At 59.6% G+C, this 57,671-nt stretch carries 48 protein-coding genes and 5 pseudogenes (2 of these 53 running past the window's edge); 25 read left to right on the top strand and 28 right to left on the bottom strand.

The window, feature by feature from the left end:
- Positions 1-362 carry the end of an ATP-dependent DNA helicase gene (locus BFQ01_RS26595; protein WP_065927582.1) on the top strand. It extends 1,891 nt beyond the left edge of the window, so the window shows 362 of its 2,253 coding nt (coding positions 1,892-2,253); its start codon lies beyond the left edge, outside the window; its stop codon occupies positions 360-362.
- Positions 363-450: 88 nt separating this feature from the next.
- Positions 451-642, top strand: a pseudogene (locus BFQ01_RS33080) (alpha/beta fold hydrolase); the annotation flags it as partial.
- A 15-nt stretch (positions 643-657) separates the two neighbouring features.
- Here the strand turns inward: BFQ01_RS33080 and BFQ01_RS26585 are convergent.
- Positions 658-2,232, bottom strand: a complete 1,575-nt coding sequence (locus BFQ01_RS26585; protein WP_065927580.1) for a hypothetical protein — start codon at positions 2,230-2,232, stop codon at positions 658-660.
- A 142-nt stretch (positions 2,233-2,374) separates the two neighbouring features.
- On the opposite strand from BFQ01_RS26585, the gene BFQ01_RS26580 reads away from it, so the two are divergent.
- Entirely contained in the window at positions 2,375-6,835 is a 4,461-nt protein-coding gene (locus tag BFQ01_RS26580; RefSeq protein WP_065927579.1) for a hypothetical protein, read from the top strand.
- 106 nt (positions 6,836-6,941) lie between these two features.
- Here BFQ01_RS26580 and BFQ01_RS26575 read toward each other — a convergent pair whose 3' ends face one another.
- Both BFQ01_RS26575 and BFQ01_RS26570 read right to left on the bottom strand, forming a co-directional pair.
- Positions 6,942-7,892: an alpha-E domain-containing protein gene (locus BFQ01_RS26575; protein WP_065927578.1), complete on the bottom strand. Its 951-nt coding sequence runs from the start codon at positions 7,890-7,892 to the stop codon at positions 6,942-6,944.
- Between the two features lie 3 nt (positions 7,893-7,895).
- The gene (locus BFQ01_RS26570; protein WP_065927577.1) at positions 7,896-9,305 is read right to left on the bottom strand and encodes a circularly permuted type 2 ATP-grasp protein; all 1,410 of its coding nucleotides are present in this window, start codon (positions 9,303-9,305) and stop codon (positions 7,896-7,898) included.
- Between the two features lie 611 nt (positions 9,306-9,916).
- Here BFQ01_RS26570 and BFQ01_RS26565 point away from each other — a divergent pair.
- The 3 genes from BFQ01_RS26565 (at position 9,917) to BFQ01_RS33075 (ending at position 10,894) form a co-directional block, all read left to right on the top strand.
- Positions 9,917-10,462, top strand: coding sequence for a hypothetical protein (locus tag BFQ01_RS26565; RefSeq protein ID WP_027605795.1), 546 nt, complete (start codon positions 9,917-9,919; stop codon positions 10,460-10,462).
- A gap of 73 nt (positions 10,463-10,535) precedes the next feature.
- Positions 10,536-10,748 (top strand): hypothetical protein, encoded by a 213-nt coding sequence (locus tag BFQ01_RS26560; protein ID WP_065927576.1) that lies wholly within the window; start codon positions 10,536-10,538, stop codon positions 10,746-10,748.
- An 11-nt stretch (positions 10,749-10,759) separates the two neighbouring features.
- On the top strand, positions 10,760-10,894 hold the full coding sequence (locus BFQ01_RS33075) for a hypothetical protein (RefSeq protein WP_256097785.1): 135 nt from the start codon (positions 10,760-10,762) through the stop codon (positions 10,892-10,894).
- On the opposite strand, the gene BFQ01_RS26555 is transcribed toward BFQ01_RS33075, so the two are convergent.
- From BFQ01_RS26555 to BFQ01_RS26535, 5 genes are all read right to left on the bottom strand, one after another.
- Positions 10,885-12,237, bottom strand: coding sequence for a cation:proton antiporter (locus BFQ01_RS26555; RefSeq protein WP_065927575.1), 1,353 nt, complete (start codon positions 12,235-12,237; stop codon positions 10,885-10,887). The two genes, BFQ01_RS33075 and BFQ01_RS26555, sit on opposite strands and share 10 nt — an antisense overlap.
- An 84-nt stretch (positions 12,238-12,321) precedes the next feature.
- A complete protein-coding gene (locus BFQ01_RS26550) occupies positions 12,322-13,566 on the bottom strand; it encodes an EAL domain-containing response regulator (protein WP_065927574.1) in 1,245 nt (414 codons plus the stop codon).
- Between the two features lie 9 nt (positions 13,567-13,575).
- Positions 13,576-13,962, bottom strand: a complete 387-nt coding sequence (locus tag BFQ01_RS26545) for a response regulator (protein ID WP_065927573.1) — start codon at positions 13,960-13,962, stop codon at positions 13,576-13,578.
- Positions 13,947-15,296 (bottom strand): sensor histidine kinase, encoded by a 1,350-nt coding sequence (locus BFQ01_RS26540; RefSeq protein WP_065927792.1) that lies wholly within the window; start codon positions 15,294-15,296, stop codon positions 13,947-13,949. Before BFQ01_RS26540 ends, BFQ01_RS26545 begins: the two co-directional genes overlap by 16 nt.
- Before the next feature lie 463 nt (positions 15,297-15,759).
- The gene (locus tag BFQ01_RS26535) at positions 15,760-16,317 is read right to left on the bottom strand and encodes a GNAT family N-acetyltransferase (protein WP_065927572.1); all 558 of its coding nucleotides are present in this window, start codon (positions 16,315-16,317) and stop codon (positions 15,760-15,762) included.
- Positions 16,318-16,551: 234 nt separating this feature from the next.
- Between BFQ01_RS26535 and BFQ01_RS26530 the strand changes: the two are divergent.
- From BFQ01_RS26530 to xylB, 6 genes and pseudogenes are all read left to right on the top strand, one after another.
- A pseudogene (locus BFQ01_RS26530) lies at positions 16,552-17,004 on the top strand (zinc-binding dehydrogenase); the annotation flags it as partial.
- 211 nt (positions 17,005-17,215) lie between these two features.
- A complete protein-coding gene (locus BFQ01_RS26525; RefSeq protein ID WP_065927571.1) occupies positions 17,216-18,748 on the top strand; it encodes a sugar ABC transporter ATP-binding protein in 1,533 nt (510 codons plus the stop codon).
- A complete protein-coding gene (locus BFQ01_RS26520) occupies positions 18,741-19,718 on the top strand; it encodes an ABC transporter permease subunit (protein ID WP_065927570.1) in 978 nt (325 codons plus the stop codon). Before BFQ01_RS26525 ends, BFQ01_RS26520 begins: the two co-directional genes overlap by 8 nt.
- 34 nt (positions 19,719-19,752) lie before the next feature.
- Positions 19,753-20,685: an ABC transporter substrate-binding protein gene (locus BFQ01_RS26515; protein ID WP_065927569.1), complete on the top strand. Its 933-nt coding sequence runs from the start codon at positions 19,753-19,755 to the stop codon at positions 20,683-20,685.
- Between the two features lie 21 nt (positions 20,686-20,706).
- On the top strand, positions 20,707-21,699 hold the full coding sequence (locus tag BFQ01_RS26510) for a LacI family DNA-binding transcriptional regulator (protein WP_065927568.1): 993 nt from the start codon (positions 20,707-20,709) through the stop codon (positions 21,697-21,699).
- A gap of 16 nt (positions 21,700-21,715) precedes the next feature.
- Positions 21,716-23,176: a xylulokinase gene (xylB, locus tag BFQ01_RS26505; protein ID WP_065927567.1), complete on the top strand. Its 1,461-nt coding sequence runs from the start codon at positions 21,716-21,718 to the stop codon at positions 23,174-23,176.
- Between the two features lie 392 nt (positions 23,177-23,568).
- Here xylB and BFQ01_RS26500 read toward each other — a convergent pair whose 3' ends face one another.
- Positions 23,569-24,012, bottom strand: coding sequence for an Lrp/AsnC family transcriptional regulator (locus BFQ01_RS26500; RefSeq protein WP_027605815.1), 444 nt, complete (start codon positions 24,010-24,012; stop codon positions 23,569-23,571).
- Positions 24,013-24,121: 109 nt separating this feature from the next.
- Between BFQ01_RS26500 and BFQ01_RS26495 the strand changes: the two genes are divergently transcribed.
- Positions 24,122-25,024 carry a DMT family transporter gene (locus BFQ01_RS26495; protein ID WP_065927566.1) on the top strand — a complete coding sequence of 301 codons (903 nt, stop codon included), beginning with the start codon at positions 24,122-24,124 and terminating at the stop codon, positions 25,022-25,024.
- Here BFQ01_RS26495 and BFQ01_RS26490 read toward each other — a convergent pair.
- From BFQ01_RS26490 to fabF, 3 genes are all read right to left on the bottom strand, one after another.
- Positions 25,002-26,981 (bottom strand): peptidase U32 family protein, encoded by a 1,980-nt coding sequence (locus BFQ01_RS26490; RefSeq protein WP_065927565.1) that lies wholly within the window; start codon positions 26,979-26,981, stop codon positions 25,002-25,004. The genes BFQ01_RS26495 and BFQ01_RS26490 overlap by 23 nt on opposite strands.
- 70 nt (positions 26,982-27,051) lie before the next feature.
- On the bottom strand, positions 27,052-27,432 hold the full coding sequence (locus tag BFQ01_RS26485) for a RidA family protein (protein ID WP_027605818.1): 381 nt from the start codon (positions 27,430-27,432) through the stop codon (positions 27,052-27,054).
- A 72-nt stretch (positions 27,433-27,504) separates the two neighbouring features.
- On the bottom strand, positions 27,505-28,773 hold the full coding sequence (fabF, locus tag BFQ01_RS26480) for a beta-ketoacyl-ACP synthase II (protein ID WP_065927564.1): 1,269 nt from the start codon (positions 28,771-28,773) through the stop codon (positions 27,505-27,507).
- Between the two features lie 107 nt (positions 28,774-28,880).
- Between fabF and BFQ01_RS26475 the strand changes: the two genes are divergently transcribed.
- From BFQ01_RS26475 to BFQ01_RS33510, 3 genes and pseudogenes are all read left to right on the top strand, one after another.
- A complete protein-coding gene (locus BFQ01_RS26475; protein WP_065927563.1) occupies positions 28,881-29,369 on the top strand; it encodes a winged helix-turn-helix transcriptional regulator in 489 nt (162 codons plus the stop codon).
- Positions 29,370-29,493: 124 nt separating this feature from the next.
- A pseudogene (locus BFQ01_RS33515) lies at positions 29,494-30,261 on the top strand (PAS domain-containing protein); the annotation flags it as partial.
- 3 nt (positions 30,262-30,264) lie between these two features.
- Positions 30,265-30,849: a methyl-accepting chemotaxis protein gene (locus BFQ01_RS33510; RefSeq protein WP_249226984.1), complete on the top strand. Its 585-nt coding sequence runs from the start codon at positions 30,265-30,267 to the stop codon at positions 30,847-30,849.
- 52 nt (positions 30,850-30,901) lie between these two features.
- Here BFQ01_RS33510 and BFQ01_RS26465 read toward each other — a convergent pair whose 3' ends face one another.
- Positions 30,902-32,224: an OprD family porin gene (locus BFQ01_RS26465; RefSeq protein WP_065927561.1), complete on the bottom strand. Its 1,323-nt coding sequence runs from the start codon at positions 32,222-32,224 to the stop codon at positions 30,902-30,904.
- A gap of 376 nt (positions 32,225-32,600) precedes the next feature.
- Positions 32,601-33,470: an isocitrate lyase/PEP mutase family protein gene (locus BFQ01_RS26460; RefSeq protein ID WP_065927560.1), complete on the bottom strand. Its 870-nt coding sequence runs from the start codon at positions 33,468-33,470 to the stop codon at positions 32,601-32,603.
- 301 nt (positions 33,471-33,771) lie between these two features.
- Between BFQ01_RS26460 and BFQ01_RS26455 the strand changes: the two genes are divergently transcribed.
- On the top strand, positions 33,772-34,728 hold the full coding sequence (locus tag BFQ01_RS26455) for an ABC transporter substrate-binding protein (protein WP_065927559.1): 957 nt from the start codon (positions 33,772-33,774) through the stop codon (positions 34,726-34,728).
- A 22-nt stretch (positions 34,729-34,750) separates the two neighbouring features.
- On the top strand, positions 34,751-36,076 hold the full coding sequence (locus BFQ01_RS26450) for an LLM class flavin-dependent oxidoreductase (protein ID WP_065927558.1): 1,326 nt from the start codon (positions 34,751-34,753) through the stop codon (positions 36,074-36,076).
- Positions 36,077-36,110: 34 nt separating this feature from the next.
- Here the strand turns inward: BFQ01_RS26450 and BFQ01_RS33505 are convergent, their stop codons facing one another.
- The 6 genes and pseudogenes from BFQ01_RS33505 to BFQ01_RS26425 form a co-directional block, all read right to left on the bottom strand.
- Positions 36,111-36,866 (bottom strand): methyl-accepting chemotaxis protein, encoded by a 756-nt coding sequence (locus BFQ01_RS33505; protein ID WP_370671279.1) that lies wholly within the window; start codon positions 36,864-36,866, stop codon positions 36,111-36,113.
- Positions 36,867-36,968: 102 nt separating this feature from the next.
- Positions 36,969-37,757 (bottom strand): annotated as a pseudogene (locus BFQ01_RS33500) (cache domain-containing protein); the annotation flags it as partial.
- 83 nt (positions 37,758-37,840) lie between these two features.
- On the bottom strand, positions 37,841-39,085 hold the full coding sequence (locus tag BFQ01_RS26440; protein WP_370671278.1) for an OprD family porin: 1,245 nt from the start codon (positions 39,083-39,085) through the stop codon (positions 37,841-37,843).
- Positions 39,086-39,185: 100 nt separating this feature from the next.
- On the bottom strand, positions 39,186-40,490 hold the full coding sequence (locus BFQ01_RS26435; RefSeq protein WP_065927555.1) for a CitMHS family transporter: 1,305 nt from the start codon (positions 40,488-40,490) through the stop codon (positions 39,186-39,188).
- 135 nt (positions 40,491-40,625) lie between these two features.
- On the bottom strand, positions 40,626-41,939 hold the full coding sequence (locus BFQ01_RS26430) for a dicarboxylate/amino acid:cation symporter (protein ID WP_065927554.1): 1,314 nt from the start codon (positions 41,937-41,939) through the stop codon (positions 40,626-40,628).
- A gap of 44 nt (positions 41,940-41,983) precedes the next feature.
- Positions 41,984-43,066: a 4-oxalomesaconate tautomerase gene (locus BFQ01_RS26425; RefSeq protein ID WP_065927553.1), complete on the bottom strand. Its 1,083-nt coding sequence runs from the start codon at positions 43,064-43,066 to the stop codon at positions 41,984-41,986.
- A 165-nt stretch (positions 43,067-43,231) separates the two neighbouring features.
- Between BFQ01_RS26425 and BFQ01_RS26420 the strand changes: the two genes are divergently transcribed.
- Complete coding sequence (locus tag BFQ01_RS26420) at positions 43,232-44,122, top strand: LysR family transcriptional regulator (RefSeq protein WP_027605835.1); 891 nt, start codon at positions 43,232-43,234, stop codon at positions 44,120-44,122.
- Positions 44,123-44,143: 21 nt separating this feature from the next.
- Here the strand turns inward: BFQ01_RS26420 and BFQ01_RS26415 are convergent, their stop codons facing one another.
- Positions 44,144-45,049, bottom strand: a complete 906-nt coding sequence (locus BFQ01_RS26415) for a LysR family transcriptional regulator (RefSeq protein WP_027605836.1) — start codon at positions 45,047-45,049, stop codon at positions 44,144-44,146.
- 97 nt (positions 45,050-45,146) lie between these two features.
- Here BFQ01_RS26415 and BFQ01_RS26410 point away from each other — a divergent pair, with 97 nt between their 5' ends.
- The 4 genes from BFQ01_RS26410 (at position 45,147) to BFQ01_RS31945 (ending at position 49,827) form a co-directional block, all read left to right on the top strand.
- Complete coding sequence (locus BFQ01_RS26410; protein WP_065927552.1) at positions 45,147-45,935, top strand: SDR family NAD(P)-dependent oxidoreductase; 789 nt, start codon at positions 45,147-45,149, stop codon at positions 45,933-45,935.
- A 211-nt stretch (positions 45,936-46,146) separates the two neighbouring features.
- Complete coding sequence (locus BFQ01_RS26405; RefSeq protein WP_065927551.1) at positions 46,147-47,547, top strand: aspartate aminotransferase family protein; 1,401 nt, start codon at positions 46,147-46,149, stop codon at positions 47,545-47,547.
- Positions 47,548-47,603: 56 nt separating this feature from the next.
- A complete protein-coding gene (locus tag BFQ01_RS26400; protein WP_065927550.1) occupies positions 47,604-48,971 on the top strand; it encodes a glutamine synthetase family protein in 1,368 nt (455 codons plus the stop codon).
- Between the two features lie 178 nt (positions 48,972-49,149).
- Positions 49,150-49,827: a dTMP kinase gene (locus BFQ01_RS31945; protein ID WP_074846793.1), complete on the top strand. Its 678-nt coding sequence runs from the start codon at positions 49,150-49,152 to the stop codon at positions 49,825-49,827.
- Here the strand turns inward: BFQ01_RS31945 and BFQ01_RS26395 are convergent.
- Positions 49,780-51,561 (bottom strand): sensor domain-containing phosphodiesterase, encoded by a 1,782-nt coding sequence (locus BFQ01_RS26395; protein WP_065927549.1) that lies wholly within the window; start codon positions 51,559-51,561, stop codon positions 49,780-49,782. The two genes, BFQ01_RS31945 and BFQ01_RS26395, sit on opposite strands and share 48 nt — an antisense overlap.
- A 276-nt stretch (positions 51,562-51,837) precedes the next feature.
- Here BFQ01_RS26395 and solA point away from each other — a divergent pair, with 276 nt between their 5' ends.
- A complete protein-coding gene (solA, locus tag BFQ01_RS26390; RefSeq protein ID WP_065927548.1) occupies positions 51,838-53,022 on the top strand; it encodes an N-methyl-L-tryptophan oxidase in 1,185 nt (394 codons plus the stop codon).
- A gap of 259 nt (positions 53,023-53,281) precedes the next feature.
- Here solA and BFQ01_RS26385 read toward each other — a convergent pair whose 3' ends face one another.
- Positions 53,282-54,031, bottom strand: coding sequence for an SDR family NAD(P)-dependent oxidoreductase (locus BFQ01_RS26385; protein WP_065927547.1), 750 nt, complete (start codon positions 54,029-54,031; stop codon positions 53,282-53,284).
- Between the two features lie 99 nt (positions 54,032-54,130).
- Here BFQ01_RS26385 and BFQ01_RS26380 point away from each other — a divergent pair, with 99 nt between their 5' ends.
- On the top strand, positions 54,131-54,490 hold the full coding sequence (locus BFQ01_RS26380) for a winged helix-turn-helix transcriptional regulator (RefSeq protein WP_027605843.1): 360 nt from the start codon (positions 54,131-54,133) through the stop codon (positions 54,488-54,490).
- 97 nt (positions 54,491-54,587) lie between these two features.
- Here the strand turns inward: BFQ01_RS26380 and BFQ01_RS26375 are convergent.
- The 5 genes and pseudogenes from BFQ01_RS26375 to deoC form a co-directional block, all read right to left on the bottom strand.
- Positions 54,588-54,971, bottom strand: a pseudogene (locus BFQ01_RS26375) (response regulator); the annotation flags it as partial.
- Positions 54,972-54,973: 2 nt separating this feature from the next.
- Entirely contained in the window at positions 54,974-56,302 is a 1,329-nt protein-coding gene (locus BFQ01_RS26370) for an ATP-binding protein (RefSeq protein WP_065927545.1), read from the bottom strand.
- 12 nt (positions 56,303-56,314) lie between these two features.
- The gene (locus tag BFQ01_RS26365) at positions 56,315-56,926 is read right to left on the bottom strand and encodes a chemotaxis protein CheC (protein ID WP_027605845.1); all 612 of its coding nucleotides are present in this window, start codon (positions 56,924-56,926) and stop codon (positions 56,315-56,317) included.
- Positions 56,926-57,285: a response regulator gene (locus BFQ01_RS26360; protein WP_065927544.1), complete on the bottom strand. Its 360-nt coding sequence runs from the start codon at positions 57,283-57,285 to the stop codon at positions 56,926-56,928. The genes BFQ01_RS26365 and BFQ01_RS26360 overlap by 1 nt, the downstream gene beginning before the upstream one ends.
- A 189-nt stretch (positions 57,286-57,474) precedes the next feature.
- Positions 57,475-57,671: the final stretch of a deoxyribose-phosphate aldolase gene (gene deoC, locus BFQ01_RS26355; protein WP_065927543.1), read on the bottom strand. 487 nt of this gene lie beyond the right edge of the window; 197 of the gene's 684 nt are visible here — the last part of the coding sequence; its start codon lies off the right edge, out of view — the gene reads right to left on this strand; its stop codon occupies positions 57,475-57,477.

Raw genomic sequence — 57,671 nt, 5'->3', positions numbered from 1 at the left:
AACGCCAAGGGTTTCTCGACCAATTCACCGAACATAGCCAAGGCATCGGCTTTGCCGTGCTGGGCGGCGCGTTTGGCGAGGGCATCGACTTGCCGGGCACACGCCTGATCGGCGCATTTATCGCCACCCTGGGGTTGCCGCAACTCAACCCGGTCAACGAGCAGATAAAACTGCGCATGGCGGCGATTTTTGGCGCAGGGTACGACTACACCTACCTGTACCCCGGCATCCAAAAGGTTGTGCAGGCGGCGGGGAGGGTGATCCGCAGCCAGCACGACCGGGGTGTGGTGATGTTGATGGATGATCGGTTTGGGGAGGGCAGGGTGCGGCAGTTGTTGCCGAGGTGGTGGGCAGTTGATTGAGTGATTCCTGCCATCAATGATGCTGGTCCTTAGCCAACGGATCCCGCAGGCTGGAAAAAAACCTCAGACAGGCCTCGCCAATGAGCCGAAGCCAGCGCTATTCCTGATTGGCAGTCGCGATCCTGTAGGTGTGTTTGAAGCTCACCCACTCAAGCGAATGCCCGAGTGGGTGCCTGACCTTGAACAGCATGTCCTGGACAACTGTGGCCATTGGATCCAGAGCGAGCAAACGCGGCAGGTCAATACGTTGCTACTCGACTTTTTAGACCGCACCGGTTGAGGGCCTGCGGCGTGCTCAACTGATGGTCAGTGCCCGACGCCAGGATTCGTTCAAGTCCACTGCACGTGCCTGGGTGAAACCGGTGGAGATCACGTAATACAGTTCAGGACGGTAGCCTTTGAACTGCTGCAATTGCACACGCTCGAGCAAGCGCTGCACCGGTGAGCGTTCCGGCCAGGATGGGCCGACCTCTTTTTCTTCGATGTGCAGAATGATGTCGTTCAACGATTTTACGTAGCGCAGGATCAACGAAATGCGGTCGGTCGGTTGGCGCCACGCGTAGTAAGGAATGTTGACGATCACGTGCTCTGGATTGTCGTGGATATGATCGTCTGGGTAGCCTTCAACCGTAGGTGCTTCCAGGCGGAAAATGGAGCCTTTGACCTCGGCCGTTGTTTTCTTGGAATAGATCTCAAAGGGCGGGGCAGCCTTTCTCAGCACGAAGCTGATCTCCAGGCGGCCTTCAGCGGCAGCCCGTACGTCGAGGAAGTCGAAGAACGCCGATACCGGTCTCCCGGCAATCCTAATAGGCACAAATTGGTGAACCACCTTCACACCGCCCTTCGGCGGGTATGAGCGGAACATCACATCGTACAAGTCGTCTTTCAGCCCAACCGTTGGCGGGGTGTACATCTGCACCTCAAGCGGTTGTTCGTTGAGTACTTCCAAGTCGACATAACCAAGCGGTCCCGCATTTACAATCACGGGGCCGTCGTACTTGGTGACGTCCAGATTGACCGACACCGGCATGCTTGCCGACCCTGGTGTCGAAATATTCCCCACCAGGTCGATGACTTCCAGCCACACCAACAGGCGGTCACTGTCGCCCGCTTCGACGATGTCCTGGTAGGTCACCGTGATAACCGTCGGTTTCACGGCTCCCCCGACCTGTTGAGTGATGATGACTGATCCCCAGTGGAGGATGATTCGGTCGGTGGGATTCAGGTTGGGGTATAGCTGGAGGGTTACGGTAACGCCCCTGCTGGCGTTGCCGGGGACAATCACCGTTTCGGACAGGCTGAATTTCAGCGCGGAATGCCCCGGTTCTATTTGATCCTGATCATCACCGGCAGGGATGTCGGTTTTTACCAGAACCTCCAATGGATATGACTGGTCGTACTGCGCACCACCGGCATAGTGAACAACATACACCAGGGCATTCTTTCCATCGGGAAGGTCTTGTGACGAGGCTGAAAAGAAGTAGTTGTTGAGCTTGATGTCGTCGGCTGTAAGTTCTTTGGTCGCGAAAACCACCACCGTTCCCGCACTATCCAGCTTACCCACCGAAATGATATCGCCAGGCGCTGCGACCCAGTTTTTATCCACCTGTATCGTCACCCCTGACTCAAACAGCCACTTCGGGATGCCTGCATCAAAGCCTGGTACGTTTTCGCTCATGCCTGGAATGTAGAGGCGGTCGAGGTTTTTGGGGGTGCGTTTTTTATCAGCCTTCAAACTACCTTTTGCTGAGGTCACGGCCTTGGGTTTTGCGGGTGCCTTGGGCGTTACGGCGCTCGTCTGCTTGGCGGCAGCCTTAGTGGCCGTAGGCTGTTTGACCGGCACTGCTGGCTGGTTCTTTTTGGCTGACATGAGCTCTCTCCTGACAGAGGACGTCGCACGTGGCCCCAGGGCAAGCGTGCCGTTTACGCCATCAAACACCTGAACGCGCGCCTCGGATACTGTCAGAATTAACAGGTACCGACCGACGGCCCTTGTGACATGGATTCGCCTGATGGCCATTCGTCGTCACCTGTTAGTTCTGACAGTAGGCAAGCACGGCTCTCAGGCGTTTGATACGGGTAAGCCAGACGAAACCCGTCGCAGGACTCTCGCCATGACCAAGAAAAAGACGCCGAGCTCACTTCTTCCTCCCATCGTCGTACCGCTGCTTGAGCCGCCGGTCGAGGGTGATATTGACGGTGCCGATGGCGGTGTAGGCCTTCGGCATTCAGAGAATCCGTTGGTCGTGTACCTGGTCAATCCAAAAGTCGCTGTGACTGCGGGAAGCATTGCCTTACTCTACTGGGGCAACCGCAATGTTCCGGTTGCCTCTACCCCGATTCGCGAGGGCGATGAAAACCTGGACTTTATTCCGCTGACGGTGCCTGCAAGCCGTATTGTCGAATATTGGGCCAACCCGGTGTTCGGCAAGCTAAGACGCGCCAGCGGCAATGAAAGTTTTACTGAAGAGCTTAAGTTACGGGTAAGCCTGAGCCGCCCTGGGGGACGTGACCCGAATGACCAACTGCCCGGCCATCAGGGTTTGGTCTGTGTGATCCCGGCGCTGATTCTGTTGAATGGCGTCAGCGAAGCGGACGCGTTGATAGGTATCAAGATTGTTATCCGCCACTGGCTGCACATGCGCCCTTATGACCTGATCATTCTGGCCTGGGGCTCACAGCAGGTGCTGCATCGGGTGCAACCCGGCGAGGAGGGGCGCGACATTACGCTGACCGTTGACTACGCCACGATCAGTGCCGCCGGCAATAACCCACTCACCCGAGTGGCCTTCCAAGTCAGGGATGCCGGGGGCAACCTGCCGGATGAGTGGGCGCGTTGGTCGGCGGTGTCGCTGATTGATGTGCACCTTAATCAAATACGCCCGGAGGCACCTTGGCTGGCCTTCCCAGAGAGCGAAACCGGAACCGAGATTGATCTGGGTGAGTTGGGCAGTTGGGATGTGGAAATTGAGGCCTGGATTACCAGCGCAGAAATCAGTGCGTATTCGCATGTGACGCTGATCTGGGCCGGTACGGACAGCGAAGGCAATTCGATCCCCCATACACCCACACAGGTATTGAGTGCGCAAGGCCTCTATAGGTTCGACATCCCCAACGCGTCAGTGGTCGCCATTGCAGAGGGTACGGCCAGTGTGCATCTGCTGTTTCAGAAGGGGACGGTGGAACAGCCGTCCAAAAAACTCTACCTGAACATCACCGGGGAAGTGTTCAGGTGGCCGGCGCCGACGATTGACGAGGACTTTGGTGGCCACATTAATCCCGATATCGCGGCGACGGTACGTTTTCCACTGCAAGCAAGCTGGCCGGGTAACGGTTATCTCGAAGTGATCTTTCGGGTGAGCAGCCCTGACAACACCATCGAACATCGGGTGGGCCGTGAAGTCGACGATATTGAACCTACGCCCAGCGGAGACATGCTGTTTACCGTGCACCCCAATGAGCTCCTGCGTTTCGTTGGCCAGCTTGTGGAGGTGTTCTATGCCCACACACGTCCTGGCGGTCGGCCTCAGGAATCCCTGCGGATGCAAGTTATCGTCGGGCAGCTTCAGCGCACGATGCCCCCACCAATTGTTGATAAGGTGATCAGCGGCCAGTTGAACCCCGATGATATCGGCGCTTACGTGAAGGTGTTTGCACCGTTCACTGAAACAAAACGTGGGGACTGGATCAGGATGTACTGGATCGGCCCGCATGCCCGTGTCGAAGTTCCGGTGCAGGTGGCCGTCGACGGTGACACCACGGAGCACGACATCGAAAGCTTCTATGTCACAAACAACCTGAACAGTACGGTGACTGCGTTCTATACCTTGAAACGTGGCGACGAGATGCCGCGGTATTCAAAAATTACTGAGGTGCTGGTAAGTCGTGAAGTGGGTGAATTACCTCCACCGACATTGCTGGAGGCGCAGGTGACCGGCCCGGGTACTGCGGATCTGGAACCGCTACGGGTACAGCAGGGCACGAAACTGGTGGTGAGTTACGTGGGCATGCGCAACATCGACTCCATCCAGATGACCATGGACGGTGCTGGCGACGGCGGGTCGCCGGCTATCCCGGCCAAGCCTGGTAATCAAGCCTTGGAGCAAGTGGAGTTCGATATCACCAAGGCGGCGATTCACGCGAACATTCGCAACCAAGACACCACCGTCAAATTCAACTATGTGGTGACACGTAATGGTGTACCCAAGACATCGGGCACGCTGACAGTCACGGTGAAACCGATTCCTTTGGCTGAGCTGGCCAAGACAGCGCTGAAAATCAATGAAGCCAATGCGATCACCAAGGTGTTGGACCTGAGCACGTTTACCGAGGACGCCACGGCCCACGTCGGTGTCTGGCCGTTCATCACGTTGGGTTACCCCATTTGGTTGCGGATTCTGGGAAAAACAGCCGCCAATGTCACCCATGATCGTACGGTGTTTAACGGGGCAGGGTCGTCAGCGGTCAATGCCTCTTGGCTTGCTGCTGGGAGCATCGAAAGGCTGCTGCCACGCGACTATCTGGATGGGTTGGGCCATGGCACTGAATTGAAAATGGAGTTCAAGGCTGCGGTCAGTCGCAGCAAAGTTGAGACTCAGGCGGTTACTTTTCCGGTGGTTGCATACATCGTCAACACGTTACCTGCCGAGTTCCCAGTGCCCAGGCTGACCCAGGCAACCGGCTCCGGCACTGCGGTGACCCTGGCCCCTCTGAACGCACGAAACGGCGCAACTGTATCGGTGGAATACACACCGATGTACACCACCGACAGCATCGAGGTCACGATGGTAGGGAGTAGGGGGGCCGGTACGCCAGTCATTGCCGCCAAACCAGGTTTGACCAGTGGCGTGGTCACGTTTGATATTCCCAACGCGGCGATTGCGGCGAACGTTGGAGCTGTCAACAAGACCTTCACGCTCCAGTACCAGGTAATCCGTGCAGGCGTGGTTAGCTCGTCGAAAATTGTGACGGTGACGGTGACACCAATCCCCCAGGCTGATTTACCGAGGCCATTGATCAATGGCGTTGCGCATAACGGTACGTTGGATATCGGTGCGATGTCAGCAAATCCTCCGCTCACTATTGCACCGTGGCCCTTGCAGGTGGCAGGCAAGAGGGTCTGGCTGATCTTTCATTGCGAAGGTGCACAGACAAATCCTTATAAGCCATGGAACGGATACGCAAACCCTTCGGCCTCAGGTATTAATCATTACGTGGTGTTGAATTGGTTGAGAAGCTGCCCGGATGGCAATGAGATCCGGGTTGAGTTCAAAGTGGGGTTTGACCCGAATGCCTATGAGGCGGGTGCTGTGAGTTTTCCGGTGACGAGCTATACCGCCAACACCTTGCCGGCTGAGTTCCCAGTACCCAAGCTGACCCAGGCAACCGGCACCGGCACTGCGGTGACCCTGGACCCGTTGAACGCACAAAACGGCGCCACGGTATCGGTGGAATACACACCGATGTACACCACCGACAGTATCAAGATCACGATGGTGGGGAGCCCCGATGCAGGCTCGCCGGACATCGCACCCAAGCCAGGGGTGACCAGTGGCGTGGTCACGTTTGATATTCCCAAGACGGCGATTGCGGCGAACGTTGGAACTGTCAACAAGACCTTCACGCTCCAATACGAGGTGACCCGTGCAGGCGTGGTTCACTCGTCGAAAATTGTGACGGTAACGGTGACGCCGATACCCCAGGCTAATTTGCCGAGGCCATTGATCAATGGCGTTGCGCATAACCGTACGTTGGATATCCGTGCGATGTCAGCAAATCCTCCGCTCAATATTGCACCGTGGCCCTTGCAGGTGGCAGGCAATAAGGTCTGGCTGATCTTTCATTGCGAAGGTGCACAGACAAATCCTTATAAGGTATGGGACGGATACGCAAACCCTTCGGCCTCAGGTATTGATCATTACGTGCTGTTGAGTTGGTTGAGAAGCTGCCCGGATGGCAAAGAGATTCGGGTTGAGTTCAAAGTGGCGTTTGACCCGAATGCGAATGAGGCCGGAGCTGTGAGTTTTCCCCACACCATATATACGGCATCTACAACTCCGAGAGTTGAGTCTGAGGGCTTTGAAACAGTACCACCATTTCTATATGCGAAACCTGGATATGTTGCAGTGGCGCCCACGATGAAAGTCCAAGTCCGTGCTGGGAACAATTTCTCGATTTGGCCTACAACGGAGTTTCACAACTCTATTGCCGTTACTGCTGAGAGTAACGGGACAATACTTTCTTTTGAATTGAATTTTACATGCGTAAAGGTGGAATTTTGGGCCATGCGAGAATCTACGGTTAATTTGCTTGACGCAAATCGTAAAGTTATTTTAACTGGCTCTACACCCACTCCTGGCTGGCCGGCTACTCCTATCAAGCACAGTTATTCAGTTGCGGGAATCAAGTTTATCGAGTTTACATTGCGTACCCCCCGTCTAGTGGTGGATGACTTTACATTAACGCACTATTGAATCCGGTCCTTTGATCATTCCCACGCTCCGCGTGGGAATGCCGACTACACCCTCTGCTCCCGCTCTTGAGCGGTCGGATACATTCCCATGTGAGTGGACACAATAATCAAACCACCTCCAAATAAGAACTATGAACCGCCCCCGCCAACTCCCGCACGGTCTCAATAAACTCCGTCAACCGACTGTGCAACCCATCCTCCAATATCTCATCAATCCCCGTATACCTTAGCCGCGCCTCAAACTCCGCCGCCAGACGCTGCGCCGTGCGCCCATAACTGCCAGGCAGGTCCGCGAGGATATGGCTCAGTTCCTCGATGCACGCGTGCAACGAACGCGGCACGTCACTGCGTAATAACAGCAACTCCGACACCGACCGCGCATTCAGCGCATTCGGATACAGCTCCGTATACGCCTCGAACGACGACAGCGCGCGGAGCAGGGCGCTCCACTGGTAATAGCCGCGTGCCGACAAGTCGCTGACTTCTTCCGACTCTTCGCCGAACATCTCGTAGCGTGCGTCCAGCAGGCGCAAGGTGTTGTCGGCGCGCTCGACGAAGGTGCCCAGGCGGATAAACCGATAGGCGTCGTTACGCATGATGGTGCCGGATGTGGCCCCGCGAAACAGGTGCGAACGCTGCTTGACCCAGTCACAGAAGTGGCTGATACCGTGTCGCGCCAGGCCGCCGGCGGCGATGCTGCGCATTTCCAGCCAGGTGGCGTTGAGGTTTTCCCACATGTCGGCGGTGATGCGCCCGCGCACGGCGTGGGCGTTGCCACGGGCGGCGCGCAGGCAGTTGTAGATGCTGGCGGGGTTTTCTTCGTCGAGGGCGAAGAAGTGCAGCATGCGCTCGGCATCCAGGGTTTGGTGGCACTCCAGGTAACTGTCCAGGGTGCCGCTGCTGAGCAACGACATCGCCAGTTCGTCCAGGCCATCGCTACGCCCGGCCTGGGGCATCAGCGACAGCGAATAACTGACTTCCAGCATGCGCGCCAGGTTCTCGGCGCGCTCCAGGTAGCGGGACATCCAGTACAGATCTGCGGCGGTTCTACTCAACATGATTCAGCCCTCCACCACCCAGGTGTCCTTGGTTCCGCCGCCTTGCGACGAGTTCACGATCAATGAGCCTTCACGCAGTGCCACCCGTGTGAGGCCACCCGGCACGAGACGGGTTTCCTTGCCCGAGAGCACGAAGGGCCGCAGGTCGATATGCCGGGGGGCGATGCCGTTTTCGACAAAGGTGGGGCAGGTGGACAGGCTCAGGGTCGGTTGGGCGATATACGCATGGGGGCGGGCTTTGATGCGTTGGCGGAAATCTTCGATCTCGGCCGCCGTGGCCGCTGGGCCGACCAGCATGCCGTAGCCGCCGGAGCCCTGGGTTTCCTTGACCACCAGTTCCGGCAAGTGGGCCAGTACGTGGGACAGTTCATCGGGTTTGCGGCACTGGAACGTCGGTACGTTCTGCAGCACCGGTTCTTCGTCCAAGTAGAAGCGGATCATTTCCGGCACGTAGGGGTAGATTGACTTGTCGTCGGCCACACCGGTGCCGATAGCGTTGGCCAGCACCACGTTGCCGGCGCAATACGCCGCGACCAGGCCAGGCACGCCGAGCATCGAGTCCGGGTTGAACGCCAGGGGGTCGAGAAACGCGTCGTCGATGCGCCGATAGATCACATCCACCGCCTTGGGGCCATCGGTGGTGCGCATGAACACCTTGAGGTCGTGCACGAACAGGTCGGCGCCTTCGACCAGTTCCACGCCCATTTCCCGCGCCAGGAACGCATGTTCGAAGAACGCGCTGTTGAAGCGGCCAGGGGTCAGCACCACGACGTTGGGGTTGTCCAGCCGGCTGGCGCTTTTCAGGGTCTTGAGCAGCAGGTTGGGGTAGTGGTCCACCGGCGCGATACGCTGCTTGGCGAACACTTCCGGGAACAGGCGCATCATCATCTTGCGGTCTTCGAGCATGTAGCTCACGCCGCTGGGGGTGCGCAGGTTGTCTTCGAGGACGTAGTAGGTGCCATCGCCGTCGCGTACCAGGTCCACCCCCGAGATGTGGGAATAAATATCGCGGTGCAGGTCCAGGCCGACCATTGCCTTCTGGTAACCCTCATTGCCCAGCACCTGGTCGGCCGGAATGATCCCGGCCTTGATGATGCGCTGGTCGTGGTAGATGTCGGCGAGGAACATGTTCAGCGCATTGACCCGCTGGATACAGCCGCGTTCGATCACGCTCCATTCGCTGGCGGGGATGCTGCGGGGGATGATGTCGAAGGGGATCAGGCGCTCGGTGTCCTGCTCGTCGCCATAGAGGGTGAAGGTGATTCCCGCGCGATGGAACAGCAAATCGGCTTCGCGACGACGCTGGGCCAGCAATTCCGGCGGCGTGTTGGCCAGCCAGCGGGAGAAGTCCTGATAGTGCGCACGGCACACGCCGTTTGCGTCATTCATTTCATCGAAGAAAGATCGAGCCATTCCAGTACCTTGTCAGTGCCGAGGGACGCATGGGGTGGCACTGCCGCTTTAAAAAACGCATTTTTTTATGAGCCCGTGGCTGATGGTGCCACCGGGCCTGGTCCTTACTTTCTTATGGGGTCGGCTCTGGGTCGGGGGGTAACGAATGTTCCTGTATTCGGGCAGATGAATGGATAAAGCAATGCGTGTGCCGGAATGGGCATCCCGCGCTGATTTCCCATTGTGGTGAGCGGGCCTTCTGTGGTTACCAGGCTTCTGGGGTGAGTGGGACTGTTGTGGTGAGCTGGACTGCTGGGGGGAGTGGGACTGTTGTGGTGAGCTGGACTGCTGGGGGGAGCCGGACCGCGGTGGTGAGCGGGCTTGCCCCGCGTTGGGCTGCGCAGCGGCCCAAAAAAACTTGGGAGCGCTTCGCACTCCAACGCGGGGCAAGCCCACTCACCACAGTAAGCCCACTCACTACAACAAGCCCGCTCACCACAAAAAAAGCAGGCCATGACAAGGCTGCTCACCATAAGGGAGCGGTTTGCGCACCGCGATGGTGCAACAACAAACTTGAACTTCGCCATAGCCCGATTCTTCTAAGGGGTTTGAGCCCAGCAGGGAGCACGGATGTGCCCAGAATCATTTCACCCGACACCCCGGAAGCGAACCTGGCCGACCACAGCGAGCACAACGCCAAGATCTTTGGCTCGCCCAAGGACCGCCTGGACTTCTACCGTCGCGAAATCCAATACGAAACCACCATCCTCGCCAACCGCACCGATGCTTACCTGACGGCGCAGTCGTTTCTGGTGATTGCCTTTGTCTCCGGCATGGGCAACCTCAACCCCGAGTGGGGCAAGTTGTTCACCCTGGTGGTGCCGGTGTTCCTGACGCTGCTCGGCATACTCAGTTCCCTGAATGCCTGGCCGGGGATCCGCGCCGCGTACGAAATCATCGATCACTGGCACTACAAGCAGAGCGAACTGCTGCGCAGCGAGCCGGTGATGGGCATGGCCTACGATGAGTCGCCGCTGTTTTCCGAAATGGAGTCCTCCCATAAGGGCTATCGCAAGTCGCTGCTGTTCTCCATGCGTGCGCCGTGGCTGTTCATGGTGTTCTGGGTGTTGCTGGGGGCGTACGCGTTTTATATCCAGGTGGATAACCCGGGCTCTTAAGCAGTTGGAACTTCAGCGGCCCGCACGGGACCTTACCTTTACGCAGTCTGCGTTTTTTCCAAAGAGGTGACCCATGAGCACAGACAAAGACCCCCAGACCAGCAACCGTAACGACCCGGCAATCGACGGCGGCGAACCGGCCCCAGGCACGGCGGCCGATGCCCCGAAAGACCCGAAACCCGCCGCCGACCCCAAGGCCAGGGAAAACGACTACAGTCCAGACTTCAAGCCTGAGCGCGAGCCCAAGCCTGAAACCGATGCCGATATCGACACCCAAGGCGGTTAGAGGAGACGGTCATGTCCAAAGAACTGGAAGAAGAGCTCAACGATCCGGGCAATGAAGACCCGGGTTCCCTGATGGATGATGCAGAAGTACCGCTCAATGATCTGGATGACGCGGCGGATGTGGGCAATACCGAGCGTCAGGACTGAGCTTTCGCCTGGGCACGTCGTTCATACCACGCGAGCATCGGCTGGGTACTCAAGCCATGAACGACGATGCTCAAGGCGATCACTGACAACGTCAGGTTCACCGCCACCGCGCTGCTGGTGCCGACAAGGCCATGGTTGAGCGCGTAGAACAGGTAGTAGATGCTGCCGATTCCGCGAATCCCGAACCAGCCCATCAGCCCGCGCTGCTGGCGATCGACCAGGCGACCCCAGGGCATTGCAAACACACTGACCGGTCGAATCACGCAGAACAGCAACGCCGCCAACGGCAATGCCCGCCAATCCCAATGACTGGCCAGCACGATGCCGAGCACCGTGACCAGGAACACTTCCATCGAGCGCTCCACCAGGCTGCCGAACGAGAGCATGTCGCCCATCATTACGCCGGCGGCGATCTGGGTCTCGGCCAACTCGCTCACATCCCCTTGCAGAGCGTGCTCCGGTTCCACCTCAAGATGACCCACCACCGGCAGCGCCAAATGCTCCGAGGGCGTGTGGGAGTTGCCGGTTGACCTGAACTCTGCCTGACGCAGCCCGAGCCCGGCGGCGAATACGGACAGAAAGCCGTAACCCCCCACCGCTTCGGCCACCACGTAGGCCAGGGCGATCAGGGCGAGGGTCAGGTAGTCATTGGGGGAGAGCGTACTATCACTGTTGTTGACGCGTAGCCACAGGGTCGTGCGGCCAATGCCCCGGCCCATCCAGTAGCCGATCAACAGCCCTGCCGGCACCGCCCATAACAGGTTCTTCAACGCCCAACCGCCTAGCCAGTCACCGTCAAAGCCGCCGTGCTGCATGAAGACCAAGGCAAAAATCACAAAGGGAAAGGCCGTGCCATCGTTCAACCCGGCTTCTCCGGACAAACCGAAGCGCAGCGCATCGTAATCCTGTGCATTATTGACCTGCACCAGCCCCGCCAGCACCGGGTCGGTCGGCGCGAGAATGGCACCCACCAGCAGCGACACCCCCCACGACAGTTCAAACACGTAATGCAGCGCCAGGCAGCTGCCGAGGATGGTCAACAGCATGACCGGCCCGGCCATGCCGAACGCGATGCGCCAGGTGCGATGGCCCAGGGGCAGGCGCAGTTTGAGCCCGCTGACGAACAGTGAAAACAGCACCGCGACTTCCGTGAGGTGCTCCATCCAGCGCGCAGACTGCTTGATGTCCAGGTGCAGCAGGTCCACGCCGAGGGGGCCGATGCCCACGCCCAGCAACAGGCACACCGCCGAGGTGGTCACCGGCATCCAGCGCAGGTAAGAGGAGGTGAGGGCAAGGGTCAGCAGCACTGCACCGAGGACGGCCATCCATAGAATAAAAGTCATCGGGAGGGTGTCCAGGGCCGTGGTCTATTCACGTTCGAGGCGTGTCGCTGACTGCAGGTTCAATGTGATTGCGTCGCCTTGAATTCATTGGCGATTGATCAGCAGGCGCTCCAGGTCTTCAGTAGGCAGCGGCCGGCTGAACAGGTAGCCCTGGATCTGATCGCAGCCGGCCTCCTTGAGGAACGCCAATTGCGCCTGGGTTTCCACACCTTCGGCCACCACCCGCAGGTTCAGGCTATGGGCCAACTCGATAATGGTACGGGTGATCGCGGCATCCTGGGGGTTGCTGGTGACCTCGCGGATAAACGCAATGTCGATCTTCAGCGTGTCGATGGGGAAGCGTCGCAGGTAGGCCAGGCTCGAATAGCCGGTGCCGAAGTCGTCAATGGAGATCTTCACGCCCATGGCGTGCAGGCGTTGCAGGCTGGCGATGGTGTGCTGGGTATTCTCCATCAGCGAGCCTTCGGTCAGTTCCACTTCCAGCCAATGGGGTTCGACGCCGGTCTCAGTGAGAATACGCGCGATATCGGCAATCAGGTCGCCCTCGATCAACTGATGGCCGGAGACGTTCACCGACACCTCGACGGCGCCAATCGCGCTGCGCTGCCACGTCGCAATCTGCTGGCACACGCTGCGGATCACCCAGCGCCCTACCTCCACGATCAAACCCAGGCTTTCCAGAACGGGCACGAACACCGCCGGCGATACCGCACCGTAGCCTGGGCGCTCCCAACGCAGCAGTGCCTCCAGGGCGCAGATCTGCCCGTCGGCCAAAGCGACTTTTGGCTGGTAGTGCAGGGTGAACTCATCGTGCTCCACGGCCTGGCGCAGGGCGTTTTCCAGGTCCTGGCGGGCCAGGTCGTGCACGTTCATGCGCGTGCTGTCACCGGCATGTTGGCGCAGTTGCTGCTCAAGCAACTGACTATGGCGCTTGAGTTGATCGCCATGGCTCTTGAGCCGCAGCAGGTTGCGCACCCGCAGCCACAACTCGACCCGTTCCACCGGCTTGCTGATGAACTCTTCGGCACCGGTTTCCAGGCCACTGACCCGTGCACTTGACTCGCTGAGGGCCGACAGCATGATGATCGGAATACTCGCCGTGGCTGCGTCGCCCTTGAGCTGGCTGGCCACTTCGTAGCCGTCCATGCCTGGCATCATGATGTCCAGCAGGATCAGGTCAGGTGGCTGTTTGGCCACCAGTTGCAAGGCTTCTTCGCCGCTGGCCGCCGTGAGGGTCTGGTAGCCCTCGTGTTGCAACAGGGTTTCCAGCAGCTTGCGAACCTGGGGTTCGTCATCAACGATCAACAGCGTTGCGGGTTGGCTGGCCATGGAGAGGACTCATCTGAGGGGTGAGAGGGGGGGGTGGTGCAACAGCGTGTCGATCACCTGGTACAGCTCTTTGTAGCGCAACGGCTTGCTGATGTAGGCATCGCAACCGGCCAACCGGGTCTTTTCACGGTCTTCCTTCATGGCCATCGCGGTGAGGGCAATCACCGGGATATGGGCGGTGTGCGGGTCCTGCTTGAGCAGCGCGGTAGCGGCCAGGCCATCCATGCCCGGCAGCTGGATGTCCATCAGGATCAACGCCGGTTGGGCTTCGCGGGCCAGGGTCAGGCCGCTCTCGGCGTCGGCGGCCCACACCACCGTGTGGCCGGCGTTGACCAGCAGCAGCCGGGCCAGGCGCATATTGGCCTGGTTGTCTTCGACGATCAGGATATGGGCCATTGCGCCTCCGTGCCGCGGTGGAGTGGCAGCCACACCACAAAGCGAGCGCCCTGGCCTTCACGGCTGGCCACCGCGACACTGCCACCGTGCAGGTCGACCAGTTGCTTGACCATCGCCAAGCCCAGGCCAGTGCCTTCGAATTTGCGCGCCAGGCTGCTGTCGATCTGGCTGAAGGCCTTGAACAGCTTGCCCATGTCGTCCTCGGCAATACCGATACCGGTGTCGCTGACGCTCAATTCGAGGAACTGCTGGTGGGCGCTGGGTTGCAGGGCAAACCCGTGCATCGGCCAATCGCCGGGCACTCGCCCGACCTGTGCGCGGGCCACTTGGCGCACCGCCAGGGTCACGGTACTGCCGTGGGCGCTGAATTTCACCGCATTGGCCAGCAGGTTGTAGATGATCTGCTTGGTCTTGCGCAGGTCCAGGGCCAGTGTGCCGAAGTCGCCCTGGCTTTCGAGCTTCAACTGGATGCGTTGCAGGGCGGCTTTTTCGCGCACGATCAACAGGCTGTTGGACAGCAGGCCCTCCAGCTCCACGGCTTCCAGCTCCAGGTCCATCATCCCGGCTTCGACCTTGGACAGGTCGAGAATGTCGTTGATCAGCGACAACAGGTGCTGGCCGCTGGTGAAGATGTCGCCGATGTATTCGCGCTGGGTCTCACTCATGTCGCCCACCAGCCCGTCCTTCAACGCCTCGGAAAAACCGATCACCGCATTCAATGGTGTGCGCAATTCGTGGGACATGGTGGCGAGGAACTCGGACTTCATATGGCTGGCATGTTCCAGCTCCAGGTTCTTTTCCTCCAGCGCGCGCTCAAAGCCTTTACGCTCGGCTTCTTCCTGTTTGCGTGCGGTGTTGTCGGTGCCGATCAGCAGGTAACCGATGATGGTGTCATGCCGGTTGCGCAGCGCCGTCACCGAGACCATGGCCGACAGGCGGCTGCCGTCCTTGCGAATATAGGTCAGCTCGTAAATATCCTCGATGCCGCGGGACGCCTTGAACACCAGCGCTTCGAAGCCCGGCGTGATCGGCGTGTCCAGCTCCAGGCTGAGGGCGGCGGCGCGGGTGATCAGTTCGGCGGGGTCGGAGATGTCGGCGGGGGTAATGCGGTTGAGGACATCGTCGGCGGCATAGCCGAGCATGCGTTCGGCGCCGACATTGAAGATCTGGATCACGCCCTTTTCATCGGTGGCGATGCTGGAGAAATAGGCGCTGTTGAAGATTGCGTCTTGCAGGGCACCGGTTTTCAGCAGGTTTTTCTGGCGTTTGAATTCGACGATTTTTTCAGCCCGTGATTGGGCTTCAAGCGGTGGTCCAGTGACGGGTTTGTCCATGGCGGTGTTTTCCAGGCAGATCGGCCCGGCCGTGTCGATGACAGGGCCGCAGAGCATGCTCACAGAAAATCGCGTGGACGCGATGAGGAGGAGATGAGGTCCCCGGACAATAGCAGATACTGCCCGCACTACGGTATGGATGCACTCAAACGAGTGTACGCCGACACAGGGCGGCGGGTCGCCCTGTTACCGGGCGGCGCGGCTTAGAGCATCACGCTGCTGATGACCTGGGTGCTGTCATCCGGGCATAGGTATCTACACAACTCTTAAAGGCTGACACATAACTCTGTGGTGAGCGGGCTTGTCGAATCGTCGCACCGCCCGCGCTGGGCTGCGAAGCGGCCCCAATAAGGTCACCGCAGAGTGCCAGAATCAATCGAGGTGAAGGTTTTGGGGCTGCTTCGCAGCCCAGCGCGGGGCAAGCCCGCTCACCACAGAAGCCTAATTGCCATAGATTCCGTATTCACTGGAAGTTGTGTATATACCCATGGTCATCCGGGTCGATGACGCTGTGGAATCCCAAGGCCTTGTTCAACTCGCGCAACGGCGCATTGGTTGCCGCGTCGACCGTGTACATGCGTTTGAAGCCATTGGCGCGGGCCGCCGTCATCAGGTGCTGCATCAAAAGGCGCCCCAGGCCCAGGTGCTGCCAGGCATCGGCCACGGTGACCGCGCATTCGCATTCATCCGTCCTGGCCTCTGCATAGCGGGCCACGCCGATTTCGATCAACTGGCCGTTGTCGTGCACCAGGGCGATAAAGGCCAGGCGTCGCTGGTTATCGACATCCATCAATTGGTCCATCAGGGTCTTGCCGGGCTCGTTGATTTCCCCCAGGAAGCGCGCGTGCCGCGATTCACGGGACAGGCCCTTGATGAAGTTGTATTCCCGTTCACGGTCGTCGGCGCCGAGGGGGCGCACCAGCACATGACGGCCATCGTCGAGCTGATCGATCCAGTGGGGTCTCGGTTGCGCTGCGTAGGCGAGGGCGGCCTGCTGGTTGCGTGCTTCGAGGGTAGGCATGGTGGGCTCCTGGCGGTCAGCATCGGGCAACAGTGCCTTTCGATCATGCCCCTGGGGGCAGGGGCGCCATTGATCTGCATCAAGACGCCTGGCCGCCGGGCAGGGCAGGCGACGTTCGGTCATGTGCATCGGCAAAGGGTTGACCATGATCAACGTTCGGCCCGCCGTCGCGGCGCAGTCTGGTCCCACCCCACATGCCCAGCAGGAGGTCACACCATGGCAACCATGAGAGCCGGCGTCAGCGAACGCATGGGCGTCGCCCGTGGCCTGGGCGCGACCCATATCGTCGACTTCAAGCAAGGCAACGTGGTCGAGCAGATCATGGCCCTGACCCACGGGCGTGGCGTGGATGTGGCGATCGAGGCGTTGGGCACCCAAGGCACCTTCGAATCGGCCTTGCGCGTGCTGCGTCCCGGTGGCCGCTTGTCCAGCCTTGGGGTGTACTCCAGCGACTTGCGCATCCCCTATGACGCGTTTGGCGCAGGCCTGGGGGATTACAGCATCGTCTCGACCCTGTGCCCCGGCGGCAAGGAACGCATGCGTCGCTTGATGGCGGTGGTCGCCAGCGGCGGGGTGGACCTGTCGCCGCTGGTGACCCACCGCTTCAAGCTCGACGACATCGAGGCGGCCTATGAACTGTTCGCCCATCAGCGCGATGGGGTGATGAAAGTCGCGATTACGCCTTGAAAGCCTGCGCGCAGAACACCCTGGTGCGCAGGCTGCCAAAACGTTAGAAATGCCAAAATTGCACTTTATGCGCTTGATGAAACGTTTCTTCTAGCGACAAACGGGCTGCGCAAGCGCTTGCGTAAGTAAATGTATCTGATTAGAGTCGGTGGCAATCGGCTCTGATCAAAGAGGGCTGAACGACAAAAATAATAAAACCAGGAGCTCATTGATGAGCCTTGAACCCTTGCTTGAGATGCAGGGCATCAGCAAAACCTTCAACGGTTTGCGCGTGCTCAAGAATGTCGGCCTGAAGGTCTACCCCGGCGAAATCCACGCCTTGATGGGGGAGAACGGCGCCGGCAAATCGACCCTGATGAAAATCCTCTCCGGCGCTTACCAGGCCGATCCCGGCGGTGAAATCCGCATGGCCGGCCAGGCCGTCGCCACCTTTACCCCCGCCACCGCCAAAGCCCTCGGCATCGCCGTGATCTACCAGGAATTGAGCCTGTGCCCGAACCTGAGCGTGGCCGAGAACATCTACCTGGGCCGCGAACTGCGCCGTGGCTGGACCATCGACCGCAAGGGCATGCAAGCCGGTTGCGTCGAAGTGCTGCAGCGTCTGGGCGCCGAATTCACCCCGGCCACCCAGGTCAGCAGCCTGTCGATTGCCGAGCGTCAGCTGGTGGAAATCGCCCGGGCCTTGCACGCCCATGCCAGGATCCTGGTGATGGACGAACCGACCACGCCGCTGTCGTCGCGCGAGACCGACCGCCTGTTTGCGCTGATCAAGCAATTGCGCAGCCAGGGCCTGGCGATCATCTACATCAGTCATCGCATGGCCGAGATCTATGAACTGTCGGACCGTGTCTCGGTGCTGCGCGACGGCCAATACATCGGCGAACTGAGCCGCGACGCGCTGTCGGCCGAAGTCCTCGTGAAGATGATGGTGGGCCGCGATCTGTCCGGTTTCTACAAGAAGGAACACGCCGCCTACGACCCCGGTGCGGTGGTGATGCGTGTGCGTGACATGGCCGATGGCAAGCGCGTGCGTAATTGCAGTTTCGACCTGCATGCCGGTGAAGTGCTGGGTATCGCGGGGCTGGTCGGGGCAGGGCGCACCGAGTTGGCGCGGCTGATCTTCGCCGCCGATCCGCGCACCAGCGGCACCCTGGAAGTGGTGGGCAAGACCGTGACCCAACTGCGCAACCCGGCGGATGCGATTCGTGCCGGCGTGGTGTACCTCACCGAAGACCGCAAGGCCCAGGGCCTGTTCCTGGACATGAGCGTGGCCGACAACATCAACGTCTGCGCCTGTGTGCCGGATGCCCGTGCCGGTGGCGTGCTTGACCGGGCTCACGCCGCGCAACGCTCGAATGACGCGATCAAGTCGCTGTCGATTCGCGTGGCGTCGGGCAAGGTCAATGTCGGCACGCTGTCCGGCGGCAACCAGCAGAAGGTCTTGCTGGCGCGACTGCTGGAGGTCAAGCCGCACGTGCTGATCCTCGACGAACCCACACGCGGCGTGGACATCGGCTCCAAATCCGAGATCTACCGCATCATCAATCAACTGGCGCAGGCCGGCGTGGGCATCGTGGTGATCTCCAGCGAGCTGCCGGAAATCATCGGTACCTGCGACCGGGTGCTGATCATGCGCGAAGGCCAGTTGGTGGCCGAAGTCGGCGGGGCCTCCGGTCACGTCATCTCCCAGGAACGTATTATTGACCTCGCCACCGGTGGCGATCAGGTGGTTGCCCATGGCTGATTCAATGATTGCAACAACAGGCAAGGCCGAACGTGCCCGCGAACTGATGCGCACGGTCGGTATGTTGCCGGTGCTGATTTTGTTGCTGGTGGGCTTCGCCATGACCAGCGAGAACTTCCTGACCATGCAAAACCTGTCGATCATCACCCAGCAGGCCTCGGTCAACGTGGTGCTGGCGGCGGGCATGACCTTTGTGATCCTCACGGCGGGGATCGACCTGTCGGTGGGCGCGATCCTGGCGGCGTCGGCCGTGGTGGCGCTGCAGGCGTCGATGTCGCCGCAGTTCGGCATGTTCGGGATTGCGGCCGGTATCGGCTTCGGCCTGCTGCTGGGCCTGGTCAACGGTGGGTTGATTGCCTTCATGCGCCTGCCGCCGTTTATCGTCACCCTTGGCGCACTCACCGCCATGCGCGGCCTGGCGCGTCTGCTGGCGGATGACAAGACCGTCTTCAACCCCGACCTGCCGTTTGCCTTTATCGGCAACGACTCGATCCTCGGCGTGCCCTGGCTGGTGGTGATCGCCGTGGCGGTGGTGGCGCTGTCGTGGTTCATCCTGCGCCGCACGGTGATGGGCGTACAGATCTATTCGGTGGGCGGCAACCCCGAAGCGGCGCGACTCTCCGGGATCAAGGTGTGGAAGGTGCTGCTGTTCGTCTACGCCATGTCCGGCGCCTTGGCCGGTCTGGGTGCGGTGATGAGCGCCTCGCGCCTGTTCGCCGCCAACGGCCTGCAACTGGGGCAATCCTACGAGCTGGATGCGATTGCCGCGGTGATCCTCGGCGGCACCAGCTTTACCGGCGGCGTCGGCACCATCGGCGGCACGCTGATCGGCGCGCTGATTATCGCGGTGCTCACCAACGGCCTGGTGCTGCTGGGGGTGTCGGACATCTGGCAATACATCATCAAGGGCATTGTGATCATCGGCGCGGTCGCGCTGGATCGCTACCGCCAGTCCGGTGCACGGACCTGATTTCACTCCCATAACAATCACAAGAGAGACCCGCATGAACCTTCAACGCATGTTTCCCGTCATTGCCTTGGCTGCCCTGATGTCCCAAGCCGCAGAGGCCCGCGAACTCAAGGCCCTGGGCATCAGCATGGGCTCGCTCGGCAACCCGTATTTCGTGACCCTGGCCGATGGCGCCACGGCCCGGGCCAAGGAGCTGAACCCCAACGTCAAGGTCACCTCGGTGTCCGCCGACTACGACTTGAGCAAGCAGTTCTCGCAGATCGATAACTTTATCTCGTCCAAGGTCGACCTGATTCTGATCAACGCCGTCGACCCTTCGGCCATGGCCTCGGCGATCAAGAAAGCCCGGGATGCCGGCATCGTCGTGGTGGCGGTGGATGTGGACGCCAAGGGTGTGAATGCCACCGTGCAGACCGACAACGTCGAAGCCGGCAAACTGGCCTGCCAATACCTGGTGGACAAGCTTGCCGGCAAGGGCAACGTGATTATCCAGAACGGCCCGCAAGTCACCGCCGTGACCGACCGCGTCAAAGGCTGTAAAGCCGCATTGGCCGGCGCGCCGGACATCAAGGTGCTGTCCGACGACCAGGACGGCAAAGGCTCCCGCGAAGGCGGCCTGAACGTGATGCAAGGCTACCTCACGCGCTTCCCGAAAATCGACGGCCTGTTTGCGATCAACGACCCCCAAGCCATCGGCAGCGACCTGGCGGCCAAGCAGCTCAAGCGCAGCGGCATCATCATTACCTCGGTGGATGGCGCGCCGGATATCGAGAACGCGCTGAAGACCGATACCCAGATCCAGGCGTCAGCCAGCCAGGACCCATGGGCCATGGCGCAGACGGCGGTGAATGTCGGCAATGACCTGCTCAATGACAAAGCCCCGGCCGAAGCGGTGACCCTGCTCACGCCAAAACTGATCACCCGCGACAACGTCGGTACGTACAGCGGCTGGTCGAGTAAACACTGATAGCCTGAGAGGAACAGCGTCGTGGTGACCATGGATGACGTGGCAAGCAGGGCGGGGGTGTCGACGTCGACCGTGTCACACGTGTTGAACGGCACCCGCAAGGTCAGCCCGGCCACGGTGCTGGCGGTGCAGCGGGCGATCCAGGCGCTGGGGTATATCCCCAACACCCTGGCGCGTTCGCTGGCGCGGTCGAGTACCAACACGATTGGCGTGGCGATCTCGGCGCTGTCCAACCATTACTTCAGCGAGACGGTGCACGCGATTGAAACCGAGTGCGCCAAGCACGGCTACATGATGCTGTTTGTCGACACCCACGACGACCCGGAGCAGGAGCTGCGGGTCGTCACGGCGCTGCATCACCGGCGGGTCGACGGTATTGTGCTGGCGCCTTCGAACGGTTCGATGGCCCTGGAGTACATGCGCGCCAACGAGATTCCGGCGGTGTTGGTGGACCGCATGATGAGCGAGCAGTTTGACCAGGTCGGGGTGGAGAATGCCCAGGCCACCCAGGCCCTGATTGAGCACCTGATCGGGCACGGGCACCGCCGCATCGGTTTTATCGCCGGGCGCACGGGGTTCAGCACCACAGATGAGCGGGTGGCGGGTTACTGCGCGGCGTTGCACGCGGCGGGGCTGGCCTTCGATCCGCAGTTGCTGGTCAACGGTGGCTCCAACACCGAACCGGCGCGCCAGGTCACGGCGCAGTTGCTGGGCCTGGCTTCGCCACCCACGGCGATCATGACCGGCAATAACCTGATGACCCTCGGCGCGATGCACGCCTTGCGTGACGCGCAGCTTGAAGTGCCGAGACAAATGGCCCTGGTGGGGTTTGATGATTTTGACTGGGCGGATTTTTTCGTGCCGCGCTTGAGCCTGATCGCACAGCCGGTCAAGGCCCTTGGCGCCCGCGCGGTCGACCTGTTGCTGCAACGCATGGCGTCGCCTGACGCAGCGCCCCAGAGCGTGCGCCTGGCACCGACCCTGCAGTTACGTAACTCCTGTGGCTGTCATTGATGGGAATAACACACGCATGAACAGTCCTGTTTCCCTGGGCATTGACCTGGGCACGTCGGAACTCAAAGCCATCCTCATGGACGCCACGGGCGCGGTGCTGGCCCATGCCAGCGTGCGCTTGAGCGTGTCGCGCCGGCACAGCGGCTGGTCTGAACAGGCGCCGGAAGACTGGTGGCAAGCCTGCTTGCAGGCGTTGGCGCAACTGCGCGGACACGAGGCGTTTACCCGCGTGGCCTGTATCGGCCTGTCGGGGCAGATGCACGGCGCGGTGTTGCTGGGGGCGGACAACCGCGTGTTGTACCCGGCGATCCTGTGGGACGACTCCCGTGCAATGGCCGAAGCCGAACAGCTGGGGCCCGGCTTCGCCGACGTCACCGGCAGCCTGCCGATGGCCGGGCTGACCGCGCCGAAACTGCTGTGGCTGCAACGGCATGAGCCCGAGGTGTTCCAGGCGATTGATTGCGTGCTGTCGCCGAAGGATTACCTGCGCTTGCGTTTGAGTGGCGAGCGCATCAGCGAGATGTCCGACGCGGCGGGTACGTTGTGGCTGGATGTGGCGCGGCGGGCATGGTTTACCCCGATGGTTCGCGCTACAGGCCTTACGCCCGGGCAATTGCCCAGGCTGGTGGAGGGTGGTGCGGCGAGCGCGTTGTTGACGGCCACGGGACTGGGCCTGTCAGCTGACGTGGTGATTGCCGGCGGTGGCGGTGACAACCCTGTGGCGGCGGTCGGCATCGGCGCGGTCAACGCCGGTGATGGCTTCATTACCCTTGGCACCAGCGCGGCCATCGTTGCGATCACCGATCACGCTGCAGGCAACCCGGCCAGTGCAGTGCACAGCTTCTGCCACGCGCTGCCCAACCGCTGGTACACCATGGGCGCCATGCTCGCCGGCGCCAGTTGCCTGCGCTGGGTCACACGGCTGACGGGTATGGCCGATGAGCAAACGTTGCTGGAGCAGGTGCAGGCGCAATTGCCGATTGAGCAGCACGTGCCTTTGGGGACACCGTTGTTCCTGCCGTACCTGGCCGGCGAACGCACACCCCACAACGATCCTTTGCTGCGCGGCGGCTTCATGAACCTGGGCCACGACTGCACACCGGCGATGCTGGGCTATGCGGTGATGGAAGGGGTGGGTTTCGGTTTGCTCGATGCGTTGCGCGCGGTGCAATCGACCGGCGCCGACGTGGGAGCCTGCGCCCTGGTGGGCGGCGGTGCGCGCAGTGAGTACTGGGCGCAGCTGCTGGCGAATATCCTGCAGCGGGAAATCTTCACCTTGCAGGGCAGTGAATTGAGCGCGTGTATTGGCGCGGCAAAGCTCGGGTTTGTGGCGATGGGGCAGGGGGCGGAGCTGCTCGCGGCGGGGATGCCGGTCAAAGCCCGGTACACACCTGACCTGAAGCAGCAGCCGGTGTTGGCGGCGCGTTATCGCAAGTTTCAAAGTTTGCTGCCCGCCGCCAAGGCCCTTCACGACTAGGCTCCTGTGGCGAGCGGGCCCGTTATGGTGAGCGGGCCTGTTGTGTGGGGAACGGGCTTGCTGTGGTGAGCGAGCTTGTTGTGGTGAGGTGGCTTGTTGTGGTGAGGTGGCAAGCAGGCTTGTTGTGGTGAGGTGGCTTGTTGTGGTGAGCGGGCTTGCCCCGCGCTGGGCTGCGAAGCAGCCCCAATAAAGGCACCGCGTTTATCCAGGCATAGTGAGTAGTCAGGTTTAGGGGCCGCTTCGCGCCCCAGCGCGGGGCAAGCCCGCTCACCACAGCAAGCCCGCTCACCACAACAGGCCTGCTTGCCACCTCACCACAACAAGCCCGCCTGCTACAGGAAGCCTGCTCACCACACCAGGCCCACTCTCCACAGGAATCGGTGTGTTACGGTTCAGTCGTTGGTCAGCGGCGGCAAACGTCGCTTCACCGGGGTTTTCTTGACGATGGCGGTGTTGGTTTCGGCATAGGCATTGATCCGATCCAGCAGGCTGTCGAGATGGTCCATGGTGCGCACGTGCAGGCGTGCGATAAAGCAGTCTTCGCCGGTGACCTTGTCGCATTCGGTGAACTCCGGGATCGCCTGGATCTGGCGCTCCACCTCCTGCAATTTGCCGGGCAGGGGGCGGATGCGCACGATGGCTTGCAGCAGGTAGCCGAAGTGCCTGGGGTCGATGTCGACGGTGTAGTGGGTCAGCACGCCGCGTTCTTCCAGGCGGCGCAGGCGTTCGCCCACACTGGGCGAGGACAGCCCGGTGATGCCCGCCAGGGCCTTGAGGGATAACCGCGAGTCATCCATCAAAGCGGCGATCAGTTGCTGGTCGATCGTGTCAATCATGGTGTTCGCCTAATAAGAAAAGGTGATTGCGGGATTTTGCCTTTTTTAGTCACTGGAGCCGCGCACAAGCAGATTGCCATAATTGAGCCTCACTTGAGGAGCATCAATCATGGGTTCATCCATCCGTCGCGGTTCGTGGGAAATGATCGCCGCCATGCTGATCTCGGGCACCATCGGCTGGTTTGTGCTGGTGTCCGGCGTGTCGGTGCTCGAAGTGGTGTTCTGGCGCTGCGTGATCGGTGGGCTGACCTTGTTGCTGGTGTGCGCGCGGCTGGGTTACCTGCGCCTGGACCTGCTCAGTTGGGCCTCGTTCGGCCTGGCGATGCTCAGTGGCGTGGCAATTGTCGGCAACTGGTTGCTGCTGTTCGAGTCCTATTCCCGTGCGTCCATCGCCATCAGCACCGCGGTGTACAACGTGCAGCCGTTCATGTTGGTGATGCTGGCGGCGCTGTTCCTTGGGGAAAAAATCACCGTGCAGAAACTGGCGTGGCTGAGCCTGGCGTTCCTGGGAATGCTGGCGATTGTCACGGCCCATGGCGATCAGCCAACCGGCGACGATTACCTTGCAGGCATTGCCCTGGCACTGGGCGCGGCATTGCTGTACGCGATTGCCGCACTGATCATCAAGCGTTTGAAGGACGTACCACCGCATTTGATGGCGTTGATCCAGGTGACCACCGGCGCAGTGTTACTGGCGCCCTTGGTGCCTTGGAACAGCTTGCCTGCCACCACCAACGCCTGGGCGGCATTGGTCACGCTCGGCGTGGTGCACACCGGCTTGATGTACGTGTTGCTGTATGGCGCGATCCAGAAACTGCCCACCGCCATCACCGGCGCACTGTCGTTTATCTACCCGATTGCGGCGATCTTCGTCGATTGGATTGCCTTCGGGCATCGCCTGGGTTGGCTGCAATGGCTGGGGGTGGCGACGATCCTGCTGGCGGCGGCGGGGTTGCAGCGGGGCTGGTGGTGGCCCCGCTCCCACAGGGTCAGTGCGTGCCCTGAAAGATGATATTTTCCGGGTTGAAATGCTCCACCACACTGCCCGGCTGTGGCAACCCAAGGATATGCCCCTTGATCTTGCCCACCACGTGCATTTCGCAGGGTTTGCAGTCGAACTTCAACGTCAGCACTTCATCGCCGTGAATCAACTGCATCGGCGCGACCTTGGTCTTCACCCCTGTCACACCCTTGGCTTGTTTAGGGCACAGGTTGAAGGAGAAACGCAGGCAGTGCTTGGTGATCATCACCGGCACTTCGCCTTTCTCTTCATGGGCTTCAAAGGCTGCGTCGATCAGCTTCACCCCGTGACGGTGGTAGAAGTCGCGGGCTTTCTGGTTGTAGACATTGGCCAGGAACGACAGGTGCGCTTCCGGGTACACCGGCGGCGGCGTGGTTTCGGCCTTGCGCCCGCCACGGGGGTGGGCGGCAACACGGGCGGCGGTCAGGGCTTCGATCACTTCGCGGCGCAATGCCTTGAGCTGCGAGTTGGGAATGAAGAACGCCTGCGGTGCATCCAGTTCGATACGGGTGGCGTGATACTCGGTGGTACCGAGTTGGCCAAGCAGGTCGCGCAGGGTGTCCAGCGCCTGTTCCGGCTTGTTGGCCACGCCGAACGGGCCGGGCAGGGTGACGCTGGCGCAGATGCCTTCTTCGCTGGTCGCGGTGACGTCCAACTGCTCTTCACGCAAACGCGCGACCCATGACAGGCCGATACGGCGTTCGGCCGAAGTCTTGAGCAACGCCTGCTGCCAGTTGTGGTCGAGGTTGCGGTTCAGCGGGTGGTTCGGGCGCAACTGATGCAGGCCGGCCGGCATTTCATTCGGCTCGACGCGGTAGCGGTAGCGCTTCTCGCCGTCCTCCTCGAACTCGCCCTTGGGCTCGGCGATGTTGGCGCGGAAACCCACCACTTCGCGCTTGACCAGCACATTGAGGCCGTCGCCGTTGGACAGCGGCTCATGGGTGATCACTTGCAGGTCACGCTTGCCGGCTTTTTCCACCACACCCACCGGCAAACCGGTGAAGGTCGGGGTGTCGAAGGCGCCGATGTCGATCTTGCGGTCGCTGACAAAGTAGTCGGTGCTGCCACGGTGGAAGGTTTTTTCCGGGTCGGGCAGGAAGAAGTGCGCGGTACGGCCGCTGGACGCGCGGGCGAGGTCCGGACGGTCTTCGAGGATTTCGTCGAGGCGCTGGCGGTAATAGGCGGTGATGTTCTTCACATAGCCCATGTCCTTGTAGCGGCCTTCGATCTTGAACGAACGCACGCCGGCTTCCACCAGCGCGCGCAGGTTGGCGCTCTGGTTGTTGTCTTTCATCGACAGCAGGTGCTTTTCAAAGGCCACGACGCGGCCCTGGTCGTCTTTCAAGGTATACGGCAGGCGGCACGCCTGGGAGCAGTCGCCACGGTTGGCGCTGCGGCCATTTTGCGCGTGGGAGATATTGCACTGCCCGGAGAACGCCACGCACAGGGCGCCGTGGATAAAGAACTCGATGGCGGCATCGGTCTCGTCGGCGATGGCGCGGATTTCCTGCAGGTTCAGCTCGCGGGCCAACACCAACTGCGAGAACCCGGCCTGGTCGAGGAACTTGGCGCGGCCCAGGGTGCGGATGTCGGTCTGGGTGCTGGCGTGCAGCTCTATGGGTGGGATATCCAGCTCCATCACGCCCAGGTCCTGCACGATCAGCGCGTCGACACCGGCGTCGTAGAGCTGATGGATCAGCTTGCGCGCGGCTTCGAGTTCGTTGTCATGCAGGATGGTGTTGATAGTCGTGAACACGCGGGCGTGGTAACGACGGGCGAATTCCACCAGTTGGGCGATATCGCTCACCTCGTTGCACGCGTTATGGCGCGCGCCGAAGCTCGGGCCGCCAATGTAGATGGCGTCGGCGCCATGCAGGATGGCCTCGCGCGCGATGGCGACATCGCGGGCAGGGCTGAGCAATTCCAGGTGATGCTTGGGCAAGGACATAGTTTTTTTAGTCAGGCTTGTCACGGTTGAGGCGCGCATTGTAGCTGTGAAATGCCTGACCGGCATTACTTCAGGCTTGAGCGGCCATCGCGGTGACTTCCACGCGCATGCCGTCTACCGCCAGCGCAGCCACGCCAACCGCCGCACGCACGGGCCATGGCTTGGCAAAAAAGCGTTTGTAGACCTCATTGAAGGCGGCGCGGTCGGCCATATCGGTCAGATAAATGGTCAGGTGCATGACCCGGTCCATGGAGCTGCCGGCCTTTTCCAGTGCGACTTTCAGCGCTTGCAGGGTGCATTCGCTTTGCAGGGTGATATCGCCCAGTTCCAGGCTGCCGTCGGCGCGGGTCGGGATCTGGGTGGAGACCAGGATGCCGTTGAAACCGACAACGTCGGAAGAAATCGAGTCGGCATCCGGATCGGGGGTGTAGGACAGGTCGTGGTTGGCCATGGGCGCCTCTGGTTGGCAGTAACGGAAAGGCGCCATGGTCCCCGAAAACAATCCCAGGGGCAAACCGCTGGCTTATACCCAGCGGCGGAACAACACGCTGGCATTCACGCCACCAAACCCGAAGCCGTTAGACAGCGCGTATTCAATCGCCATCGGCCGCGCGTCACCGCGCACCATGTCCAGGCCCTCGGCCAGGTCATCCGGGTGTTCCAGGTTGAGGGTCACCGGTGCGACCTGATCGCGCAGGGCAAGTACGGTGAAGATCGCCTCAATGCCGCCCGCGGCGCCCAGCAAATGGCCGGTGGCGGACTTGGTCGAGCTGATCGCCAGGTGGCCACCCACACCGAATACGGTCCTGATGGCTGCCAATTCGCCTTTGTCGCCCACCGGCGTCGAGGTGGCGTGGGCATTCAGGTACTGCACCGCGGACGCCTCGATCCCCGCCTGACGCAACGCCTGCGTCATCGCCCGGCGCGCACCGTCGCCGTCTTCCGGGCCGGCGGTCATGTGGTAGGCATCGGCACTGGTGCCATAGCCCACCAGCTCGGCAATCGGCTGGGCACCGCGTGCAAGGGCGTGTTGCAGTTCCTCGATGACCAGGATGCCGGCGCCTTCGCCCATGACAAAGCCGTCACGCGCCTGATCGAACGGGCGCGAGGCGCGCTCGGGGGCGTCGTTGAAGTCGCTGGACAACGCCCGCGCCGCCGCAAAGCCGCCCAGGCTGACGCGGTGGATCGCCGCTTCGGCGCCACCGCACACCGCCACGTCCACTTCACCGGCACGGATCATCCGCGCAGCGTCGCCAATCGCCTGCACCCCCGCCGCACAGGCCGTGACCGGCGCTCCCAGCGGGCCTTTCAAGCCATAGTTGATCGACACATGCCCGGCGGCCATGTTGCTCAGGAACGATGGAATGGTGAACGGCGACAAGCGTCGCGGCCCCTTGCTGTCGGTGGTACGTACCGCCTCGGCGATGGCCGGAAAACCGCCGACGCCCGAGGCGATGATGGTGGCGGTGCGTTCCTGCTGCTGCACGGTGTTCGGGGCCCAGCCGGCCTGCTTCAGGGCTTCGTCGGCCGCCGCCAGGGCGAACAGGATGAAACGGTCCATCTTGCGCTGCTCTTTTGCGGCCAGCAGGCGATCAGGATCGAACCCGGCTTCGGGGTCCTGCAGCACGCTCTGCACTTGGCCGCCGATGCTGATAGCCAGGTCGCCGATCAGTTCTTCAGGCAGGCGACGAATGCCCGACTGCCCGTTCAACAGGCGTTTCCAGGTTGACTCCACGTCAGCGCCCAACGGTGTCAGCGCACCCATGCCTGTCACAACGATACGTTTACTCATGATCAATCGACTCCGGTTGCATTGAGGGTTCAGACTCTATGGACGTCACTATCATGATGAAAGTAACATGGCGTCACACAACTTTGCACCGGCCCCTAGGAACCTTTATGCAACGCAAGTCCCTGACCCGCGACGAATGCCCCATCGCCCGCAGCCTCGAACGGGTAGGGGAGTGGTGGAGCATCCTGATCATGCGCGACGCGTTGCAGGGGTTGCGCCGCTTCGATGAGTTTTCGCGCAGCCTGGGCATCGCGCCGAACATGCTCACGCGCCGCCTGACAGCGTTGGTGGAGGCGGGGATGCTGGAGCGCAGGGCCTACAGTGAGCGGCCGCCGCGCTATGAATATGTGCCGACCGCCAAGGGCGAGGATTTCCGCATGGTGCTGATGTCGCTGGTGGCGTGGGGCAACCGGCATTACGCCGAAGAAGGCACCAGTGTCGAGTTGGTCGAGCGGGACACCGGGCGGCCGGTGCAGCCGATGTTGGCGAGTGCAGAGGGACACATCGTGCCGTTGGAGGACTGTGTGTTGCAGGCCGGCCCGGCGGCCAGTACCGGTATGCGGGAGCGCTTGGCTTCGCTTGCCGCAAAGCCTTGAATCCTGCGGGCTCAAGCAATAATTTGACGCCAGAAAATAATCCTGCTGCGCCCCTTAAAGTCGCGTATTTCCCAGCCGATAGCGAGTCAAGACACAGGTTTTTCCGCACGGCTGAGGGCTCGTCATGTTCAATACAACACTCAAAACCGAACTGGCGGCCAGGACGGCCGAAGTCACCGAGTACAAAGGACTGATCAGCGCCCTGGAACGCTCCATGGCGGTAGTCGAATTCGACCTCAACGGCAAGGTCCTGCGTGCCAACGATAACTTCCTGAAAACCCTGGGCTACAGTCGCGACCAATTGGCGAGCAAATCCCACCGGGACTTTTGCTTGCCGGCGCTGACCAACAGCCCCGCCTACAGCCAGTTCTGGGGTGAGCTCAAGTCCGGTAAGTTCGTATCGGGCACCTTCAAGCGCGTGGATGCCCACGGCAAGACCGTCTGGCTGGAAGCCAGCTACAACCCGGTGCTGGATGAGCGTGGCCAAGTGCTGAAAGTGGTCAAGTACGCCCTGGATGTCACCGCCAAAGTCGAACAGGAGGCGGCGACCCGCAGCAAACTGGCCGCAGTGGATCGGGCAATGGCAGTGATCGAGTTCGACTTGAACGGTCAGGTGCTGGACGCCAACGAGAACTTTCTGCACGTCATGGGCTATACGCTGGCCGAAATCAAAGGCAAGCACCACCGCCTGTTTTGCGAACCCAGCCTGATCAACAGCAGCGAGTACACCGACTTCTGGCGACGCTTGAACAACGGTGAATTTTTCACCGGGCAATTCAAACGTCTAGGCAAGCATGGCCGTGTCGCGTGGCTGGAGGCCAGTTACAACCCGGTCTACGACGGCGACGGCACGCTGATCAAGATCGTCAAGTTTGCCAGTGACATCACTGAACGCGTGGAAAAGTTCGAGGAAGACTCACGCGGCGCCTCCCGGGCCTACCATATTTCCTCCGAGACCGAGCGGTTTGCCGAGCACGGTACCCAGGTGATCCAGGATACGGCGACAGAGATGCGCCGGATCGCCGAGAACATCGGCGCATCGGCGCGTCTGGTCGGGCAATTGGGCGAGCGCTCCGAGCAAATTACCGCCATCGTCAATACCATTCGAGGCATCGCCGACCAAACCAACCTGTTGGCCCTCAACGCGGCCATCGAGGCTGCCCGTGCGGGCGACCAAGGGCGTGGTTTTGCCGTGGTGGCCGATGAGGTCAGGCAGTTGGCGGGGCGTACCAGCCGCTCTACCGCGGAAATCGCCGAGATGATTGGCATGATCCTGTCGGAAACCCGCGACGCGGTGGCCAGCATGAGCTCCACCCAAGAGGGCGCGCAACGCGGTGTGAACCTGGCGGACCAGGCGGGTTCGGTGATTTTGCAGATTCGCACCAGCACCAGTGATGCGGTGCAGGCTGTGAGTATGTTTGCGTCGAAACTGGATGAGTCGGAAGTGATTCCGAAAACTGCCGTCGGCTGGGTAGGCTGATCGCGTTTTAGGCGTGGAGAGGGAGCCATTCCCTCTCCTGACAAAGCTCCCTTTACAGCAAGGTGAACGGGTAGTCGACGATCACCCGTAGCTCATTCAAGTCACCATCGCGCTGGTCGGCGTTGGACGCCACGATGGCATCACGCACGCGCAACGACAGGTTTTTTGCCGGGCCACTCTGGATCACATATTTGGCCTCCACGTCCGTCTCGTGATGGGCGCCGTCGGCACCGTAATCGCCGGCATAGGCGCTGTTGACCGGGGTGTGGGTGCCGTTGATGTCCGAACCGTTGATATAACGGCTCATGAAACTCAACCCCGGCACGCCATAACTGGCCATGTTCAAGTCATAACGAATCCCCCACGACTGCTCGCCCGGCCCGTTGAAGTCGCCCCACTGCACCGAGTTGGCCAGGAACACCGAATCGCCACCTTCACCCGCGCCGTTGTTACCGGTGCCGATGTAGTCAAAGGGCGTGTCGCCGTGCACCTTCTGGAACGACAGCGTCAGCGTGTGCGCCTGCAGGAACGAATAGGCCGCCGCCACCGAGTAGGTGGTGTCGTTGATCGCGCCGGCCTTGGCGGCGCCGGTGTCGAGGGTGCGGTACAGGTTGCCGTCCAGGGCCAGGGATTGGTCATGGGGAAGGGCGATGACGTAGTTGAGGTTGGTGTAGTACTGGCGCCAGATGTCTTCCAGTTCGCCGGCATACAGTGTCGCGCTCAGTGACGGGGTGAAGGTGTATTTGCCGCCGACAAAGCTCGCGCTGTTGGCCGCCACGTTGGCGTAGGTGGCGTAAATATCGTGGTCATGGTTGCTGGTCATGCCGCTGTTGGTGCTGGTGAAGTGCCCGGCTTCCAGGTCCAGTCCGCTGATTTCGCTGCTGGTGAGATCAAAGCCGGTGGCGGTCTGCGGCAGCAGGCGGGTGCCGCCGGTGGCGAAGACCGGCGCGGTGGGCTGCATGTCACCGAACTTCAACTGGGTCTTGGAAATTTTGAGTTTCACCGCAGCACCGACGGAACCGTAGGCATTCTCGGGATCGCCGTGCCGATCGGTCGGCAGGTCGCCGGTGCCGGCGTCCGCGTGGGTAGCGTCGAGTTTCAGCGCGCCGTAGGCGTAGGCATCCACGCCAAAGCCGAGGGTGCCCTGGGTGAAGCCCGAGGCGTAGTTGAGCATGGCGCCCTGGGCCCAGTCGCGGTTGTCGGCCTTGCCGCTCGCACGGTCGCGGTCGAAGTAATAGTTGCGCAACAAGCCGGTGACGCTGCTGCCGTCGATAAAACCCTTGGCATCGGCTTGGTCCGTGACGGACTCGGCAAACGCCACGGGGCTGATACTGGCGCACACCGCCAGCGCCAACAGGCTCCACTGTTTAATCATGTTATTAACTTCCCCGGAATAATGAACGCGCACAGAAACGCCGCACTGTCTGGCAGGCGTACACGCTTGTATGGGCAGAATTTTAAAGTGAGGCGTTACGGTTTCTTATTGTCTTCGACGGGTTTGCCGAAGCTGACTCCAGGCAGATTTTGCGCGGCCTGCAGGTGTGCCGGGGATGAAACTCGATTAATTAAACTTCACTATTTTTAATCGGCGGGAGGTGTAGCGTGGGGACTGTCTTAGCCGCTCTGCTTCGACAATACCCTTTGGTTGCCGCCGTAGTTGCTACGGCGGATTTTTTTCCATGGGGAGTTTTTAAGTTGAACTAACAAGGGCGAGGGCGCTGGAGTAATTGGCCCCTTACTCCACGCAGTTATTACTCTTCCACGTCCATGAACTCCTTGGCCCACGCCACGTAACTTTCAGGCAGCGTGTAGGTATGGGTCAGTTCCGTCGCACTGAGGTTCGAGGTGCTGTGGGTCAGCTGGCGCTGGGCACGGAGGCTGTCGTAAGTAGCCTTGATCGCCGCAAAGTACGCGCCATGGCCGGCAACCACCACGCGCACGCCCAAATCCGCCAAACGCTGGGCGTCGTTGAGCTTGGGATTGCCGTAGGTCACCAGCATCAGCGGCACGGTGAGGTTTTCCGCGATCTTCTCCAGGTGCTCGAAGTCGCTGACACCCACCATGCAGATGCCGTCGGCACCGGCTTTCTGATAAGCCCGGGTGCGCTCGATCACCGCTTCGGTGGACAACACGCCGGCGTTGGTCCGGGCGATGATCGACAGTTCAGGATCGACACGGGCTTCCAGGGCGGCGCGGACCTTGCCGATGCCTTCCTGGATGGAAATCAGGTCGGTGGATTTACGCCCGAATTGTGCAGGCAGCAGCGTGTCTTCAATCGTCAATGCCGCGACGCCGGCGCGCTCAAGCTCTTCGACGGTGCGCATCACGTTGAGTGCATTGCCGTAACCGTGGTCGGCATCGGCAATAAAAGGCAACTGGGCGACGCGGCCGATACGGGTGGCCTGCTCGACGAACTCACTCAGCGTGATCAAGGCAAAATCGGGCGCCGCCAATACCTGCAACGACGCGACTGACCCTCCCAGGATACCCACCTCAAACCCCAGGTCTGCCGCGATACGGGCGGACATGGGGTCGAATACGGAAGCGGTTTCAACGCAGCTCGGCTTGGCCAGCAATTCGCGGAAGTTGCGGCGCAGCGTCGAATGAGATTTTTTGGGCATGTTCTTTCCTGGCTCTGGTCATCGTCACGTGACGATCTATGTCTATTCGTGGTCGCGCGAGATTACCATGCAGGCGGGTCGGGGATTATGACGTTTGAGCATGGGGTATGCTGGAAACAGATGGTGCATGCCGGCCTTAAAATGCTTATTTCGCATTATTATAGAATTACGTTATGCATTATAAGAAGTTTACAGCGGCCGATCCGGTCCTTATGGTGTGGGCAGATTATTCCTGTGAACACTATCGAGACCGTACGCGCGGATCGACTTGAACGGCCTGACAAGGCATCTGGAGACGAACGTGCGTTACCTGACGAGACTGGCGGCCGGGTTGGCGGCCGTATTGCTGTGCCTGACCGCGAATGCGCAAACGCTGGTGGTGGGCGACCAAAGCTACAACGCCCAGGCCGCGATGGAAGCGGCGGGGGTGCTTGAAAACCTGCCCTATACCCTTGAATGGAAGCAGTTCACTGCCGGGTCGCCGGTTGCCGAAGCACTCAACGTCGGCAGCCTGGACATTGGCTTGCTGGGTGATGCGCCCGTGCTGTTCCTGGGCGCATTAGGCGCGCCCATCAAAGTGATTGCGGTCAGTCGGCAAAATCTCGACGGCGTGGCCATTCTGGTGAAAAAGGATTCGCCGATCAGGAGCCTTGCGGATCTCGCGGGCAAACGTGCGGCCATCTGGAAAGGCTCCTGGAGCCAGCAACTGCTGTTGACTGCGCTGGATAAAGCCGGCGTGCCACGAGACTCACTGGAGTTGCGCTACCTCAGCGCGCTGGACGCCTCCCATGCGTTGGAAGGCGGTTCGGTGGACGTTATCGCCACCTGGGAACCTTACGTTACGCAGCAGGAACGCCAAGGTGCGCGGGTGCTCGCGACGGCTGACGGATTGATTCCGGCCCAGAGCTTCATTGCAGCCAACGCCCGTGCCGTCGAAGCCAAGCGTGTGCAGATCAGCGATTTTCTCCTGCGCCTGAAAAAGGCGCGTGACTGGGCTCGCCAAACCCCGGCCAACACCGACGCCTATGCCGATGCGTGGGCCAGGCGTACGCGTGCGGACGCCGGTATAGCGCGCGCCTGGTTTGCCCGCGCGCGCACCACCGTCGAGCCGGTGACTGCCCAGTCGCCAGCAGAGGCGCAAAAAACCGTGGACTTTTTTGCTGGCCAAGGGCTGGTCAAACCGTACCCGGCAGCCAATCTGTTCGATCAGTCATTCGCGGCGTCCTTGCAGCCAGCCGTCGCTGATAACCAGCCGTGAGGCGTCAAGGAATACTCTGGACATGACCAACAGACAGCTCAAACTGGGTGCCTTGACGATGGGCAGTGGCGGGCCGGGTCGCCATAACCTGTGGCTCGATCCTCAATTACCGGCCGACGCCAGCGTCAACGTCGATTGGTACATCGATATTGCGCGTCAGGCCGAGGCGGCGTTGTTCGACTTGATGTTTATCGTCGACAGCCAGTTCATCACACCGGGGTCGCCCTCCCATTATCTGAATCGGCTGGAACCGCTGACGCTGCTCTCGGCACTGGCTGTGAGCACACGCCATATAGGCTTGGTCGGTACGCTGACCACCTCTTACAACTCGCCCTACAATGTTGCGCGGCGCCTGGCTTCACTGGACCTGATCAGCAAAGGTCGTGCGGGATGGAACGTGGTGACCAGCGGCGATGCCGGCACGGCAGGCAACTACAGCCGGGACGAACACTACGATTACGACACGCGCTACGGCCGAGCGGCTGAACACGTCCAGGTTGTGCAGGGCTTGTGGAACTCCTACGAGGAAGATGCCTTCGTGCGCGACCGGGCGACCGGGCAGTTTCTCGACCCGAGCAAACTGCATCGCCTGAATCACCAGGGCGAGCACTTTTCGGTGGTCGGCCCGCTGAACATCCAACGCTCACCCCAAGGCCAGCCGGTGATATTCCAGGCCGGTGATTCGCCGCAGGGGCGCGAGCTGGGTGCCGCCACCGCCGATGTGATCTTTACCCATGCCGCCAGTATCGAGCAGGGCCAGGCTTTCTACCGCGATATAAAGGGCAGGGCAGCACAAAGGGGGCGCGACCCGGAGCAGATACTGGTCATGCCTGGCGCTGAAATTTACGTCGGCGACACGGATGAGCACGCCCGTGAAATCGAGCAGCACTACCATCAGGTCGACCACAGCTTTGAACTCGCACTGAAGGAATTTGGACGTAACTTTGGCTGGCATGATTTCAGCCAGTACGACCTCGATGCGCCGTTTCCCCAGGCAAGCCTCGAGTCTGCGCGCAGCAGCTTTTTTACCGCAGCCAAACGGATTGCCGATCAGGCTCGCGAGAAAGGTTTCACGTTGCGCCAGGCCGTAGAGTTTGGTCGCCAACTGCGTCCCGGCGCATTCGTGGGCACTGCTGACACGGTCGCGCAGAAAATGGCCGACTGGTTCGAGGCCCGCGCCGTGGATGGCTTCAACATCTACATCGGGCACCCCGAGCAATTCAAGCGTTTTACCCAAGACGTCATACCGTTATTGCAGGCGCGTGGCGTGTATCGCAAAGCGTATGAAGGGACGACCTTGCGCGAAAGCCTGGGGTTGCCGATTCCGCGCTTTGAGCGCCGCAGTTAGTGCCTCAACGCCCGGCGCACAGAAAACACAGTGGTTAAATCTTGAATTGCCTCAACAGGCCTTCCAGGCGATGACCGATGGCGTACAGCTCATCGACCGTGTGTACGCCGCTTTGGGTCTGGTCTGCGACGTTTTCAATCGCGCGGGCTATCTGGTGGACGCTGCGATTGATGGCCTCTGCAACCGACGTCTGCTCTTGCGCGGCGCTGGCGATGTGCGCGTTCATGGTGTTGATGGTAACGATCAACTCGACCGCCTTGCCCAGCGACTGCCCGGCTTGTCCAGCGTGCAGGCTGGCGCCATGACCTGCTGCGCCGGAGTGACTCATTGCAGTGACGACCTTGGTGGTGGCCTGGTCAAGGCGCTCGATCATCGCTTGAATTTCCTGGGTGCTGAGTTGCGTCCGGCTTGCCAGCGCGCGTACTTCGTCGGCAACCACGGCAAATCCGCGACCTGCATCCCCGGCCCGGGCGGCTTCGATCGCGGCGTTGAGTGCGAGAAGGTTGGTTTGCTCGGCGATCGAGCGGATTACATCCAGCACCGTGACAATGCCTGCTACATCGCCTTGCAGGCTTTTCAGCGAGGCGCCTCCCGCGGACAGGTCCTCGGTCAGGCTTCCCAACCGGGTGATGCTTTCATTGACGACCTGCCTGGCGTGCTGGGCCTGCACATCGGTTTCGCCCGCTGCCTCTGAAGCGCTCTGGGCACTGTTGGCGACCTCTTGCGCCGCAGATGACATCTGATTGATTGCTGCAGCGACTTGATCGGTTTCCTGGCGTTGCTGTTCCATGACCTGATCGATGCATTTGCTCTGTTCGGCCACCTGGGTCACGGATGTATTCAATTCTCTGGCCATGCCGACGATCTGGCCGACCAGCCCATGAATCTTATCGGCGAAGGCATTGAACGACACGGCCACCTGGCCGAACTCGTCGCGGCTGATGGGTAAGCGCCGTGTCAGATCGCCTTCGCCCGCGGCGATCTCATCGAGGTGCTCGCGAATCCGCGACAGGGGACGCAGGCTGCTTTTAACCATTAACACTGCGAGCACACCGGTGATCCCGAGCGCAATCAAGGCAATGACGGTTATCCCGTAGACCAGGCTGCGCACACGCTGATGGATTTCCCCTCGTACTTGGGCAACCTGGCTTTCGATTCGGTCGAGATTGATCGCGGTGACCACGACCATGTCCCAAGCTGGCAGGTAAAAGCTGTAAGCCAGCTTGGGAGCGACTTTATCCGTATTGATCAGGGCCCCCGAATAGTTGACGAAGTGGCTGTCGTTCTTCGCTGCGGCAACCATTTCCCGATTCAGGTAAATCCCGTTCTTGTCTTTGCGGTCACTCATGTTGGTGCCGACGCCTTCACTGCTGTCACCACGAAACAGGCGCACGACCTGACTGTCGTAACCGATAAAATAGCCGTCGTCCCCATACTTCATTTTCGACAGTCGCGCGATCGCCAGCGCACGCGTTGCGGTGTCCCCCGTCTCGGCCTGCGCATACAGCTCCGCTACCGAGGTTCGGGCAAGGTTGGCGTAGTCTTTCAAGCGTTCCCGGCTTTCATCCAGCAGGCGTTTCCGGGTCGCCGTGACTTCCTGCTCGGCGCTCGACAGCAAGGTGGTGCTCGTTGTCAGCGCCAGCACCGTGGACAACAGCACCACCGGAGTCAGCACCAGCATCAGTACTTTGTTTTTAAACAGCATGCGTGGGGTTCCTCACCTGAATCTGTAGGAAAGCGGCCGCAAGGGCCGCGATCGTCGACTTACCAAAGGGCAATGTCATAGGTGAGGTAGAGGCGATTACTGTCGCGGCCGCGGGAGAACTCAGAGCGGTAGACATAGTTGCGCATGCGTACGCCCAGGCCCTTGAACGTGCCGGCTTGCACAACGTAAGCCAGCTCGGTATCCCGCTCCCATTCCTTGACTGTGGTGGTGGACTTGCCGTCATTGCCGCTCAGGTAGCGCGTTGAGAAGGTCAGGCCGGGCACGCCGACGGCGGCGAAGTTGTAGCCATAGTTGAGCATCCAGGTCTTCTCGTCCTCCTCAATGAATTTGCCGATGCCGGCATTACTGAACGAGTAGACGGTCGCGCCGCTGATGTAGGGTAATCCGGCATCACCGCGAAGGGCCTGGTAGCCGCCACCGAGGGTATGGCCTGAGATCACGTAGGACAACTGGCCGCTGAACATGTCATTGTCGATTTTGCCTGCGTAGGCCGAGCCGCTATCAACGCTGTTGAAGTAGCGCAGGTCGCTGGTCAGCACGCCGCCGGCCAGCGGCAGGTCATGCTGGATGCCAGCGAAGTTCTGTCGGTAGAAGTGCTCGAGTTCCCCGTAGAAATAACTCAAGCGCAGGTTTTTGCCCCATTTGTACTCAGCCCCGGCGTAGTTGAAATCTCCGGATTTTTCCCCGCTGTAGCCATCAGGCACGATCGGCACGCTGTTGGTGGAGTCGCGCAGTTTGAAACGGTCCAGATGCCCGCCGGTCACGGTCAGGTTCTCGATGTCGCTGCTGCTGACCTGGGTGCCCTGGTAGGTCTGGGGCAACAAGCGCGCATCGTTGTAAATCAACACCGGCGTCTTGGGCAGCAAGGTGCCGTACTTGACAGTGGTTTTGGCGAACCTGGCTTTTGCCGTAGCGCCGGCGCTGGCAAACTCGCCGGCCGCCCGCCCGTCATCATGCACCGGCATGAGCCCGGTGCCACTGCGCCCGCGCCCTGAATCGAGCTTTACCCCATAGAGCCCCAGGGCGTCCACGCCGAAGCCGAGGGGGCCCGCAGTAAATCCGGACTGATAGTCCAGCAGAAATCCCTGGGCCCACTCGGTGCGTTCGCTTTTTGCCGTTCTGGCGGCCCGCGCACTCAAGCCGTGCTCGTCGCGAAAGTTCTCGTTGAAATACACATTGCGCAGTTGCAGCTTGAGCTTGCTGTCATCAATAAAACCTTCGGCGTTGGCCGCCGCGACGGGTACCAGGCCTAACGCGCAAAACAAAGCTCGACGGGTATACATAGGGTTCATGGCAAATGACTCGTTGTTGTTATTTGGGGTACAGGTCGGCACGCGCCTCGTGAGTGACGCGCGCTGGAAGGCAGCAGGGGTTATGGGTGGATCAGGTGAACAGGCTGATGGCCCCGGTCAACAAGGCCAGGGCGGTAACGACCAGGGAAGTCAGCACGGCCCATTTGACGGTGGCCTTCTGGAAGTCGCCGATATCGCGATCGACCATGCCCACCAGCAACAGGGTCGAGGCCACCAGCGGACTCATGAGGTGAACAGGCTGGCCCAGGATCGAGGCGCGGGCGATTTCGACCGGGTCGATGCCATAAGCGGCGGCGGCATTGGCCAGGATCGGCACCACGCCAAAATAGTAGGCGTCATTGGACAGTACAAAGGTCAGCGGCATGCTGGTGATCGCAACCACCAACGGAAACAGGTGGCCCCAGGATGGCGGGATCCAGTCGACAAGGGTCTGTGCCAGGGCATCCACCATCTTTGTACCGGAAAAGATCCCGGCAAAGATCCCGGCGGCAAATACCAGCAACACCACGGTCATGGCGTTGCCCGAGTGCGCCAGGATGCGTTCTTTCTGAATGTCCAATTGCGGGTAGTTGATCATCAGCGCGAGCACGAAGCCGATCAGGAACAGGATCGCGGAATGCATCAGCCCCATCACCAGTGCCACCATCACCGCGATCACCAGCACCAGATTGACATAGGCCAGCTTCGGACGTTTGTGGGGCGTGTCCTCGAGAATCGCATCGATGTAGCAATCGCCGCCGCCGCTTTGCAGTTGCACGTTGCCGATACGCTTGCGCTCTGCGCGACCCAGTATGAAGGCCGTGAAGATCACCCACAGGGCACCGCCGATCATGGTCGGCAGCAACGGCACGAAGTACTCGCCGGCATCCAGGCCCAGCGCGGCAATAGCCCGTGTCGCAGGGCCGCCCCAGGGAGTCATGCCACTCATGATGCTCAGCGACAGCATGGAGAGGGTCGCCAGGATCATCGGGTTCATGCCGATGCGTTTATACAGCGGCAGCATTGCGGCGCAGGTGATCATGTAGGTCGTTGTGCCGTCGCCGTCGAGCGCTACCAGCAACGACAGCAGGGCCGTGCCCACGGCGATCTTCATCGGGTCGCCATTGACCCTCTTCAGGATTTTGCGGATCAGCGGGTCGAACAGGCCTGCGTCGATCATCAGGCCGAAGAACAGGATCGCAAACAGCAGCAACGCGGCAGACGGGGCGACCATTTTCAGGCCGTCGAGCATCATCTTGCCGGTGGTGCCGCCAAAGCCGCCGATCACCGCGAAGACGATGGGAACCACGGTGAGCGCGACGATGGGCGACAAACGCTTTGTCATGATGAGATAGGTGAATACGACCACCATGGCCAAGCCAAGGAAAGCGAGCATAGGACGATTCTCTTGTTGTTATCGTAAAAATGGCTGACGCCGAGGCGCACGCGCCCTGACCCGCCGGGCGGCACAACGCGCCTGGCGGGGAGGGGGGGGCAGTCAAGTCAGGGGGGAAGCGTTATCCGGTTGTCTCTAGACGCGTTTGGCGTCCTTCAGGTCGTCCCAGGCTTTTCCCGGTGCGGCAGAAGATTTTGCGTCGAGCATCCGGTTCAGCGTTTCGCGGTGGCAGGCATTTTCAGACATCGAAATCACCACCGTCGCTACCGCGTTACTGGCCAGGCTGGTCAGGGCGCGGGCTTCAGACATGAAGCGGTCAACACCGATCAGCAATGCCAGGCCGGCCAATGGGATGTCGTGAATGACCGTCAGGGTCGAGGCCAGTGCCACGAACCCGCTGCCGGTAACCCCGGCGGCGCCTTTGGAGGACAGCAGCATGATCGCCAGCATGGTGATGATCTGCGTCAGGCTCAGATCAATGTTGCAGGCCTGGGCAATGAAAATCGCCGCCAACGACAGGTAGATGGCCGTGCCGTCCAGGTTGAACGAGTAGCCGGTGGGCAGCACCAGGCCGACGACGCCTTTTTTGCAGCCCAGTGCCTCGAGTTTCTCCAGCATGCGCGGCATCACCGGTTCCGTGGAGGAGGTGCCGAGTACCACCAGAAACTCTTCCCGAAAGTAGCGCAGCAGCTTCCACAGGCTGAAACCGTTGGCGCGGCAAATGCTGCCCAGTACCACGAAGACGAAAAAGCCGCAGGCGATGTACAAGGTCATGATCAACTTCGCCAGCGAACCCAGCGAGGTGATGCCGTACTGGCCGACAGTGAACGCCAAGGCCCCGAAAGCGCCGACCGGTGCAAAACGCATCAGGTAGGAAAAGATCTTGAAGACCATTTGCGAGGCGGATTCGAGCACGTCGAGTACCGGTTTGCCACGCTCGCCCAGCGACGACAAGGCAAAGCCGGACAACACCGCGATAAACAGCACCGGCAACACTTCACCTTTACTGAAGGCGCCGATAAACGTCTCGGGAATGATGTGCATGAAAAACTCCACCACCCCAAGCTTTGCGGCCGACTCCGTGTACTGGGCCAATCCTTTGGTGCTCAGCTGGCTGGGATCGATGTTCATGCCGGCGCCCGGCTGGAACACGTACACCGCGACCAGGCCAATCACCAGGCTGATCACCGTGAGGACGAAGAACAACAGCATGGTTTTGCCCAGCAGGCGCCCGAGGGAGCGCTTGTCGCTCATCCCTGCGATGCCGGTGACGATGGTGCAGAACACCACGGGCGCAATCATCATCTTGATCAGTTTGATGAACGCGTCACCCAGGGGCTTGAGTGCAATGGCCTGCTGGGCCCAGAAATGCCCGACCACGATGCCGAGCGCCACGGCGCAGAGGATCTGGAAGTAGAGCGATTTAACAACTTTCATGGCATCACCCATTTTTAGAATTGTGCGGATGCAAAAATGCCAACGACTATCGGAATTTATCCGGCAAGGCGCTGCGAGTCAGTGGCGTAGACGTAGCCGGAGAAAAGCCTGCGGGCGGTGCGTACGACTGAAGCCTGAATTGTCTCACCGTTGACGCCGGTGTAGGACAATACGACATCAATCCCGCCGCTCGGGTGTTCGATACGCACCGCTTCTAGGCGCGGCGTACTGATCCCGCCGAGCATCTGCGCGACGATGCTGCCTTCGATCACACACGCAGTGGCCAAACCAATCGAGCCCGTAATGGCGAGCGCGCGGTGGCAGTTGTGCGGCATGAAGTAACGAACCTGGAGCGTGCCCCCCGCTTTCGCGGGCGAAACCAGTACCGGCTTGGGAATCACTTTGTCGCTGACATCGCCCAGGCCCATGGCCAGGCCGGCCTGCAGCCGCAGCGTCTCAAGGCGTCGCAGGAATTCCTTATCGGCGTCCAGTTCCGCCGGGCTCTCATCGCCACGCTTGCCCAGTTGGCTGGCTTCGACAAGCACCATGGGCATTGCCATGTCGATACAGGTCACCGCAATGCCATCGATCACGTCCTGCGTGTTACCGGTGGGAAAGAGCTTGCCTGTCTTGCTGCCGGCTGCGTCGAGGAACGTCAGTTGCACCGGTGCCGCCGTACCGGGCACGCCATCAATGGCGGTATCGCCCTCGTAACTGACTTTGCCATCCGGCGTGTACACGTCGGAGTGAATAAAGGTGCCGGTATTTAGGTTGCGAATGCGCACACGGGTGCGCTCCGGGGTGCCTTTGACCAGACCCTGCTCGACGGCGAACGGGCCCACCGCGCACAGCATGTTGCCGCAGTTGGGTGCGCTGTCGACCCTGCGTTGTGAAACCATCACTTGAACGAACAGGTAATCAACGTCCGCATCCGGGTGCAGCGAAGGGCTGACAATCGCAACCTTGCTGGTTTGCGGGCTGCCACCGCCGATGCCGTCGATCTCCAGTTCATGACCGGAGCCCATCAGGTTGAGCAGCAGTTCGTCGCGGGCTTCAACGGCGGCGGGCAAATCCCAGTCGAGAAAAACCGGACCTTTCGAGGTGCCGCCGCGCATCAGCACACAGGGAATTCTTTGCATGATACTGACTCTTGTTGATCAATCGGTGTAATTGATGTTCTTGGAGCAAGAGTCTCAAGCTTTAAAAAATGTTTCAAATGCAAATATTGAAGAGATTATTGCGTTTTGCGAATGATAAATTTACGCTGAGTTTCCTTTTGACGCCTTGTACGGGTGAGATAAGACATGGAATATGAGCTGAATGACATTCGATCCTTCGTGAAAATCGCTGAACTTGGCAGTTTTCACGAAGCAGCCGATGCCTTGCACCTGTCTCAGCCGGCACTCAGTCGCCGAATTAAAAAACTGGAAGAGGGGTTGGGCACCTCGTTGCTGGATCGCACCACGCGTAAGGTCAGCCTCACGAGCGTCGGTCGTGACTTTCTTCCAAAGGCACGTCGGTTGCTGGATGACTTCGATGAGTCGATTCTCAATATCCGTGAGCTGGCCGAACGCCAGATTGGCCGGGTAACCCTGGCGTGTATCCCTACTGCGGCTTTCTATTTCTTGCCGTCAGTCATTCGTCTGTATAACGAGCGCTACCCAAAAATCCGCATCCGCCTGCTGGATTTGAGTGCCAATGAGGGGCTTGAAGCGGTGCTGCGGGGGGAGGCCGACTTCGGGATCAACATGATGAGTGGGCAGCATCCAGACATTGAGTTCGTGCCCCTGGTCAGCGAGCCTTTCGTATTGGCGTGCAGGCGTGATCATGAGTTGGCTGGACGCAGTTCGGTCACCTGGTCCGAATTGAGCGATTACCGCCTGATCGGGGTAGGGCGCCTGAGCGGCAACCGCATGTTGCTCGATCACGCGCTGTCTGGCCTGAGTTGGCGGCCGCAATGGTTCTACGAGGTCCAGCACCTCTCGACTTCGCTGGGCCTGGTGGAGGCCGGCCTGGGGGTTTCGGCGATGCCGAGCCTGGCCATGCCGGCTGAAGATCATCCAACCTTGGTCAGCGTCCCGTTGATCGAGCCGGTTGTGAACCGCTCCTTGGGCCTGGTTTACCGCCGGGGAGCATCGCTTTCGCCGGCGGCGGAAAAATTCGTCTCGATACTGCTTGAACAGTGGCCTCAATGAGCCATACGGCTGGTTTTTTTCTCAAACACGCCGCGGCTCGTCCTCGACAATCTTGCGCATCAGGCTCAGGTAGCGACTCGCTGCCAGCCCCAGGGGACGGTTCTTTACCCAGATGATATCGACCCATAGCCGCATCTGACTCGGCATGTTGTCAAACACCACCTCCGTCAATGCGCCCGAACTGATCAGAGGTTGTACCAACGGCTGTGGAAGATAAGCCCAGCCCAATCCTTGCTGGACCAGATCCAGCGTTGCCAGGTAATTGTCGCTGTGCCAAATCCGCCGTGACAGCACAACACGTGGATCAGAGTCTGTAGGCCCTCCAGTAGCCACGATGATCTGCCGGACGTTGACCAGTTGCTCTTCACTCAAGGGGCTTTTCTTGCCGGCGGCCGCAGGATGATCCGGAGAGGCAACGGCTACCAACAATTGGCTCCCCGCTTCAAGAAACGTCTCCCGCTCGTCAAGCCCTGGTCGTTCAAATCCAAGGGCCAATTGCACCCGCCCTTCATGGAGCATGCGCATCGCCTCCGGATGGGACGCGGAGCGAATCTCGATTTCAAGCGTGGGAAACTCCCTGGCGATAATGGACAGCGGACGATTCCATACGCCTGTCTGCAACTCCGGCGCCATCGCAAGGACCAAGCGCTCCTCCAACCCCTGATGAAGCTGGAGCGCATGGGCGTCCAGCAGGTTTAACTGGCTGGCGACCTGTCGTGCCTGGGGCTCAAGTGCTTTGGCGGCTGCCGTAGGAATGGCTTTGCGGGTTGATCGGTCAAAAAGCAATAAATCCAGCTCGGCTTCAAGCTGCGACACCGCCATGTTGATGGCCGAGGGTACCCGCCCCAATTTGCGTGCGGCGGCAGAGAAGGAGCCGCTGTCGACAACCGCAAGGAAAACTTTCAGTGACTCACTGGTGAACGCCATGGCAGTTGTCAGATTTTCTGATGATGATCGTCTTTATTTATCAGGTTTATTAGCCTAATTTCCACTTCTATTCCAAATTAAGTACGTGGGGAACACCATGTTAAATACTGATTTGAGGGGGCACGTGGCACTTGTCAGTGGTGCCGGCAGTGAAGCGGGTATTGGCATGGCGATCGCTCGCAGGCTAGGTGCAGCGGGTGCGAGATTGATCATCACCGCCAGTAGCCGCCGCATCGAGGAACGCGTTAAAGAGCTGCTCGCAGAAGGGTTTGAAATTGAGGGCAGGGCGGTTGACCTCATCGATGAACGTCAGGTGCGTGAATTCGGCCTCTGGGCGGTGTCGGTCTGGGGACGGGTCGATATTCTGGTGAATAATGCCGGCATGGCCATGCAAGGCAGCCCTGAGGTTTTCTCGGAATTGGCGAGCATGGAACTGCATGAGTGGAATCTTTCACTGGCCAGAAACTTAACCACCGCTTTTCTTCTGACGCGGGCTGTTTTGCCCGGTATGAGGGCGCGAAATTACGGGCGCATTGTCAATATCAGTTCCACCACGGGCACCCGCGGGAGCAATCCGGGCGAAGCCGCTTATAGCGCTGCCAAAGCCGCGATGGTGGGCATGAACATGGGACTGGCACTTGAAGTCGCCAAGCACGGGATTACCGTCAACAGCGTGGCGCCCGGATGGATCACCACGGGCTCAACCACACCGGTTGAAGCAGAGGCGGGGCGCTTTACCCCGATCGGGCGGGCGGGCAGTCCCCACGAGGTGGCGGCGGCGGTTGCATTTCTGGCGTCTCCAGAATCCAGTTACATCACCGGTGAAGTTATCGTGGTCGATGGCGGTAATTGCCTGGTCGAGAATAAAGCCCCTCACTCCGGTTAATGACGTTTGAATGAATATCTGCGCGATATATCAAGGCTATATGTCAGCCGGCAATGTAAATAGTTAAAGCCAACGCCCACGTTATAAGTTTGCGGAGCGATCTTCACCCAATATTCGGGAGCTGATGCTGCACCTGGAGAATGATGGAGTGTGGCTTATCTATACGGCGATGAAGTTTAACTAATGTGATACTTAATAAAGGGTTCTAATCATGTCGAACAGTGGAGTTTGTGAATCAGCGATTGCTGCCTTTACCGCAGCCGAGCGTGCCCGGTTTATAGAAAACAACCCAACGTCGATGGCGCTGGCCAAGCGTGCAAAGTCGGCGCTGTTCAACGGTGTGCCCATGCACTGGATGAGCGATTGGTCGATGCCTTCGCCGCTCTTTGTCCAGCGTGCCAAAGGTGCCCGCTTCACCGACGTCGACGGTCATGACTACATAGACTTTTGCCTCGGCGACACCGGCACGATGTTTGGCCATTCACCTGATCCTATCGCCCGCGCCATAGCCGAGCAGGCGAACAATGGCTTGACCACGATGCTGCCCGGCGAAGATGCGGTGGTCTGCGCAGAGTTGCTGGCCCAGCGGTTTGAGCTGCCTTATTGGCAAGTTACCGCCAACGCTACCGACGCCAATCGTTATGTGCTGCGCTGGGCGCGCGCTATCACCCAGCGCAATGTTCTACTGGTGTTCGACGGCTGTTATCACGGCACCGTGGATGACGTGATGGTCCGGTACCGAGAGGGCAAGACCGTGCACCGTTCGGGCCTGGTGGGGCAAGCCTACGACTTGACCCAATACAGTCGATCCATTCCCTTCAACGATGTTGCTGCACTGGAGGCTGCTTTAGCTCAGGGCGACGTGTGCGCGCTGATGTGCGAGCCGGCGATGACCAATATAGGCATGGTCCTGCCCGATCCGGGGTTCATGCAACAGTGCCGCGAGCTGACGCGAAAATACGGCAGCCTGTTGGTCATTGATGAGACCCACACTATTTCTACCGGCATCGGTGGATGCACGCGCCAATGGGATTTGAAGCCCGACTTTTTCGTAGTGGGGAAACCCATCGCCGGTGGCGTGCCTTGCGCAGTCTTTGGCATGACCGAGCACGTTGCGTTGGCCATGCACCATGCGCAGAAAAGCATCAGCGAAGAGAGCGGCGGGCATGGCCACAGTGGCATGGGCACCACCTTGTCCGCCAACGCACTGGCGATGCGCTGCATGCGCGTCAGTCTCGAAGAGGTCATGACCGAGTCTGCGTACCAGCACATGTTGCCCCTGGCCTCAAGACTGGCCCAGGGATTTCGAGCGTTGTTCAAGCGGCACCAATTGAACTGGTCGGTAACCGAGTTGGGGGCTCGTTGTGAATTTCAATTCTGTGCCACACCGCCAAGAACAGGTGCGCAAGCCGAGGCGGCTTTTCATGACAGCCTTCAAATGGCGCTGCACCTCTATCTGATCAATCGCGGGATCCTGATCACGCCTTTTCACAACATGACCCTGTGCTGTCCGCAAACAAGTGAAGGGGATGTCGACAGGCTGATCGGTGAGTTGGATAACGCGCTGACCACGCTGCTTGCCCTACCTGGAGCGCGGGTTATCTCTTCATAAGTTCCATTGTTCTTGAATACTGTCCAGTCGCTTGAATAAGCGCCGAGAGGTTTGATATGCAATTTGCTGATAAAAAAGAGGCCGAAATTTATCTGGCCGCCCACCCTGAAGTGCTGAGCATCGAGTTGTTCCTTATTGACGCGAATGGTGTTCCGCGAGGAAAGCTGCTGCATCGCGACGAACTGTTGGCGATCTACGCAAACGGTCGGCCGCTGCCAAGCTCCATTCTCGCCTTGACCGTGCAGGGTGAAGACGTCGAAGACACAGGCCTGGTCTGGGATGTCGCCGATGCCGATTGTTGGACATACCCCTTGGCGGGAAGCCTGACCCTGCAACCCTGGCGCACCAACCCCACCGGTCAGGTGCAGGTGAGCATGCACCCGACCCAAGGTATTCCCGCCGCACCGGCGGACCCGCGACACGTACTGGTGCATGTCATTGACCGACTGAAAGCCGATGGTTTCCACCCGGTAATGGCCGTTGAACTGGAGTTTTACTTGCTGGACCAGCAACGCGATGCCAACGGTCGGCCGCAGCCAGCACTGCAGACCAACGGCGTCCGTCCCCAGGCACCGCAGGTTTATGGCCTATACGAGTTAGAACAGCTGCAACCTTTTCTTGATGACCTCTACGCTGCGTGCGCGCTACAAGGGCTGCCCGTACGCACAGCCATCTCCGAGTACGCTCCAGGCCAAGTCGAGTTGACCCTGGAACATCGTTTCGACGCACTCCAGGCTATTGATGAAGGCGTACGCTACAAACGCCTGGTCAAAGGTGTCGCCAACAAACATGGGCTACAAGCGTGCTTCATGGCCAAGCCGTTCAGTGACCAGGCCGGGAGTGGCATGCATTTGCACGTCAGCCTGGCCGACGAGGAGGGTAACAACCTGTATGCGAGCGAAGACCCACAGGGTACGCCACTGTTGCGTCACTCAATTGGCGGGATGATGGCGACCTTGTTTGACTCACTGGCGATATTTTGCCCCCATGCCAATTCATATCGCCGGTTCCAGACCGGCAGTTACGCGCCGTTGGCCAAAAGTTGGGGCGTCAACAATCGTACGGTGTCGTTCCGCGTGCCCGGCGGCCCTGCACTAAGTCGACATATCGAACACCGCATTTGCGGGGCCGACGCCAACCCGTATCTTGCCGCCGCCGCATTACTGGCGGGGATTCACTACGGCATCAACCATCAAAGCGATCCCGGCCCGGCGATCGTGGGAAATGGGTATGAGCAGGCGACCGATTTTCTACCCACCGACTGGCTGACCGCGTTGCAGGCCTTGCAGGATTCAACGTGGGCACGCGAGGCGCTGGGCGCCGAATTCCTAAAGGTGTATCTGGCGATCAAATGGCGCGAGTTCCGTCACTTCAACGCTGAGGTCGGGGAGCAGGACTGGCGCTGGTACCTCACTCACGCATGACTGATGGGCGATAACCGATGCTCATCAGCGGTTGTCAGCGTGGATTTGGGACCCGTGAGTCGAAACAAGGGTAGAGTGTTCATCACTTTCTGTTCATAAGGGCCTTCGCGTAATCGCACTGAGCGGTTCCAGCGTCCGGACAGGGCAAAAAAACGGTATATCAATTGTTAAGTGAAGAATGAATCGTCCGCTGTTTGTTTCTCTGGATGGGCCCAAGGGCACCGGCAAAACCACGCTGTTGGAGGCCGTTACGAAAGCACTGAGGGCAGACAACAAAAAAGTAATCCGGCTTTGCGAGAGAAAAAGCGATCCCTACCGGGAGGGAACAATGGCGCTTGTTAACCAGCTCGTCAGAAGTCCCTCCCGGGAGCTGGAGCTGCGGGTGTGTGAACGCTTTGCTGACAGCCGTGCCTGGATTTCCCGGCAGGTGCTGGCTAAACAGCCACCAGGCAGCATCATCCTGATCGATCGCTGGTACCCGTCGGATGCCGCGTTTCGCCGGATAATTCCGTTTGCAGAGATCCTGCAATTGAACATTGATCGAAACGTGCGAGTGCCAGACCTGCATGTCGGGATTGTCACCGCCCCTGAGATTTCATGGGCGAGGGCAGCTGCGCGACGGCGTGGGCTGAGCAGCACGGTGATCCATAAGCTGGAAGAACATAGCGCGTGTACCCAGGCATTCGAGCGAGCGATTGCAGATCAGGGTTGGGTTGTATGTCGTAATGAAGGCACGATCGAAGACGCAACGATGCAGGTGATCTCCGCGATCTATAGAGTCCTTGCTTGCGCGTCCCCGGCAGTCATTCTACGGGCCCCGACCTCCATCGACTCCTTGTGCTATCCAGGCTTCTAATGCCTCGGCGCTCATAGGCTTGGCTATCAAATAACCCTGTGCTTCGGAACATCCCCACTGTATTAACAGGTCCAGGATTTCTTGATTTTCTACGCCTTCTGCAACCACCTGGTAGCCGAGCCCCTTAGCCAGTCCGATCAGGGTTTTAACCAGTTGCTTGTCATTTTGATTGCTGCCCAGCCCGCTGATCAGAGATTGGTCAAGCTTGACGGTATTAGCCGGGAGCTCCTTCAAATAAGCCCAGTTGCTGTAGCCGGTGCCAAAGTCATCAACAGCAACCTCTACGCCAAACTTACGGACACGCTCCAGTTGCCGGATGACTTCTTCAGGGTTGGTCATGAGCATGCTTTCGGTAAACTCAAGTTCAAAGCCAGCGGGGTCCAGGCCGTGCTGTTGAATCTCATGGATCATCGCGTCGACGAATTCGGCGCTTTCAAGATCGCTGACGGTAATGTTCATCGCTATCCGCAGGCGCACACCTTGCGCTTTCCAAATAACCGCTTGCCGGATGATTGCGTTGAGCACCCACAATCCAACAGAGGGTATGAGTGCGGTTTTTTCAGCCAAGGGTATGAATTCAGCAGGGCTGATGGGCCCCAGTAAAGGATGTGTCCAACGTAATAGTGCTTCTACTGAATGACACCATCCTGAGGGCAGTTTGATTTTTGGCTGGTACACCAGGCTGAACTGTTTGTCGGCGCTGACCGCCTCCGGCAACGAACTCAACAACATGAACGCGCGTTGTTGAGCCGCATCAAAATGGGGTTCATAGCGCGACCATCCCAGCCTGCGGTCACGCGCCTCATCCGCAGCGCTGACCACCAGGCGAAGCCAGTCTTGCTGGAGACCTGAGCTATGAATAGGCAGGACGCCAATCCCGACTTGCATGAGTATGGGGATGGCGTGGCATTCGACAGGCTTTTTGAAGTCCTTGAGGATGTTTTCACAAATGTGCTCGGCCGTTTGATCCTCCTCAAGGAGAAAACCAAACCGCGTCGGGCTAATTTTATAAAGTAGACACTGTGGCGGTAATAGTTTTTGTAGGCGCGCTTTGATTGCCAGGACCAAGTCCGTGGCAAAACTGTAACCCAGCGCCTTCACGATATCGTTGAGGAACTTTGGCGAGATGATGTCAACCGCATACGCTTGGCACGCGCTGTGGGTCTTGAGCGCTTGGCGTATATCCTCCTCAAACCGGAGTCGATTAAATAACCCTGTGGGTTGGTCGACGAAGTTTCGAGCGCGCATGCTGTGGATGCGCATCATCACCAGTTCAGCAAAACCGCTGAGCATCGCACTATCACGCTCACTCATAGCGGCGCGTGAGACTGTATCAATGATGCACAGGCTTCCCAGCGTAAAACCCTCTTCGGTAATCAGTGGGGTGCCCGTGTAATAACGAATATACGGAGGCCCCGTTACCAGGGAATTGTCTTTAAAACGGGGATCAAGCGTCGCGTCCAATACCTCCAGCGGGGCGTTATCCAGCGTCGAGTAAGCGCAGAAGGACACTTCTCGTGGTGTCTGCGTCTCTTTAAGCCCTACGCGCGCCTTGAACCATTGCTGATGCTCATCGACGATCGAGATCAGCGCTATGGGTGCGTTGAAGTAAGCAGAAGCCATCTCGACGATTTTATCGAAGACAGTATCGTACTCGCTGTCAGCTGGACAAAATTTCGCGACCTCTTTAAGCCGTTCAATTTCATTCGGCGGAATAGGAGCGCCTGCGCCCATGACAATCCTCGGAGTGGCTGTGTTTATGTGCACGGTATCAGACAGTGCCATCATTATGATGTTGTTTTTTCTATTCCTCTGATAGCTCAGCGGTATGCAGGCAGGCGGCCTCTCCTGTGTTGCCGGGAGAGGCGCGTGTTTGGACTCAGCACTGCCTAGTATTGCAGCAGCAGAGCGGCCGGTGATGCTCGGTTGATAATATGCATATGCTCTTTTAGTCGTTGATTCTTAATCGGCTTCACTTTCAACTGGCTTCTTTTTGACAGGTGAGCGTTGATGTCCGAGCGGTGTGATGTAGTGGTATTGGGGTTGGGGGCCATGGGGGCCGCTACGGTGTATCAGTTGGCGAAGGCGGGTGCGAATGTTGTGGGTATCGACCGCCATCACCCACCTCACAACCTGGGCTCCAGCCATGGCGATACGCGTATTACCCGGCTTTCGGTGGGTGAGGGCGCGCAGTACGTTCCCATTGTGCGCAATTCCCACCGCATCTGGCGTGAGCTTGAGCAATTGTCAGGGGAGTCGCTGTTCGAACAGTCGGGTCTATTGGTTCTGACTTCGAGTCCCGAGTTTGACCCCAACGATAAAACCGACTTCACATTGCGCACCATCGGCCTAGCACAGGCCTATGGCATCGAGCACGACGTTTTATCCGCCGAACAGATTCGCCAGCGCTTTCCACAATTTGCCAACGTCCACGACACTGCCATCGGCTATTTCGAGCCAGGTGGAGGTTTTGTACGTCCTGAACGTTGCATTGATGTGCAGCTCAAGTTGGCCGAGCAACACGGAGCAATCCTCTACAAAGGCGAAACCGTCACAGGGATTAGCTCGAATGAGCAGGGAGTCCATGTCACTACGAATCTGCGCACGCTCTTTGCAAACAAGCTTGTGATTAGCGCCGGCAACTGGAGCGGCGGTTTGCTGGGCGAGCCGTTTGACAGCCTGCTCAGCGTCTACCGGCAGAAGCTGTTCTGGTTCGGGCTGGAGGAGGGCGCCGAGTGGGTGGATCACTCACCGACGTTTATCCTCACTCACGGCCGTGGCGACGACAAAATCAACTACGGCTTTCCCGCATTACACGGCGAGGGCAGCCTGAAAATCGCCACCGCGCAATACCACACTACTTCATTGCCGCAAACAATGGATCGTACGGTCTCGCCGGCGGAAGAGCGGGACATGTATGAGCACCAGGTGCGCGGCCGCATCGTCGGTGTTACCTCGAGCGTGGTCAAGTCTGCTGTCTGCGCCTACACCGTGACGCCGGATCGCCATTTCATTATCGATGAGCATCCGTCGTGGCAGCACACCTTGGTGGTGTCCGCCTGTTCCGGTCACGGCTTCAAACATTCCGCCGCGTTGGGCGAGGCGTTTGCACAGTGGTGCATACGCGGTTCGACCGACTTGGATCTCTCGTCTTTCTCCCTTAAACGCTTCGAGCGCTATCATGGCGATACCTGAGTTACATCCAGTGGCTGCATGAAATTAAGGGTGAAGTCCGCGACGTGAAGCCGGATTCACGGTGCCGAGTACGTAAGCGTTCCGGGAACACACCCATGAATCTTGATTCACTGAGAAGTATGTTCATAAGTAGGCGACGAGAGCTGGAAGTGGCTGAGCCTGACATATGATTTAACATAATATACATTATGCGTAATACGATGTTACGTAATGAGGGGCAGTGCCCGTCAGATTCCAACAGGCAAAGCCCCTCTCTGGTTCAAACCTGAGCGAACCCTCCATCCACAAACATTTCGCTGCCGGTCATGAAACTGCTGTCGTCCGACGCCAGGAACAATGCCGCCGCCGCAACTTCTTCCGGTTGGCCGATACGGCCCAGTGGCAATTGCGCCGTCATGTCATCAATGATTGCATCCTTCTGGCCGGTACTTGAAAGCGCCAGGTCCAGGCCCGGTGTCGAGATTGGTCCCGGTGAAAGTACGTTGACGCGAATACCGCTGCCTTTCAAATCCAGCGCCCAGCTCCTGGCGAAATTACGCAATGCGGCTTTCGTGGCGCTGTACACGCTGAATGCCGGTGTGCCCATGGTGCCGGTGGTCGAACCTGTGAGGATCACCGAACCGCCGGCGTGCATCAGTGGCAGCGCTGTTTGCACGGTGAACAGTGTGCCTTTGACGTTGATGCCGAACGTGCGATCGAACGACTCTTCGGTGATCGACCCGAGCGGCTGGAAATCCCCCAGGCCTGCATTGGCGAACAGCACGTCAACGCGACCTTTGACGCTTTTGATGTGGGTGAAAATGCGCTCCAGGTCGTCCAGCCTCGAGATATCCCCTTGAATGGCGATCGCTGTAGGCCCGATCAGGCCCAGCGCCTTGTCCAGTTCTTCCTGCCTGCGTCCCACAATCACCACCTGTGCACCTTCCGCTGCAAAGCGAATGGCGGTTGCCAGGCCAATACCACTGTTGCCACCGGTGATCACTGCAATTTTCCCGTCGAGCCTGCTCATGGTTAACTCCGAAGAATGTTGAGGCCCAACTCTAGATCCAGACTATTCTTTTGAATAGTATGCACCTTTTAGTAAGTACCCATTTGGAGCACCCATCACATGGCGAACAACACCTTCAATTGCGGGCTCGAGGCTGCCCTGGCGGTGATTGGCGGCAAATGGAAACCGCTGGTCCTGTATAACCTGGCGCGACATGTTCATCGGTATGGCGAGTTAAGGCGTGCGATTGGCGGCGTGACCGACAAGGTGTTGATCCAGCAACTCAAGGAATTGGAACGCGACGAAATCATCGCGCGGATCGACTTCCAGGAGATCCCGCCCAAGGTCGAGTATTCCCTGACACCCTTCGGGCAGTCACTGGCCACTGCGCTGGGCGCGTTGTGCGTGTGGGGCACCGAACATATGGACACCGTCGAACGCATCAGCGAACGGCGTATCAGCGCCCTCGCCCAGGCCTGAGCCCTGCCCCGATAGCCAACTCAACTAAATGACTATTTAGTTGAGTTATAGGCTTGGCGACGAATTCGCCGGGTTACGCTCAACGAGCACTCTTCATTTCCAGAGCCTGATCGAGAGTGAGCTTGAGCTCTTCATCATTCCAGGGCTTGCTGATGTAACGGAACACATACCCATCGTTGATTGCCTGCGTGATCATGCTCATATCGGCGTAGCCGGTCAGCAGGATATTCACGCAGTGCGGATCGCGCCTATGCACCTCGCGCAGCAGGGTCGGCCCGTCCATGAACGGCATGCGCGCGTCGCAGACGATCAGGTCGACCGCGTGTTGTTCGAAAAGGCTCAGCGCCTGGGCCCCGCTCGTGGCCAGCAGCAAGTCGTAAGGCTTTGCGCGCAGCAGGCGCCGAAGGCTGTTGAGGATACTTTCCTCATCATCCACCAGCATGACGGTGTGTCGTTTTTCGCAGGAAGGCAACGTATCCATGATCAGCGTCCTTCAACGGCGCAGGTAGAGACAGCCTCAATTACCGGCTGGCGTAAGGGTAACCAGACGCGGAAGCGACTCCCCCTGCCCGGCTCACTGTCGACGGTGAGGCGTCCATGGTGCTTGACCATGATGCTGTACGACAACGACAGGCCAAGGCCCGACCCCATGCCCACCGGCTTGGTTGTGAAGAACGGTTCGAATATCCGGTTCTGGATTTCAAGGGGAATGCCATGGCCGTTGTCGGCGATTTCGACGAAGACTCCACCGTCCTCCCTGCCGCTGCTGATGGTGATTTCGCCGTCGGCGCCCACGGCATGGCTTGCATTGATGAGCAAGTTCAGAAAGACCTGGTTGATCTGTGAACCCATGCATTCGATGGGCTCGACATCGCCGTAGCACTTGATCACCTGAGCCTTGAACTTGATCTCGTTCCAGATAACGTTGAGGGTACTGTCGAGCCCCTTGTGCAGGTCGGCCAACTGCCATTCGTAACTGTCGACGTGGGAGAACTCGCGCAGGTCCTTGACGATGCGAGTGACCCGGTCAAGGCCGTCGACCGACTCGGCCAGCAGGTCGTCGATGTCCTGGCGCATGAAGGTGTAATCCATCTTGTCCCGCATCACCGCAAGCTCGGGATGAGCGCTGGCATGCCTGTCGTCGGTCGCCTGCTCATGGGCTTCGAGCAGCGCGAAGATGTCCACCAGGTAACGACGCAGGCTGTTGACGTTGGAGCCGACAAACCCGATCGGGTTATTGATCTCGTGGGCCACGCCTGCAGCAAGTTGCCCTATCGCCGCCATTTTCTCGGACTGCAGCAACTGCGCCTGTGCGTCTTCGAGCCGCGCGATCAGCAGCGCCTGGGCGCCCTTCTCTTCTTCCAGCAACTTGTTAAGGTGCGTCAGCTCAAGTTGACGGGCAGCGGTATCGGTCGTGTCACTGATGGCCAGGCCCACGCCAAGATTGCTGCCATCGGCGTCTTGCACCGGGAAGAAGGTGCAGTTCTGATACATGTGCCGGACCATGCCACTGATGGGCCGGGTACTCTCGAAATTGAACAGGTGCGGCCGCTGCTGCCATGACGTGAACGCAAAGTTTTGCAGGGTGATGACGCTGTTGATCTTCTGCCGGGTCCAGGCCTCCGGCAGCTCCGGAAAGGCTTCGAACAACGTACGGCCGACCAGTTCTTCCGCGCTGCGGCCACTGTTGATGGACATGAAATGGTTAGAGAACAGCACCTTGCAGTCCTGGTCGACCAGCAATACGCCCATGTTGATGGCCTTGAGCATCGACTCAAGGGTTTCCCGGGAAATTGCCTTGATGTCTGTCATGAAGAGATCCCTTCAAAGTTCGTCCAGCAAACGATCGATGGCCCGAACGACAACGCCTGCCGTACGTTCAGTGATGCAGATCAACAAGTCGCAGGAGAACTGATGAGCCTGAACCTCGAAACGGATTTCCAGCACCATCGCCAGGTGTTCATTCAGGTTCAATTCATCCAGTGCATTCGCCGCATGTTCGGTGTGGACGAGAATGGACGGTGCGTCATAACTCACCTGAGTCGCCACCTGCCGTGCCAGGCCACTGATGCAGGCGCCGGTCAGGATGTTGGTGACATCAAGCATCAACTCGTGCTGCTGCTCCAGGCCGCTGCCCTTGTAGCCCAGCAGTTCGGCCAGTTCATCGGCCCCCTTGGAGCCAAAGCACACGAACACTTCGCCGCGTAGCTCACCCAGAAAAGACTGGCGGGTGACGATCATGAAGCTCCGACGCAGATGCTCCGGAATCAACAGGTGATTCTGTTCCCGGATCAGCGGGTGAATAAAGGGAACCGAAAGCGTCACCATGGTATCGGTCAGCAGCGCCAGTCGCTCGGCCGCCTGTCCCATGGCGATGTTCATCAGTTCCTGCAGGGCATCACGTTGGTCTTCGGTGAGTGCGGCCAAGGTTTCCATCAAAGCACTCCTATGACGTGCAAGGCATTGACTACAGCTTCAGCCGTAACCGGCTTGGCTACAAAGGCAGCAGCGCCCAGGTCGAATACCCGTTGCCTGGCCAGGGGTTGGATGTCTGCACTGATCACCACGACGACCACGTTGGCGTCTTCGCGCTTGAGTGCCTCCAGGGTCTGGAATCCATCCATGACGGGCATGGTGAGGTCGAGAAAAAGCAGGTCGACCAAACCGGCGTGGTAAGCCTCCATCACCTCGGCACCGTTGCAGGCCTGGCGAACATCTTCGGTCAGTGATTCCGGCAGGGAACGCAAGACCATCTTGCGGGACATGGATGAATCATCGGCGATTAGAACTTTCATGGTGCACTCCACAGGTATGAAGTGTCCTGCGGCCTCGGCCGAGGCCGGAGAAATCAAGACTTCATTGAATCTTCCAATCACTCTAGCGTGACATATAGCAAAGAGCCATGAAGAAATCCGGATAGTGCTCTAATGATTTGCGCAGCCTGTAGGGATTTCCCTACAGGCTGCCAGGCGCCGGCCCGAAACTCAGTAACCACTGGCCGCCGTCATCGCCCCGCCGACAATCGCAATCCCCGAACTGCTGCCCAAGCGCGTCGCCCCGGCTTCAATCATTTTCAGTGCCGTCGGATAATCGCGCACGCCCCCGGACGCCTTGACCCCAACCGCGGCGCCCACGGTTTTACGCATCAGGGCCACGTCTTCGGCGGTGGCACCGCTTCGGC

Origin of the sequence: Pseudomonas sp. 8 R 14 (genome assembly GCF_900005955.1) — a bacterium.
Taxonomy (GTDB): Bacteria; Pseudomonadota; Gammaproteobacteria; order Pseudomonadales; family Pseudomonadaceae; genus Aquipseudomonas; species Aquipseudomonas marginalis.
Note: the sequence above shows the minus strand (reverse complement) of the source record. Positions and strands in the feature narration are given on the sequence as shown.

Bases quoted from the DNA above. Each gene is read 5' to 3' on its own strand.
- BFQ01_RS26545 (WP_065927573.1), bottom strand. From the start codon at position 13,962: ATGGCCCATATCCTGATCGTCGAAGACAACCAGGCCAATATGCGCCTG.
- BFQ01_RS26550 (WP_065927574.1), bottom strand. From the start codon at position 13,566: ATGGCCAGCCAACCCGCAACGCTGTTGATCGTTGATGACGAACCCCAG.
- BFQ01_RS26570 (WP_065927577.1), bottom strand. From the start codon at position 9,305: ATGGCTCGATCTTTCTTCGATGAAATGAATGACGCAAACGGCGTGTGC.
- BFQ01_RS26520 (WP_065927570.1), top strand. From the start codon at position 18,741: ATGGCTGATTCAATGATTGCAACAACAGGCAAGGCCGAACGTGCCCGC.
- BFQ01_RS26560 (WP_065927576.1), top strand. From the start codon at position 10,536: ATGAGCACAGACAAAGACCCCCAGACCAGCAACCGTAACGACCCGGCA.
- BFQ01_RS26540 (WP_065927792.1), bottom strand. From the start codon at position 15,296: ATGGACAAACCCGTCACTGGACCACCGCTTGAAGCCCAATCACGGGCT.
- BFQ01_RS26380 (WP_027605843.1), top strand. From the start codon at position 54,131: ATGGCGAACAACACCTTCAATTGCGGGCTCGAGGCTGCCCTGGCGGTG.
- xylB (WP_065927567.1), top strand. From the start codon at position 21,716: ATGAACAGTCCTGTTTCCCTGGGCATTGACCTGGGCACGTCGGAACTC.
- BFQ01_RS26515 (WP_065927569.1), top strand. From the start codon at position 19,753: ATGAACCTTCAACGCATGTTTCCCGTCATTGCCTTGGCTGCCCTGATG.
- BFQ01_RS26535 (WP_065927572.1), bottom strand. From the start codon at position 16,317: ATGCCTACCCTCGAAGCACGCAACCAGCAGGCCGCCCTCGCCTACGCA.
- BFQ01_RS26425 (WP_065927553.1), bottom strand. From the start codon at position 43,066: ATGCAAAGAATTCCCTGTGTGCTGATGCGCGGCGGCACCTCGAAAGGT.
- BFQ01_RS26580 (WP_065927579.1), top strand. From the start codon at position 2,375: ATGGCCATTCGTCGTCACCTGTTAGTTCTGACAGTAGGCAAGCACGGC.
- BFQ01_RS26460 (WP_065927560.1), bottom strand. From the start codon at position 33,470: ATGCCCAAAAAATCTCATTCGACGCTGCGCCGCAACTTCCGCGAATTG.
- solA (WP_065927548.1), top strand. From the start codon at position 51,838: ATGTCCGAGCGGTGTGATGTAGTGGTATTGGGGTTGGGGGCCATGGGG.
- BFQ01_RS26435 (WP_065927555.1), bottom strand. From the start codon at position 40,490: ATGCTCGCTTTCCTTGGCTTGGCCATGGTGGTCGTATTCACCTATCTC.
- BFQ01_RS26395 (WP_065927549.1), bottom strand. From the start codon at position 51,561: ATGGGCGCAGGCGCTCCTATTCCGCCGAATGAAATTGAACGGCTTAAA.
- BFQ01_RS26430 (WP_065927554.1), bottom strand. From the start codon at position 41,939: ATGGGTGATGCCATGAAAGTTGTTAAATCGCTCTACTTCCAGATCCTC.
- BFQ01_RS26440 (WP_370671278.1), bottom strand. From the start codon at position 39,085: ATGTATACCCGTCGAGCTTTGTTTTGCGCGTTAGGCCTGGTACCCGTC.
- BFQ01_RS26360 (WP_065927544.1), bottom strand. From the start codon at position 57,285: ATGAAAGTTCTAATCGCCGATGATTCATCCATGTCCCGCAAGATGGTC.
- fabF (WP_065927564.1), bottom strand. From the start codon at position 28,773: ATGAGTAAACGTATCGTTGTGACAGGCATGGGTGCGCTGACACCGTTG.
- BFQ01_RS26585 (WP_065927580.1), bottom strand. From the start codon at position 2,232: ATGTCAGCCAAAAAGAACCAGCCAGCAGTGCCGGTCAAACAGCCTACG.
- BFQ01_RS26415 (WP_027605836.1), bottom strand. From the start codon at position 45,049: ATGGCGTTCACCAGTGAGTCACTGAAAGTTTTCCTTGCGGTTGTCGAC.
- BFQ01_RS26475 (WP_065927563.1), top strand. From the start codon at position 28,881: ATGCAACGCAAGTCCCTGACCCGCGACGAATGCCCCATCGCCCGCAGC.
- BFQ01_RS33505 (WP_370671279.1), bottom strand. From the start codon at position 36,866: ATGGAACAGCAACGCCAGGAAACCGATCAAGTCGCTGCAGCAATCAAT.
- BFQ01_RS26525 (WP_065927571.1), top strand. From the start codon at position 17,216: ATGAGCCTTGAACCCTTGCTTGAGATGCAGGGCATCAGCAAAACCTTC.
- BFQ01_RS26500 (WP_027605815.1), bottom strand. From the start codon at position 24,012: ATGATTGACACGATCGACCAGCAACTGATCGCCGCTTTGATGGATGAC.
- BFQ01_RS26410 (WP_065927552.1), top strand. From the start codon at position 45,147: ATGTTAAATACTGATTTGAGGGGGCACGTGGCACTTGTCAGTGGTGCC.
- BFQ01_RS26575 (WP_065927578.1), bottom strand. From the start codon at position 7,892: ATGTTGAGTAGAACCGCCGCAGATCTGTACTGGATGTCCCGCTACCTG.
- BFQ01_RS26490 (WP_065927565.1), bottom strand. From the start codon at position 26,981: ATGTCCTTGCCCAAGCATCACCTGGAATTGCTCAGCCCTGCCCGCGAT.
- BFQ01_RS26385 (WP_065927547.1), bottom strand. From the start codon at position 54,031: ATGAGCAGGCTCGACGGGAAAATTGCAGTGATCACCGGTGGCAACAGT.
- BFQ01_RS26555 (WP_065927575.1), bottom strand. From the start codon at position 12,237: ATGACTTTTATTCTATGGATGGCCGTCCTCGGTGCAGTGCTGCTGACC.
- BFQ01_RS26450 (WP_065927558.1), top strand. From the start codon at position 34,751: ATGACCAACAGACAGCTCAAACTGGGTGCCTTGACGATGGGCAGTGGC.
- BFQ01_RS33075 (WP_256097785.1), top strand. From the start codon at position 10,760: ATGTCCAAAGAACTGGAAGAAGAGCTCAACGATCCGGGCAATGAAGAC.
- BFQ01_RS26495 (WP_065927566.1), top strand. From the start codon at position 24,122: ATGGGTTCATCCATCCGTCGCGGTTCGTGGGAAATGATCGCCGCCATG.
- BFQ01_RS26485 (WP_027605818.1), bottom strand. From the start codon at position 27,432: ATGGCCAACCACGACCTGTCCTACACCCCCGATCCGGATGCCGACTCG.
- BFQ01_RS31945 (WP_074846793.1), top strand. From the start codon at position 49,150: ATGAATCGTCCGCTGTTTGTTTCTCTGGATGGGCCCAAGGGCACCGGC.
- BFQ01_RS26405 (WP_065927551.1), top strand. From the start codon at position 46,147: ATGTCGAACAGTGGAGTTTGTGAATCAGCGATTGCTGCCTTTACCGCA.
- BFQ01_RS26365 (WP_027605845.1), bottom strand. From the start codon at position 56,926: ATGGAAACCTTGGCCGCACTCACCGAAGACCAACGTGATGCCCTGCAG.
- BFQ01_RS26420 (WP_027605835.1), top strand. From the start codon at position 43,232: ATGGAATATGAGCTGAATGACATTCGATCCTTCGTGAAAATCGCTGAA.
- BFQ01_RS26370 (WP_065927545.1), bottom strand. From the start codon at position 56,302: ATGACAGACATCAAGGCAATTTCCCGGGAAACCCTTGAGTCGATGCTC.
- BFQ01_RS26400 (WP_065927550.1), top strand. From the start codon at position 47,604: ATGCAATTTGCTGATAAAAAAGAGGCCGAAATTTATCTGGCCGCCCAC.
- BFQ01_RS26465 (WP_065927561.1), bottom strand. From the start codon at position 32,224: ATGATTAAACAGTGGAGCCTGTTGGCGCTGGCGGTGTGCGCCAGTATC.